Origin of the sequence: Halorubrum sp. 48-1-W (assembly GCF_003287355.1) — an archaeon.
Lineage (GTDB): Archaea > Halobacteriota > Halobacteria > Halobacteriales > Haloferacaceae > Halorubrum.
In genome coordinates this window covers 1-45,319 of record NZ_QMIM01000027.1, presented here as the reverse complement: position 1 = coordinate 45,319, position 45,319 = coordinate 1, and the positions used below count along the sequence as shown (strand labels likewise).

Sequence of the window (45,319 nt, the reverse complement as noted above, 5' to 3'; positions counted from 1 at the left end):
TCAAGCGAGCCGTAAACCAGTGAAATCAAACGCCTTCTGGCGATTCACCAGAGCCGTTCGTTTCAAACGTGATGTACTCAGAATCGTGTTCGATCCACACACCGACCGATTGTGTCCCCTGATTCGTGATCTCGTATACTTTCCCGAGATCATACCACGAGTTGGGATAGACCCCCGAACCCTCGACACGATCGTTCTCCTCACAAACCTGTACTTCGAGCATCCCGTCGCCGCCGATCGACGCGTCCTTTCCGTTTGGTCCGTCGGTCGGTTCCAGTGTAAGCAGCGCCGACTCGTCACCGACGACCTCCACAGAGACGCCCCTTTCAGCCTGTATGCTACTAAACGCCCCTGACCCGACAATGGCAGTACCCCCGCTAGTTGCTCCGAGTACAAAAAAGAGCTTTTTCCCTTTCATTGACACTCCTCAGATGAATGGGGTATGATAAAGTATTCCACTGCCCGATATTACAGCTCAAGTCGTAACCAATCCCTGAATATTATCAAGGAGTGCCTGAGATGAACGTATGTCCGATTATTTTGGTTATTTGTAGATGGTGTCATAGAACGATTAGCACACCAAAGAACAGGGTGAACCCCGAGGTACATGGATGTAGCGACGTTTTAACACAATCCTTCGATAGACTCGTTTATATCTGTCGTGGAGACCGAGACGCTAGCGCTGTTCGAGCTCCTCTCCTTCGAGTTTCCCAACTATTCGACGTGTTCATGGCCGCGCAGACAGAACGGATACAAGAGCTTGAACAATTCATTGATGAGGTGTTCAACCATTTTTTGAGCAGGTCGCGCGCCGCGGCCTGCTTGAGTTGACCTACTGTATTGATTCAACTATCGAGTACAGGGGCGAAGACCGTATCGAACAACACAGCGAGGATGTTCAGCTGAAGCAGCCCACGATGGATGAGACGTACAATCGTCGTACAGGCGCCGGACGAACCAACGAATCGGTGAAAGACTGCGGCCTCGGGCCTACGCACACCCGAGGCTACGTCCACACATGGGCAGAAGTATTTTCTCCCCTGTGGCTTCCCCTTCGTCGTCGTTATCACCAACTACAACCCGGAGGCAATCGGGAAGCACGATCATCGCGGTATGAGAGGAGGTCTATGGCACCCTCTTCGATACGTAGTTTTACCAAGTGTTCCTCACTTCACATCACCCGGATCTTACCTCGGTAGGTCGTTACGTTTGCGCCAACAGGAAATACAGAGGCTCCCCGATACTTGTCCGAGAGGATGTTTAAGATCATTGCTAGTCGGGACTAGGTAGTCTTCGTAGTAGGGGCGGCCACAGAACTCGCACGTCCCATCCACCATATCTTCAAGATCGTTTTCCATGCCCGCTAGAATCTCTTTCTCAGTTTCGAGACGGTCCTCGATTATGTCTTCCACCCCCAAGGTGTATTTCAGTGGATTCGTCGATATATCTACTGTGTGTTTGTGAAAAACCGGTACAACGGAGGAGTCGGGATGGACTCGCGGGGGTCCCGTGAGCGAAGCGAACGGGACCAAGCGAGGGAATGAGACGAACGAAGTGAGTCGAGTGGACTCGCGGGGATTTGAACCCCGGGCCTTCCCCGTGCCAGGGGGATGATCTACCACTGATCTACGAGCCCTCGTACGCGTCCAACCGTTCCCCGGTGAATATCTTAAGGGCTTCGAATCACGGACCGCCCCGGGCTCAGACCCGGTCGGAGTCGACGTACACCTCGAGGTCGACGTCCCGCGTCGACCCCTCCAGGTCCCGTACCGCCCGCTCGACAACCCGCTCGGCCTCGCCCCGAATGAGCGGGACCGCCTTCTCCAGTACCCAGTCGAACGAGACGAGCCGCGGGAGGTCGAGCGCGTCCGAGCTGGCGGATCCGGGGTCGAACTCGACCTCCAGGGCGACCCCACACCTCGTCTGCGCGTCGTCGTCCCCGCACGGCGTTACCCGCCAGCAGCCGCCCGCGTCGATGTCCTTCGTGATCTCCCAGTCGATACGCTCCGGCGGCTCGACGCCGGTCACCTCCGAGCGGGCGGTGTAGGTGAGCTTCCACCAGGCGAACGTGAGCGCGTAGCGGGTCCCCGGGCCGCCGTCGCCCGCGAGCGTTCGGACCTCCCGGAGGTACTCGGAGTAGTGCGCGTACCCCGGGAAGTCCAGCAGGAACTCGTACACCGTCTCCGGGTCGGCGTACACCTCGGTGCGCACGACGAGTTCGTCCACGACGGAGGGTTCGCCCGGCGCGTATTAACAGTTTGTAGGCGCTAAGTTCCGTTCCTCAAGAAGCGACCGAAGGGAGCGAGTAGGGAAGGGATACAGCGTCTCCAGAAATCTTTGATTTCTGGTGCGCGAACGAGTCGCTCCGCGATTCGTCAACGCCGTCATCACCCGTTCATTCCTCAAACCCCAACTCTGGCGACAAAATGAACATCTCTTCGATGGATGGCAAGAGTGTAACGGAGAATAATCCGTTCTATTAATTCGCCAATATTGAGCGTGTGATAGAGAGACGCTCACGATTGTACGAACAACGGGCGCTATATGTTGATTTCAGTCGGATCAAAACGCATCGCCATCCGAGGATTCCTACGGATCTGGACGAGAAAAAATGAAGAAGGAGATATCCGCCGACTCAGTCGTCGCCCGAGACCTGCTCGGCCGCGTCGCCGACAACCTCGGGCGTGGCGTCGGCGGACGCGGGGGGCTCCTCGCGCACGTCAGTGCCCGTCCCCTCGGCGATCACGTCGGCGTAGGCGTCGGGGAAGACGCGGACGAAGTCCGAGAGCGTAGCTTCCCAGTCGTCGAGTAGCTCGTCGGCGCGGTCGCTGTCGGTGTACGCGCGGTGGTTCTCGACGAGCCGGCGGAGCATCCGTTCGTCGCTGGCGTCGAGATCGGCCGAGAGCGACACCATCCCGCGGTTGAGCCGCTCCGCGAGCCGGTCGTCGGGGTCGTAGACGTACGCGACGCCGCCGGACATGCCGGCTGCGAAGTTGCGGCCGGTATCGCCGAGCACGGCGACGACGCCGCCGGTCATGTACTCACAGCCGTGGTCGCCGACGCCCTCGACGACCGCGTAGACGCCCGAGTTGCGGACGCCGAACCGCTCGCCGGCGACCCCGTTGACGTAGGTCTCGCCCGCGGTCGCGCCGTACAGACAGACGTTGCCCGCGACGACGTTTTCGGCCGGGTCGTAGCTCGCGTCCTCCGGCGTCGAGACCACGATCCGCCCGCCGGAGAGGCCCTTGCCGACGTAGTCGTTGGTCGCGCCGGTCAACTCCATCGTGATCCCACGCGCGAGGAACGCGCCGAAGCTCTGGCCGGCGTGCCCGTCGAACCGGCAGGTGACGGTGTCGTCCGGGAGTCCCTCGCCGCCGTGTGCGGAGACGACCCGGTTCGAGAGGGTCGCGCCGACCGCGCGGTCGACGTTGTCGATATCGCGGGTGAGCGCGACCGGCGTGCCCTCTTCGATGGCGGGCGACGCCTCCTCGATCAGGTCCCAGTCGAGCAGCTCCTCGATGCCCGGATGCGCCTGCGCGCGAGTCTTGGTTCGGGAGTCGCCGGCGGGGTCGGCGATCACCGCCGAGAGGTCGAGGTGTTTCGCCTTCTCGTGGTCGGTCTCGCGCTGGACGAGGAGGTCGGGCCGACCGATGAACGCCTCGAGGTCGGTGAACCCCAGCTCGGCCATGAGCTCGCGTAGCTCCTGGGCGATGAACGTCATGTAGTTGATCACGTGGTCCGGCTGGCCGGGGAAGCGCTGGCGGAGGTCCTCGCGCTGGGTGGCGACGCCGACCGGACACGTGTTCTCGTGGCACTGCCGGGCCATCACGCAGCCGGAGGTGACGAGCGAGGCGGTCCCGAAGACGTACTCCTCCGCGCCGAGCGCGGCCGCGACGGCCACGTCGCGACCCGTCTTCAACCCGCCGTCGGCAGCGACGCGGATGCGGTCGCGCAGGCCGGTCGCGCGTAGCATCTGGTTCGCCTCCGCGAGCCCGAGCTCCCAGGGGAGCCCCGCGTTCTTGATCGACGTCTTCGGCGACGCCCCCGTCCCCCCGGAGTGCCCCGAGACGTGGACCACGTCGGCGTTCGCCTTCGCGACGCCCGCCGCGATGGTACCGATCCCGGCCTCCGAGACGAGTTTCACGTTGACGTCGGCGGAGGGGTTCGCCGCCTTCAGATCGAAGATGAGCTGTTTCAGGTCTTCGATCGAGTAGATGTCGTGTTGCGGTGGCGGGGAGATGAGCCCGACCCCGGGGGTGGAACACCGGACGTGCGCGATCATCTCGTTGACCTTCTCGCCGGGGAGGTGGCCCCCCTCGCCGGGCTTCGACCCCTGCGCCATCTTTATTTGGAGCTCGTCGGCGCTCGCGAGGTACTCGGCGGTGACGCCGAAGCGGCCGGAGGCGACCTGTTTCACGTTACACTCCTTTTCCGTGTCGAACCGCTCGGGCGGCTCGCCGCCCTCGCCGGTGTTGGACTTCGCGCCCAGACGGTTCATCGCGATGGCGTTGTTCTCGTGGGCCTCCGGCGAGAGGCTACCGAGGCTCATCGCGGCCGTCGAGAAGCGCTCGACGATCGACTCGACCGGCTCGACCTCCTCGATCGGAACCGGGTCGCGGTCGGAGTCGAACTCCAAGAGTCCGCGTAGGGTCTGGAGCGTCTCGGACTGGTCGTTGACCAGCTCGGCGAACTCGCCGTATTCCCCGTAGTCGCCGCTCCGTACCGCCTTCTGGAGCGTCCCGACCGTCTGGGGGTTCCAGCCGTGGTGGACGCCCGACGAGCGGTTCTCGTACTCGCCGACCGTCTCGAGTTCGGGATCGACGCCGAACGCCATCGCGTGGCGCGTCCGGAGGTCGTCCTCGATCACCTCGATCCCGATCCCCTCGGTGCGGATCTCGGTCCCCTCGAAGAACTCGCCGACGAGCTCGGAGTCGAGCCCGACGGCCTCGAATATCTGTGCGCCCTGGTAGGACTCGACCGTCGAGATGCCCATCTTCGCCATCGTCTTCAGGAGGCCGTCCTCCAGCGCGCCACGGTAGGCGGCGATCGCTTCCGTCTCGTCCGCGCCGTCGGGGCCGGCGACCACGTCGGCGATGGAGGCATACGCGAGGTACGGGTCGACCGCGTCCGCCCCGTAGCCGACCAGCGTGGCGAGGTGGTGGACCTCGTGGGGCTCGCCGGACTCGACGACGAGCCCCGCGCGGTTGCGCAGGCCGTTGCGCACGAGATGGTGGTGGACCGCGCCGGTGACGAGCAGGCTCGGTACGGCGAGCCGGTCCGGACCGACCGCCCGGTCCGAGAGCACGACCACGTCCGCGCCCGCCTCGATCGCGTCGGACGCCTCGCGGCGGATCCGGGTGACCGCGTCGGTGAGGGAGGTGTCACGGCCGTAGGTGACGTCGACGGTCTCCGCGGAGAATCCGGAGTCGCCGTCGAGACCCTTCAGCGTGGCCGTCTCCGCGTCCGACAGGACTGGGGAGTCCGCGACGATCTGCCGGGCGTGTTCGGGCGTCTCCGCGAGCAGGTTGCGCTGGTTGCCGATCCGGGACTCGAGCGACGTGACGAGCTCCTCGCGGATGTAGTCGATCGGCGGGTTCGACACCTGCGCGAACAGCTGTTTGAAGTAGGTGAAAAGCGGCCGGTCGACGTCGGCGAGCACCGAAAGCGGGGTGTCGTCGCCCATCGACCCGACGGGGTCCTTGCCCGCCTCCGCCATCGGCTCCACGAGGTGGTTCAGCGAGTCCGTGGTGTAGCCGAAGGCCGCCTGGTAGGCGCGAACGCCGGGGTCGTCGTCGGTCGGGTCGGCGTCCGTCGTCGATTCGGCAGTGGGGTCGATGTCTGCCGTCGCTTCGGCGTCAGGCGTCGCTCCGGCGTCCGCCGTCGCGTCGAGGTCAGTCGTCGCTTCGGCGCCCTCGTCGACGAGTTCGTCGAGTTCCACCTGCGCCTCGTCGACCCACTCTCCGTACTTCTCGTCGGTTAGCTCGTCGAACACCTCGTCGTCGGGGACGATCCGTCCCTCCTCGGGGTCGGCGACGAAGATCTCGCCGGGCTGGAGCCGTCCGCGGCGCGTCACGTTCGCGGCGTCGGTGGGGAGCGCGCCGACCTCGCTGCCGACGACGAGCCGGTTGTCGGTCGTCACCTCGTACCGGCAGGGCCGGAGCCCGTTGCGGTCGAGCACGCCCGCGACCCGGTCGCCGTCGAAGCCGATGACGAGCGCGGGGCCGTCCCACGGCTCGACGAGCGAGGCGTGATAGTCGTAGAAGTCCGTGCGCTCGTCGGCCATGAGGTCGTCGTCGCGGAACGCCTCGGGAACGAGCATCCGCAGGACGTGCGGGAGGTCGCGGCCGGTCTGTAAGAGCAGTTCGACCGCGTTGTCGAGGCTCGCCGTGTCGGACTGGTTCGGGTCGTCGATCACCGGCCGGACCGTCTCGAGTTCCGCGCCGAACGCCGGGTGGTCCAGGTCGTTCTCGCGGGCGCGCATCCAGTTGACGTTCCCGCGGATCGTGTTGAACTCGCCGTTGTGGACCACGTTGCGGTACGGATGCGCGAGGTGCCACGCGCCGAGCGTGTTCGTCGAGAAGCGCGCGTGAACCAACGCGACGTGGCTCGCGAACCGCTCGTCTTTCAGGTCGGGGTAGTAGTCGGCGAGCTGTGACCCCTTGAGGAGCCCCTTGTACACGACGCGCTGCCGGTCGAACGAGCAGACGTAGAACCGGCCCGAGCCGTCGACGTCGCTCACGACGTTCTCTATCTCGCGGCGGGCTGTATACAGCGCGCGGTCGAACCCGAGCCGGTCGGGGTCGGCGTCCGGATCGGCCGACGGGTCGGTGAATCGCTCCGCGAGACCGGCTCCCTCGACGGGGGCGACGAACACCTGGGCGACGTGGGGTTCCGACTCGCGTGCGGTCTCGCCCAGGTCGTCGTTGTCGGTCGGGACATCGCGCCAGGCGAGCACCTCCAGCCCGTACACGGAGAGCACCTCGGCGATGACGTCGTGTATCTCGGCTTGAACACCCGGATCCGGGGGCATGAAGACGGAACCGACGGCGTACTCCTCGGGGAGGTCGGCGTCGACGACCGCCTCGAAGAACTCGTCGGGCCGTGCCACCATGATCCCGGCCCCGTCGCCCGTGTTCTCCTCCGCGCCGGTCGTCCCTCGGTGTTCGAGGTTCTCCAGGAGCCGAACCGCGTCGCGTACGGTGTCGTGTTCGGGCGAGCCGTCGAGATCGATGACGCCGCCGATCCCGCAGTTCGAACGGTCCGCCGTCGGGGAGGCGAGCCCGGCGCCGCGGCCGTCCCCCGTTCCCTCCCCGTCGGGGGTGGTACTACGTGACTTGGTCATACACCTCCTCACGGATCATGGGTTAAAGGAATAACCCTGATATGGGTAGGAACCATCGTACACACATTAGGGAATATAAGGTAATTATCTATAAGGGATTGGTACGGGTTAACACTACCTACGTTCGATCAGATCAATCACCGAGTTCTACCCGTGATTGGACATATATGGTCAAATTCAGCTATAGAACGAGGTGTAAAATCAATCTCAACACACGTTCGTCAACTACTCTTCGAAGGGTGCGTAGGTTCCGTTGATGTCCCAGTCGTGGATACAGTAGATTTCGCCGGGCTTCTCGTCGATCCGCCAACCCTCCACGTCTTCGTCCCAGCGCTCGACGCGGCCGCACAGTTCGCACGTCCGTTCGGTCGGGGGTGAGAGGGTGACACTCATATCCGGAGACAGGCGTCGCGATAGCAAAAGAATATCGCCGAAGCGTCGGCGGTCGAGCCACCGCGATCGACCGTCTACGGCGTTCCGCGACGGCCGGCGACGACGCTCACGGCCGTGATCGCGATCAGCGCGGCGGGAACACCGAACCCGGGAACGTCGTAGGCGGTCGACCGCAGCGGGGCCTCCTCGAAGGTCGGCGGCCGTTGAGACCGTTCGTCGTCCGACGGCGTGGCGGCCTCCCCGTCACCGGATCCCTCGACCGATGGGGTGTCGTCGTGCCCGCCCTCTCCGGTGGTTGCGACGGCCGGCGCGTAGGACGCGTTCTCGGGACGTGGCACGTACTCACCCTCCTCGAGTTCGTTCGAGTCCTCCACGGGGTGGGGACCGATCTCCCTGCGGTCGCGGAGCGCACGCTCCTCGACCGCACGGACCGTGGACGCTCGAGCGGGCGCGTCCCCCGAGGCCTGTCCGTCGTTGGCCGCAGGGTTCGACGACGATCCCGGGTCCGCGTCGTCGTCGCCGACTCCGGGGGTGTCCGGGTCGCGATCGGTCGACGGGTCGGGTTCGGCTCCGTCGTCGGCGTCCGGCGTCGATCCCGGCTGTTCGGAGTCGGATCGAGACCCCTCGTCGGCCGACCCGCCGTCGCCCGCTCCGGGTGAACCGGTGCGGTCGGCGTCGTCACCGTTTCCGCCGCCGTCACCGGCACCGCCGTTTCCGTCACGGTCGGCACCGTCGGCGTCGCTGTCGCCGGTTCCCCCACCACCGCCGCCGGTTCCCCCGCTACCACCGGTTCCCCCGCCACCACCGGTCGCTCCACTCGAACCACCGCCACCACCGGTCGCTCCACTCGAACCACCGCCACCGCTCGTCGCTCGGCCACCGCCGCCCGAGTCCGCACCGTCGGATCCCTCGGAGCCGACGTCCTCGCCGTCGAGGTCGCTCTCGGCGGGCGTTTCCTCGGTTTCATCGACGCTTCCGTCGCTATCGTTGCTCCCGTCTACAGCCGCGGTCTCTCCGGTAGCTTCGAGGTCGTCACCATCGCCGCCGGTCGTGTTTTCGGCGGTACTGTCGTTGACGTCGTCCGAATCGTTGCTTCCGTCGGAGTCGGTCGTATCGTCGAACTCGGTGGTGTTCTCCGAGTCGGTGGTGGTTTCGGAGTTGGTGGTGGTTTTGGAGTCGGTAACGTCGTCGGAATCTGTGGTGTTTTCGGCGTCAGTGGTGTTCTCGGCATCAGTGGTGTTCTCGGCATCAGTGGTGTTCTCCAAGTCGGCAGTGTCATCCGAACTCGTGGTCTCCTGATCGTCGCTGGTGGTATCGGGATCGTCGGCATCGTCTGCGTCGTCGGTGTCGTCGGTTCCGTCAGAGTCGCCGGCGTCGTCGGTGTCGGTCGTGTTCCGCACGTAGGTGAACCGTGCGGCACCGCCGTGGGAGGCGTTCGATCCGGCCGCGTCACGGAGGCGTTCGTCGACCACGTCGAACGTCGCTTCGAGGTCGGTTTCGGCGGACGTGCCGAGCGATCCGTTGCGCGTCTCGGTGCCGTTGCCGACGAGGAAGAGTCCCGTCTCGCGGGTGAGGACCGTGGTGCCGTTCGCGGTCGTCGCGGGGGTCGCGTCGGGATCGGTCTCCGACTCGTTCGAGACCGTGAACTCGACGCCGTCGAGTCGGTCGAGGTCCGCGCCCGTGGCGAGCGTCGGGTCGCGGACCGCGGTGTACCCGGACAGGCCGGTGGCGTTGACCGCGTAGACGACGGTGTCGCCCTCGGTGACGTTCTCCGCGGGCGCGAGCGTCCCGTTCGCGATCGAATCCGTGATCGATTCCGGTGTGGAGAAGGCGTCGGCGTCGCTCTCCGCGGTCGAATACACCGAGAGACCGTTCGTCGAGCGGTTTCGTAGCGTCACGGTCGCGGTATCGGTCGGCCCGCCCGGCTCCGCCGTCGCCGTGACCGTGTACTCGCCGGCGGGGATCGTCCCGTTCGCCGTCGACGTCGTGACCGACTCGATCGTTCCCGGCCCGTCGAGAGTAAAGAGGTCGGACTCGAGTTCCGGATCGCCCGCTGTATAGGTGTTGAACTCGAGCGACGTCGATTCGTCACGCGGTGTCGTGACGGTTGCCGTGGCTATCGAGTCGTTCGTTTTCGAGTCGGTAATTGTAATGTTGGTTGTGTTGGAATCGGCTTCCAAATTAAATTCAAGTCGATCACTCACAACAGACGATTTTGATATACTGGTCAGATTAGAATACTGATCGTCCCTTCCGATGATTTTAAAATGAGATTGTTTAGTATATTCACCACCAGAGAGTGAGTAATTTCCAGTTGGAAGTTGGGACGTATTGAAATAGACGAGTTTGGAATCATCCGTTGTTGATTCTACGCCCTGTAGAACAGATTCTGTTTGAGTTAATTCGCGATATAATTCGATGCGATTTTCGTCATCACTAGATTCTTCGAAAGCTATGAGATCTCCAGCATATATTTCATCATCTCTATTTATAGATGTATTATTAAATATCTGATTAGTAGTAGACCGATCTTCCTCAGATTTATTAATTGAGATCAATGCCGTATCTGAAACACCGTTTTGTACAAATTGCTGATTGAGATCTGAGTTTTGTAAGATTGATGAGGATTCAAGTGAAACAGGGTCACCGACTTCTGAGTTATCATCAACAAGTCGTATGATCGCCGCATATTGATTGCTTTGAGAAAGGAGAACTGGATCACCGTCTTCATTTATTAATTCTATCTCAACATCTTGATTGTCCCCAGCAATTATTTGAGACCTACCAATATATTTGTGAGTTAGAATCGATCCATTACTCAAAACGGGATGAATTGTGACAATATATGGTGTCTTACCACCATATTCATCATCTAACCTAGCATTCTCGATGGTAATATTATCTTCAATTGTTGTGTTAGCAGAGATGTTGTTGAAATCAAGAGATGCAAACAAAGAATCGCCCACGCGAGTAGCAATCGAGAATTTTGAGGCCTTTGTTGGCAACTTGTCCCCAGCAGAATAATTTTCGCTACTCAATTTACTTTCTGGAACAAGATAGATCGTATGTGGTCCTGGAAAACCATTTGCTTCCAGATACCTAATGGAAATTTCATCACTCTGGCTTATTGTATCACGTGAAACAGATTTTATACCCGCGATACGAGTCTCATCATCTTCGTATGCAACGATAAGTGTGCTATTTACGTTTGCTTCGACATCCTCGATCGTGGCAGAAGGAATGGTGAATTGATCTCCATCAGTGGATCCGGTCGCTTGATCTCTGAATTGAAAAGATCCTCCCGCAATATTGAATTCGTTAGAAACAGTAGAATCATCTGTATTAGCAAACGAATCTTCGAAAGTTCGAGTAGAATTATCACTCACTTCGAAACTATATCGAACATTAGATTTCATTTCAGCATTGTTCGTCGTAATACCTCCGATAACCAGTTTATTAATTTGAAGTGGATCTCCATCTCCTGTATATTCAATAACCAAGTGAAGGCTCTCAGTACCGTTTTCAGAAATATATTTCTCTTGACTGTGAAGATGACCATTTTTTATGCTCGTATCATCTACATATGCTGTTGATGTGTTCACTCCGTGCGTAGAAATCTTTGACAAATTCACACTTATTCGGATTTCATTGGGACCAAAATCGCTGTTATTTGTATCAATCATTATATCATGGATTGTATGAGATGTATCTCCCGGGACAATATCTGTCGGAGTACCTGTCTGATTAATATACACCTCATCAACGGTTTCTGCACCCACCGAAGAAGTACCCACGCCGAGCGCGGCCACGATGACGGTAGTGGTCAGAACGGCGACGATCACGGTGATCCGAAGCGAGTTCTCACGTGTCATGTCTGTGCCCGCGAGTGACGGTGCTGTCGCTAGCGCGGATGCTCACGCGCCGATCACGGCGACGCCTGGTTCCCGCGCGACCGCCCGACCGTCTGGCGTTGCGGGATATTCGTACTCGATTTGGAGGGTTATATATGGGTTACGACACTGGACGTTTCCGATACGAGAAATTTCGATGTTTGGAGGCCCAATATCACAGGTTATGGGATCGAATGACAGAAAATATATGGTGTTTCAGGAGCGTCAGTTCCCCGAAACAGCCGCGAGTCGAGTTCCGACATCGACTCCCGACGTCGAGTCTCGACGTCGACTCACACGACGAGGGAGACGACGCCGCCGCCGACGATCGCGAGTCCGCCGAGCCCGAAACAGACGGCCCAGAACGGAACCCGCTCGACGATCCGCATCAGCGCATCGATCGTGACGTAGCCGACGACCGCGCTGACGCCGAGCGCGGCGGTAGCCGGCCCGGGAGCGATCCCGGGAAGCCCGCCGGCATCGAGGAGCGTCAGGACCGCCGCGCCGACGCTCGCGGGGATCGAGATCAGGAACGACAGCCGGAACGCCGCCGGCGGGTCGTAGCTCCGAAACAACAGCGCGCTCGTCGTCACGCCCGACCGCGAGATCCCCGGGAGGATCGCGAACCCCTGTACAGCGCCCACGAGCACCGAATCGACGAGCGTCGGGTCACGGTTCACGCCCATCGACACCGACTCGGAGGCGTACGTCAGCACGCCGGTCGCGACGAGCAGGACGCCGATGCCGGCGATGAACACGCCGCCGGTGAGCTGACTCGCGAGGTCCACGGCGAAGACGTACAACGGGATCCCGACCAGCCCGGTCACGGCGCTGGCGAGGACGACGTACGAGACGAGCGCGTTGTCGCCGTCGTAGGCCCCGGCCGGTCGCCACCCGGGAGTCGCGCGCAACGCCGTCAGGATCTCCCCGCGGTAGTACGTCGCCGCCGAGAGCGTCGTCCCGACCTGTAAGAAGAGCGCGAGCTGGAGGGCGGCCTCCGGCTCCGTGCCGACGAACGTGAGGAACAGCGCGAGGTTTCCCTGACTCGAGACCGGGAGCCACTCGACGACGCCCTGGACGATCCCGGCGAGGACCGCGATGAGGAGGTCCGTGTCCGTCACGTCTCACACTGGCGCGATCCTGGTACTTAAGCGGCACCGATCCCTGCGAAGCCGGGCTCGGAACCGACGAGGGGACTACGACCGGTCGTCGTCCGCGGGTCGGTCGGACGCCGCGTCGTCCGGCTCCGTGGGGTTCGACTCTGCGGCCTCCGACTCCGTGCCGTCCGGCTCCCCGGGATCCTCCGGGAACAGCGTCGGTTCCGCATCGGTCGACGATGCGGAGGGATCCTCGCCGAACAGCTCCGGTTGTGCCTCGCCCGAGGTCTCTTCGTCCTCATCCGATGCCTTTTCGTCCTCACCCGAGACCTCTGCGTCCTCGGTCGACACGTCGATCCCGCCGGACCCGGTCGATTCGACCGGGTCGGGAGACGTTTGCGGGTCGACCGACTCGTCGGCCGCATCCGGCGGGGCCGGTGGCTCCAGCGCGCGGACCAGGAGTTCGACGGGTCGGGTGTCGCGGAGCTCCGCCCAACTCCGCCGATCGCGCAACCCTACAGCACCGACGACGTAGAGGGCGAGCGCGCCCGCGAGGAGCGTCCGCGAGACGGGGTCGCCGGCGACCGCGACGAGGAAGGCGACCGATCCCGCACCCACGGCGAGGCCGCCGGCGACGCGCAGGGGCGTCTCGCGGACGTGCGTTACCGCCGCTACGACCGTCCCGGCGAGGATCGACCCCTCCATCGCGCCGACGAGGGAGGCGATGACCCAGTCGAGGACCCGGAGGAAGGGACCCACCGTCCAGGTCTCGCGGAGGTCGATCACGATCACCTCCGGGTCGGGATCGGCCGTGAGCCACCGGTACAGCCACGAGGCGCGGACCGCGCTCGCGACGCGGTCGCCTACCGACCGGGCGCTGGCGAGGACGGTCGAGCCGGAGCCGACCCGTGAGAGCGGTCCCTCGTCCGCGGGCTCGCCGGCGGTTCGCGGGACGTCCCCGTCCGCGTCACGAGTCGTCATCGGGTGAACCGATCGGGTGGAGCGTCAAACCGGTTGTGGTCGCGCGGACCCTCCCCGACGTCGACCGCCGAACTCATCCGCTCACGTTGACGACGGTCGCGCGCACGGTGACGGTGCCGAGATCGATCGTCACCGTCTCGCCCTGTCGGAGGGGGTCGCCCTTGAACCGCGGCCCGGAGACGGTCTCGCGCACCTGGAGTTCGGTCGTGAGCGTCACCTCGCGGTCGATCGGGTGGTCGACGACGTTCACCGACCCGTTGTCGCCGGTGGCGATGATGAGCGAGGGGCGGGTGTCGACGGCGGTCACGCGCGCGACGGTGTCGCCGCCGGCCTCCTCGGTCATCCCCGGCTCGAGCGCGTCGGCCATGTCCTCGCGGACGTCGTCCATCCGCAGGGTGACCGTGCGGGTGGACGCCGAACCGAGCTGGAGCCGTCCTCCGACTCGTTCGATCTGCCCGTCGATCGTGTAGTCGTCGGTCGACAGTCGAACGGTCTGTCCCCGCCGTACGGGACTCCCGCCGAACCGACGGTCGCCGTCCTGCCGGTGGGTTTCGAGGGTCGCAGTGACGAACACCCGACGGCTGTCGGGGTTGTTGGTCGCGAACTGCGTCACGTTCTCGACCGTCGCGACGGTCCGGCCTGCGAGCCGGACCTCGTCGCCGGCGGAGACCTCCTCGGCGTCCGCGGTCGCGAGCGTGTCACGGAGGACGACCGTCGTCTCCTCGCGTTCGAGCGCGTCGCCGTCGCCGACGGCGCGTATCTGGCCGTCCAGCGTGTACCGGTCGGTGTCGAGCGAGAGGCTCCGACCGAGCCGTAGCGGGGCGTCCCCGTAGGCGATGGAGCCGCCGTCGAGTTCGCCCTCGAGCTCGACGCGGAGGGTGACGCCGATGCCGTTCCCGCGGGGCGTGAGGTGGACGTCGGTGACGGTCATCGTCGAGACGCCGTTCGGGCTGTAGGTGTCACCCTCGTTTATTTCGCCGACGACGTAGGCCGGCTGGGTTCCCATGTCGAGGGTCGCGTACGTGGAGTCGAGGTCGGGTTCGGGCTCGGGGTCGTCGGAGAACACGAGCGCGACGCCGGCGACGCCGACCGCGAGGACCAACAGCACGACGAGCGCGTCGACGACGTTGACGACGCCGAAGAGGTCTCCGTCGTCGTCGATCAGTTCCATGAGGGACCACCCGTAAATCGCATTATCTCATGGGTGTTATGCGGGGAGTAAAACCGTTCCCCTTTCGAAGGCGCTCGGATTCGGACGTGCCGGCGTTCGTGGACGGACGGATCGGCGTACGCTGACGGTTCCGGCGCGTTCCGCCGGGATTCCGTGACGAAACCGTTCACGCTCCCGTTGGCGGCCACCTCGTAGTCTGATACCGGATCGGACTCCGCTCTCGGCGAACCGCGCGAGTTTTGTGTCGGCCGTCGGAACGGCGCGTATGCAGATTCTCGTGACGGGAGGGGCCGGGTTCATCGGCGGCCATCTCGCCGAGTCGTTCCTCCGGGGCGGCCACGACGTGACGGTCCTCGACAACTTCGAACCCTTCTACGCCGAGGGGATCAAGCGCCACACGCTCAAGGTCCACCGCGAGGTGGCCGACGAGGGGGACGCCGAGTACCGGTTCGTCGAGGGCGACGTGCGGGACGCGGAGACGGTGCGGGCGGTCGTCGACGACGCGGACGTGGTGGTCCACCAGGCCGCGCAGGCGGGCGTGCGTGAGAGCGTGAGGAACCCCCGAAAGGTGACCGACATCAACGTCGACGGGACGGTGAACCTCTTGGAGGCGTCCAAGGAGGCGGACGTGAAGCGGGTGATCCTCGCGAGCTCCTCGTCGGTGTATGGCAAGCCGCGCTCGTTGCCCTACGAGGAGGACCACCCGACCGAACCCGTGAGCCCCTACGGCGTGACCAAACTGACCCAGGAACACATGGCACGGGTGTACACGGAGCTTCACGGCCTGCCGACGGTCTGTCTCCGATATTTCACGGTGTACGGGCCGCGGATGCGCCCCAACATGGCGATCTCGAACTTCGTCTCGCGGTGTCTGAACGGGGAGCCGCCGGTGATCTACGGCGACGGCCAGCAGACGCGCGACTTCACGTACGTGGCGGACGTGGTGGACGCGAACCGGACGCTGCTGGCGTCGGACGCGGCCGACGGCGACGTGGTGAACGTCGGGAGCTCGGACAACATCTCCATCCAGGAGCTGGCCGAGACGGTGCGCGACCAGCTCAAGCCCGAGCTGGACATCGTGTACGAGTCCGCGCGGGAGGCCGACGCCGAGCACACGCACGCGTCCGTCGAGAAGGCGGGCGAGCTGATCGGGTACGAGCCCTCGCGAACGATCACGGAGGGGGTGGGGGAGTTCATCGAGTGGTACCGGGCGAATCGGGAGTGGTACGAGCCGTTGGTGCGGTCGTCGTAGGTGGACCCGGGTTCAGCAACGTCGAAGGACGTTGACTTGTCACTGAGCCGTTCGATCGATGGATCTTTATCCGTTACCAACGGACGACTCCCTAGATGTCTCGTGCCGTCGGGTACCGGCTGGTCGCACTCGGTGTCTCCGTCGTCCTCCTCGGTGGGCTCTTCGTGCTTGCCGGCGCGGGATACCCGGCATCCACGAGCTCGGGGCCCGACCTCGCGGAGCCCGACGTCACACCGGCCGATATGGCCGGCGAGGGCGTCGAGACTGGCGGCGTCGTGATCGCGACCGACCCCGTGATAATCGAGGTCACCGACGGCACCGCCACGCGACGGATCCTCGTCGAGAACGCGCCGGACGTCACCGTCGGCCAAGATATCGTCGTCGATGGCACGCTCACACCGGACGGGACGCTCGTCGCGGATCGGGACCGGGCGGTCGTCCGAGAGCCGTGGGAGACGACGTACATGTACGCGGTGTCGGTGCTCGGCGCGCTGTTCGTCGCCCTTCGCATCGTCGACGGGTGGCGATTCGATCCGGAGGCGGTCGCCTTCTCGCCCCGGGAGACGCCGCTTCACACCCGCTACGTATCGGAGGACGACGCCGGTGGCTGACCTCTTCACGCACGTTCTGATCGGGTACGCCCTCGGGGTCGCGCTCTCGTGGCGGTACGAGTGGATCTCCTATCCGTTCGTCACGGCGGTGATGATCGGGTCGACGCTCCCGGACCTCAACCGGATCGTTCTGGTGGTCCCCGAGGAAACGATGGCGGCCCTCCTGGGGCTACCGTTCACGTGGAGTCCGCTCCACCGCGTCGGTGGCACGCTCGTCGTCGTGTGTATCGGCGCACTCGTCGTCCCGAGCGCGTATCGACGCGTCGTGTTCGCCCTGTTATCGGTCGGCGCCGGCTCCCACTACGTGGTCGATCTGCTGTTGTACAAGCCGTCCGGGGTCACGAGTCCGTTGTTCTGGCCGTTCGTCACACACGGCCTCGCCGTCGAGGGGTTCTATCTCAGCACCGATCGGTGGCCGGTCGTCGTTGCGGCGGTGCTCGCCGGTCTCGTTTGGGTCGTCGATCGTCGTTTGATGCGCACGGATCGTCCAGACGCGTGATCCGACGGCGACGGACACGCCGGACGAGAGCGATCGTCTCGGATCGCCGTCGATATTCGAGATGACGATGTTCGGGATGACGATATTCGAGATGACGACGAGTTTCGGCTCCACGAGGAGTCGAACCGCAACAGATCCGGCAGGCTCTCGGCCACACCATGCCACACACCCACGTGCCGGGCGATAATACTCTACCTAGGAACGCCCCGACCGGATCCGAACGGGCTCAGTCGGTGGCCGACTCCCAGAGCGCGCCCACTCCGTCGTCGACCCACGGGAGAACGGTTCGTTCGACGACTCGCGTGAGATCCGTCGCGTAGTTCCGGTCGACCGTGGCGGTCGTGCCCGCGTCCGGAAGCGGATGGTAGTGGTCCCGTGCGTTATGTGGCTGGTCGTGTCGGTCCCACCGACACGTTCGCCGGTCGCCCGCGCGTGTCTCGTGGTAGGACACGTGAAAGTCGCCATTTGTGTACGCGCGAAGTTCGAGTGAGACGCCATCGACGGCTGCGGGGTAGTACTCGGTGTCGAGCGTCACGACGAGGCTCTCCAGCTCCTTCGTCGGGAACAGCGAGGTCTCGCGCACTTCGGGTCGGCGACCGAACGCGCGTGCGAGATAGCGCAGCGTCGCCTCGTCGACGGACCGCGACCGGTCGGGACCGGTCACGCGGCGTTCTCCTCGAGAGACGCGTCCGAGTCGCGATCCCGTCGGACGGCTTCCAACCGGTCGATCCGCGCTCTGAGGGTGTGCCACTCGCTCAACGCGAGCCACACTTCCTCCAGATCGTCGTAGTCGGCGTGGTCGAGCGCGTCCACCGCCGTCGGCGATTCCGCGTCGAAGCGCTCGCGAAACGTCGCTTCGCGATCACTGAGTTCGGCGAGGGCGTCGTGAAGCTCGTCGCGCGACAGACCCTCGAGCCGGTTCCGAAGCCGCCACTCGAAGTACGACTCGTTCCGGACGTAGGTGAGCGGGGACTCCGAGACGGGTTCGACGACTCCGATGTCGGCCAGTCGCTCGAGATGCCGCCGGGCGGTGTCCGGGGCACACGAGGCGCGCTCCGCGATCGCCGACACGCCCGTCGGGTCGTACAGCTGGAGCGCGACCCGATACACCCGCTCGTCGGCGGGTTCGGACTCGAGATCCGCGCCGAATCCCTCGGCGAGTCCGAACGTCCCGGCCGGATCGTCGACCGTCATGGCAGTCGATAGTAGATATGACGATATAATTCTTGTGCCGACGATTCATTTAGTCTGTGGCGAAGATCACCGTGCGTCGGGAGCGAAACGGGACCCACTCTCCGAACGAAATCGAATGGCCGCCGTGAAACTTCCAACGTCACGGCCGAAGAGGGACGAAACGGACGCGCTCCCGTCCCGGACCGTGTCGTCGAAGTCGTCGCCGATGGATTCGGGTGGGTCCTGTCCGGTCGTCCCGACGTGGACGCGGTCGTTCTCGCTGCCGGCTAGGGGACCAACTCGTTTACAAATCTGCCTCTTTTGAATCCGCTTCCGTCGGCGCCGCCTATTCGAACAACACCGACACTGAACTGTGGACAGCGCTCTTGCGTTGAAACCGAGAGAACGATCGCTACAGCTGACCCGAACAACTATTATGAACACGATAATATTATTGCGCACATAATGATAAACAGAGAGACGGAACTCGAATGGCTCACGTCACACCTCTCACGGGCCGAGCGACAGCTCCTCGTCGTGTACGGGCGACGGCGGGTAGGGAAGACGACGCTGGTGACGACAGCGCTTGATGCGCTCGAAGACACGTCGGTTTATTATCTCTGTGACGAGCGTGGCGCAACGCACAACGCCCGGCGGTTCGCGGCACAGTGCGCTGCCGCGTTCGACGATATCACGCCGGATATCGACGGGTTCGTCGAGGCGTTTCAGTATCTTACGGCGCGCGTCGACGGTCCGTGTGTGGTAGCATTAGACGAGTTCTCGTATCTCGTCGACGAGGATGATACGATCCCGTCGGTGTTTCAAACCGTCGTCGACGACGTACTCGCAGGGACAGACGTCTCGCTCGTGTTGTTAGGGTCATCGATTTCGATGATGGAGGAGGGCGTGTTGAGTTACGAGAGCCCGCTATACGGGCGCCGAACCGGACAGTGGGAGCTCGCCCCGCTCTCGTTCGCGGACGTTCGCGCGTTCTTCCCGAACGATGATCTGGAGACACAGATCCAACTGTATAGTGTGCTTGGAGGCGTTCCCGCGTATCTCGAACAGTTCGATCCGGGTCTGAGTCTCCTCGAGAACATCGAGCAATTCATCCTCTCGAAAGGCGAGTTCCTGTACGAGGAGCCGGAGTTTCTCCTTCGACAGGAACTCCGTGAGCCCGCGACGTACATGGCGATCCTCGAAGCCATCGCCGGTGGCGCAACGCGTGTCACCGAGATCGCCAACGAGATCGGCCGCGACGCGAGCAGTCTCTCTCGGTATCTCCAGAATCTCACGCAGTTGGCGATCCTCGAGCGAGAGCATCCAGTGACGGACCCCGACGGCCGTGGGCTCTATCGCCTGACGGACGATTTCCTTCGGTTCTGGTTTCGGTACGTAGCACCCAATCGAGGAACACTGGAACAGGGGCGGACGGCACCGGTCCGGGCAGCGATCACCGAAACGCTGCCGACGCACACGAGTCGGACCTTCGAAACCGTGTGCCAGCAGGCGGTTCGGATGCCGGCGTTTCCCGTCTCCTGCTCGCGGGTCGGCCGCTGGTGGTACGGCGGCGAGGAGATCGATGTCGTCGGAGTCAATCGAGAGACCGAGACCCTGTTGCTCGGCGAGTGTAAATGGACCACCGACCCCGTCGGGCGAGCGGTGTTCGACGAGCTGGAGGCGCTCGAATCGGAGGTTCGGTGGCAAGGAACCGATCGGGAGGTACGGTACGTGCTCTTTTCGCGGGCCGGCTTCACGGACGAGTTACGGGCCGTGGTCGACGAGCGGTCCGACGCGTCGTTGTACGGAATCTCAGAGCTCGCGACGCTGTTCGAATTCGAGCGGTGAGCGGGTGGTGCTACCACTGGGTCGCTTCGAGGACCGAGCGTGGCTGTGTCGACGAGTTGCCGGTGATCGACGGGACTCGTGGACAAGGGATCGACAGCAGACGCGGGAGTGTACAATTTGGTTCCGGGGAAGTGGACCTGTCACCGGGCTCGAGTGGCTCACGTCTCGTCGCAAGGCGTTCCTGTCGTCTGTCGGCACTTCGAAGTGGCGATGCCGTCGCTGACGTACACTGTGACGTTGGTGAGGGCTGCGCAAAGTAGCGTAGCTCAGGAGAGTGTGTTGGTCATCCGATTTTTCGGGTGGGCGATCGAATACAGATACTGAGAGCTACCCGTCGATGATCGGGCTCGTATGGTCCGTCGCAACTGCGACAGTACGCGTCTGTGTACTGGTCGACGGTAGTGGCAAGCTCGTCGGCGTTCGATTCCGTCTCGGGAAACGGATGCGTAAGCAGGATGTGATCGATATCGATGTCTGCGAGCAGTTGTCCAAGTGCTGTCGGTGTTGAATGGCCAGGAGCCGGATTGCCGTCCGGATACGTACACTCGTGGACAAGGACGTCTTTCACGCCTGTACGCTGTGCCGGCCGTCGGCCGAGGGCGAGCACCGGCTGAGCGAGGCCGCGGGGTCGTTGCGCGCGGGGTACGACGTGGCGACGGTTCGTGTCGGTGGACGCGTGAACGTGAACACGCCCGCGGACGTGGAACGGGCGGGCGAATTGGTGCGTGGGGAGTGAGAACGGTCGTTCCCACGGATCTCTCTCGACGGAAGGCCGGCATGAGATACGCCGCGATCGGCCGGACCACGTGTTTCAAGTCGCTACTCGGCCATTCTGTGGTATGAGAGTCGTTCGGGATCGCGAACACAGTGACGGCGCGCCGACGATCGAGGGAACGGGAATTCGCGTCGAGGGCATCGCTTCAGCGTACGAACACAGCGGGTACAGCCCTGACGAGATCACACAACTGTACCCCGATCTCAGCCTCGGCGACGTCCATCGAGCACTCGCGTACTACTACGACCACATCGACGACTTTCGGACCTCGTCTTCGGAGCCCGCCTCCGCATGACGCGGCCGTTGTACTGTGACGAGAGCATCTGGATCCCCGTCGCCGACGGTCTCAGTCGTCGCGGGTGGAGCGTTCACACCGCGAGAGACGAAGGAACGCTGGGAGAATCCGACCGAGAACAGTCCGGTACGCGGTCGAACGCGACTGGATTCTGCTGACCTTCGACGACTCTCACTCGTCGAAGGAGAAGAGATGGCACACAGCGGAGTGATATACGTCCGACAGGCCGGACGGCGGATCGGTGACGTCGTGAAAGTCGTCGACGAGCGCCTACAGAACCGTTCGGAAGACGCTCCACCCCGTATCTGTGACGTCCATTCGACGGTGCGTTCGGAGATCGAAGCCCGCCAGCGTGGCTTCCGGACCCGGTAGTCCCGTTGATGGGGGTAGGTGACCGGCGTGTGGAACTCCTCGTATGGACGCGGTCACCCCTGCTGCCGGGCGAGGAACGCGACTCGGCGATCTCACCGACGACCGGCCGAAGAGGCTCGTCAACGTCGAGTACACCCGAAAAAGACGGTCGTCTCGAACACGTCAACCGTCTTCGGTCGTACCGAGAACCGATCTATTCCCAGTCGTTCAGATTTGTGAGCGGTGGTAAGTCGGCCGGATCCGGAACCCACTCGATCAGCTCTGCAACGCGATCGGCGATCTCGTAGGAATCCATCGTGTCGTCGGCGTAGTAGAACACTGGAACGCCCGAACGCGTCCCCGGATCGAGGAAATCGGGATCGTGAGTGAGTACGACGGAGCCATTCTCGCGGGCGAACGTGGCGATCGTGTCATCATCGACGCCTTCGGAGAGTGCTTCGTGGACGTGTTCGGCAGTGATACCCTTGCCACGGAGCGACTCCGCGACTCGTGGACTCGTGTTCTCGTCGACGAGTACCCGGTATTCCATTCGGCTACGCGTCGTCTTCCCGGGTCAGTTCGGTGATCGAGGCCGCCCCGCTCTCTCGGGCCGTCGCTTCGCGTTTCGCTCGCCGTCTTTCGGCGGCCGCCATCTCTTCAGGGTGACTGTGGTAGTACTCGAGTGCGCCGTACACGTCAGCGACGTCCAGATCGAGTTGGGTGGCCACCTCCTCGGCCGACTTTCCCGCACCTTCGACGAGTCCGCGGATCCGCCGTACCGTCACGCGTCGCCCCTCGATATGCGGTTCGTCGTGGAGTTCGCTCACGATCCGGACGGACGACTGTGCCATACCTGAATCTAGCGGGCCGATCCACATAAACGGTCGCCTCGCCGGCGCTCAGGGCGCGGAGACGAGGAAGCGAAGGCCGGGCGACCGCCACGCGTCACGACGTCCCGGTGACCGGCGTTGTGGGAGTTCTCCTCCGTGCGTCCGACCGGGGAGCGATCGACCTCGAACCGGAGGTCGACGCGCTCCGCGAGGCGGGCGTTCGGAGTCCGGACACGCCGTACGAACGCGCTCGAGACGGACGCGGAGCGCGGTGTCTCCCGAGGTCGCGACGGGACGGGCGTGGCCCGGGCGAACTCGGTCGGGGAGCGTCCGTCCACGGATCGTGAGCGCGGGACGAGACCGACGACATTATTCGGGTCGCCGTCGGAAATCGGGGCAACTCCCTGTATGTCATCGTCAGATCCCGAACCGGTCTCCAGACGCGAGAAACTCGACGCCCTCCGCGACGTCGCGCGGTACAACCCGACGTACACGACGGCGGTCGTTGCCTAACCAGTTCGACGTGGTCGTGTTACCGAATAGAGAAAGGAATAGAAATTGATCTCGGGAACGGTCAGCCATGAAGGCGATACAACCAACTAAAGAGACGATCAGTAGCATCTGGCGCTCGGTTTTGAATCTGCTCGATTTCTGCGGTATCGACGACTCCGGCTCGAATCGAAACGACGACATAGACAACGAACCCGACCGGTGGCACGACGATCAAAGCAGGAATCGCGGGAAGCATACTTGCCAGTCCGAAGACGACTGGGGCGGCGGCGACTCCTGCCACTGCGATCCGGGCTACACGGAGATCACCGACCGGATCGAATCCGATGCGGCGTGCAGTCCAAGCGTGTAAAAAGAACATCGACCCGTATCCGATCGAAGTGGCGACGGCGGCACCGTACATCCCGTATCGAGGAATGAGTAGAAGGTTCAAAAAGAGATTCAGTACCGCCGCGCCACCAGTCGTTAAAACGAGGCTTCGAAGTTGTCCTTTCCCCTGCCCGATGGCGAAGATCGGGCGGGAAAGTGAAAAGCCGAGAACTCCCGGGAGTAGAAGCAATAAGGGACCTACGGCGGGAGTGAACTCCGCCCCGAAATAGAGCGGAACAAATACGTCTGCTAGGGCGGCCAGTCCGATCCCCATGATCACGACGAGAGAGAGGTTCAGACGGGTGGCGCTCGATGCGATGGTAGTGATCAGCTGATCTTGATTCTTTGACCACATCTCGGAGGTCGATTGAACGAGTGTATACTGGATCGCCATCGGAACAAGCCACAAGAACTCGGCAACCGTCAGCGATGCCTTGTAGAATCCAGTCACTGAACTTCCAGAGATCGGTCTGAGTAGGAGAATATCGACGTGATACAGCGAGATAGTGAGGAACGCGAGCAGGATACTGTAGACGTTGAACGTGAGTAACTGTCTGCGGGAGACCGTATTCGGGACGGGTCGGATCAACTGACGAAAGGATAATTTCTCCCTGACGAACCAGAATGCGAGAGCACCCACGATCACCGCTGCAGTGACATGACCGATCAGTAGGCCGTTAACCCCGAATTCATAGTATAGCAGCGAGAGCGCAATTACTGCGTAGATGACCTTGTTCACCATCTGGAGCGGCTCAGAGTAGTGTTCCAATCCAAATCCCATCAGTACGCCTCTCCCCATCGAGTAGAACTGGCTCACGAACAGATACGCCGCCAAGATCGCGAAGTAAGTCTGAAACTCGGCTGAGAGTAGTTCCACTATCAGGGAAGTCTGAGAGAACGTAACCAAGATAAGAGCCAGCAAACCAGTAGCAAGAATGGAAATGCGGAAATAAAAACTGAATACGATCTTGTTCCAGTGGTCGATATCTCTATCTTCGGCGATGTATTTCCGAATACCATTGAATATCCCGGCGTTCGTGAATACCGTCAGGACACCGAATATCGATATAAGGACCGCATAGTTCCCGTATCCTTCACTACCGAGAATTCTCACGATCAGTGGCGTAGTCAACATACCGATAGCGAGGACACCAACTTTCGTTCCGAAGATAGAAAAAAAAGCACGGAAGAGATTTCGGCTCATCTCAGATCAGTTCTCAAATAATTGACTAAACAGATCGTTTCGACGGACCATTTTCAGTTTCTCTTGGACCGATTCGGATTCGTGCTCCCACTTTTCGCTCATTTGTCCTATCGAATCAACGAACGCATCGGTATCGATCCGATCACGTCCCTCGTAGAAGTATTCGGACTGTCCGAACTCGTCGAGAAGTTCCTCGTATTTGACCGCCCACCCGATCGCTATTACGGGGACTCCGTGTTTGTACGCGTGGACGATCGAGTGGTATCTGGACGCGATGAGGAAGTCACACTGGTCGATAACCTGTTCTAATTCAGGGGCATCGAAGTCATCCTCGAACAATCGGACATCGTCCATCTCATCAAATCGATCCTTGATATTCCGGCAAATATCTAGATCGCCGATCGAATGTCGAAAAATATAGATGCTTCTCCCCGTATCGAGTAGTTCCCCGATCGCCTCCTCGTACAGTGAGTAGATCTCCTCGTCGTCCGCTCGATCGAACACCTTCGAGTTGGGAACGATTCCAACGGCATCCGATTTGAGATCTTTTCGTTCGAAATCGGGTTTGGAGATGTAGATGTTGTCGAGATCGTAATCCTCCGTTTGTAACACGATATCGAACTCCCGTTGTACGTTGCTTTGCGTATACGGTGCGAGAGCCTCTACGCCAGCCTGCTCACGCGGACAAACGATCTGTGGGAACGTGAGATAGGTCTGGATAAGCGGATTGAGGAAGAGTTTCATCTCCGTCGAGTACTCGAATGGGCCGATGGACTGCGGGAACACGTACATCGGAACGTCATACTCTTTCGCGAGCACGATGTTGGTAAGATAAGTAAAAGAAGTCTTCGCACCCATCTGTGAACTGAGTGCGAACCCGTTTATATCGATCAGCATGCTACAGTCCGTGACCACGCTTCGAACGGCCTCATGGGCTCGCTTCGAGTAGGATTTCGTGTTCACAGGATTCAATTCGGGAGAGAGGAGCGATAGCTGTACTTCCGGTCCCCATGGCAATATGTCGAACGCATACTGGTCCTTTTCGTTCTGATCGCGTTCGTAGTCTCTTCCAGAGAGCAGATAGACGTCCTTCTCGGGATACCGTTTCGTCATCTGATCGACCACGGTAAATGTCATTGCTTGCGCACCCTTATTGAACAGTTCCCCACCGACGATCGCGATGGAGTCGCCGTCCTCGTTGAGCTCCTGTCCTTGATCAGCGAGAACGAGATCCGAGAGCAGTCGAGATTCGACGGAGGTGATGAGCGAGACGTTCCGTGCCTGCTTTCGGTAGGCACTACACATATGAGAGACCATTTCGGGAACGGACATAAGACGCCCGATACGTCGAAACGAGAGTATTGAAGTGGAGTCACGACCTCGGTATTCAGAAGATGGCTTCGGTTATCGCACGCGCGAAGAGAGTCTACCGTGAGGAGGGTGGTCGGTCCTTCCTGCGGAAAGGTTGGGGATTTGCCCTTCGAAAGTTCTTCACACACGTTGTCTGGAACGTTTTGCCGAAGAACGAGACGCTACGGTTCATCTCTCGATCTCGAATTCTGACAATGCTTTACTTCTTTTTGACGGGAACGTTCTACCGGGAGCAACGGGCCGTCTTGTGCGGGCTCGCGGAGTATCACGAACTCGAAGAACAGCGTGAGGCACCACGCCATCGGATAATTCGAAACGTCCACCGGATCGAGAAGGGGCTCTCGATGCGGGACCGGCGACCCGTCTTCGCGGAGTCGTACATCGGGGAAGTCGTCGGCGATCTGGTCATGGCGTGGGATCCGGAGACCGACGACGAACAGCTCCGGTGGGCCGTCGACGTCGTCTCCGAGTACTTCGAGGTCGTCGATAGAACGAATCCCATCAGTGAGGCGGAATCGGAGTTCACGGGATTTCTCTCCGAGATCGAGTATTCGCCGGGGAACCGAGTCCCGTTCCCGCGACGCGATCTCGGTGAGACGCCCGTTTCACCGGAGGCGATGGCGGAGCTGGCGGTTCGACGAACGAGTACGCGATGGTTCGAACAACGTGACGTACCGCGAGAGAAGGTTGACGAGGCGTTGGAGGTCGCCATACAGTCACCGAGCGCGTGTAACAGACAGTCCTACGAGTATCGCCTGTACGACGATCCAGAGTTGATTGACGAGATCGCCTCGCTGGCGATCGGCGCATCTGGTTATAAAGACAATATCCCGTGTCTCGCGGTGATCGTCGGCAAACAGCGCGCGTATTTCAACGACCGCGATAAACACGTGATCTACATCGACGCAAGCCTCTCGGCGATGGCCTTCCAGTTCGCCTTGGAGACGCAGGGGCTCGCCTCGTGTTGTATCAACTGGCCGGCGATCCCGCGAAACGAGAAACGGATGGAAGAACTCCTTGATCTGGACTGTGACGAGAGCGTAGTTATGCTTATGGCTGTCGGATATCCGGATCCGGACGGGATGATACCACAATCTGAAAAGAAGAGAATAGAATTGATTAGATCATACAATAATATATAAATATTATTGATATATAGATGTGGATCAGTTAATGGTTCTTCCTATTGTTATAGGGCAGAATTAAATCGAATACTTTGATAAAAGCTGTTTTAACACAACAAATTTCATTTTTGAATATAACTGTTGTCTCGTTAATCCACCGATTTTGTGTGGTTAGGTTCTGATGTACCCAGATACGACTGTTTCTATCCTAGTAATATGTATATAATTAATTGATAATCTATCGTCAAACGATACCATAGACGATTACCAGACTAACTTCTCATGAGTTTCGAAATTACTGACAGAAGATTTAATAACTATTGATAATGTTTAGAAGGTAATGACGAATCGACCAAACGTAGTTTGTATCTCAATAGATAGTGCCCGTGCTGATTTTTGTTCTTTGTTTAATGATCGGAGATCTCCACTTCCATTTGTGAGTTCATTAGCATCTGAATCAACTATTTTTGAAAAAGCAATCACACCATCTGTCTTTACTCTCCCTGTCCATACTTCTATATTTACTGGGCTGTTTCCAATAGAACATGGAATGACTTGGAGAGGCAAAAAATTAGGTGAACATCCAACATTTGCAGAGATATTATCTACAGAAGGATATAATACAGCAGCATTCCATAATAATGGATGGTTTGATACAGGTGATATATTACGAGGATTCGCAGACATTAATCCAAACAAAAATAAATCTGAATCTAAAGCCGATAATAAATCTAATAGAAATTTGTTGAAAAAAATTGTATCCGCCTCAGATACTATAATGGAGGGAGCCCGGTATACTTACAATTTTCAAAATAATCTTAGAAAATGGCTCAATAATGCTGAGCCATCGGCTGTTGACTCAGGTGGTTCAAAAATAGTCAATACGATCTCTCAGTATTCAGAGACAGTTAATGATCCATTTTGTTGGTTTATTCATTTGAATGATGCCCACTTTAGTGGAGGGTATACACCACCAGACCCACATCATAAATCATATACTAATCGTTCTACACTGGGTCTAGCATGGAATCAATCTATCTGGCATCATCGAATATATGGAAGTCGCATAAAGAAACGAAAAGTGGCCACAGGAGATATTCAACCACCAGCACGTGAGGCTGAAACGTTTAAGAACCTTTATCGAGGATGTTTAGAATATTGTGATACGTTAATCAAACGTGTTGTAGATATTCTTAAAATGAAGAATAAATGGGATAACACAATTTTAGTAATATTTGGGGATCACGGTGATAGCTTTGGTGAACAAAATATATTCGGTCACCAATGTTCTGTTGATGACTCACTGATTCGAGTCCCTCTTTTCATACGCGATCCGACAAAAAAACTGACTTTTGATAGAGTTTCGAATCCTGTTTCATTAGTCGACTTATACGCAACAATTCTCTCACTAACTGGAGCAGATATACCAGAAACAGATAGCAGAGATCTAACAAAAAGATCTCGAGAATATGCGTATGTATATTATGATGACATGGGTACACAAACACTTCCAAATAGTGTTCTAAAACGGTTAGAAGACGATCTCCCACCCAGGCAGATGTATGCTGTATGGAAAAATCCAGACACAAAAATCGTCTGGTATCCTGAAGAAAATAAATATAGTGGAACTAGTGCCGAAAATGACCATCTACAGTCAGTACTCCACAATCACATTGAGAAGCTGTCTAAAGTTGACACCAGTGCTGAAAAAATTGATAATCAAGCTTTGACCAGATTAGAGAATATGGGATATCTATAATATCATATTTTCCGATAGAATTGTTGATGAGAAATTGACAGTGCGTATGCGACTAACGATCTTCGTCTAAATTTACACTGATTTCTGAAGAAATATAACTTAATGTTTGCCTGATAATTCTGATATGAATCTGGTGGCTCCACCAAAAATCCAAGTTTTAAATGACCTGTTGAAATTTATGTATTATTTTTATTAATGTAATGGTTGATCGTTTTTTCCAGACCATCGTCGAAATTCTCCTTGGGTTCCCATCCTAATGACCTGAGTTTAGTTGTATCAAGGGAGTATCGCTGGTCATGACCTGGACGATCTTTTACGAATTCAATCTGATCTTCAGACTTACCGATCATAGCGATGATCTGCTTTGTTACCTTAATATTCGTCAGTTCCGTTCCACTGCCAATATTATATATTTGGCCTGCCAATCCCTTTTTGAGAACAGTCATGATCGCTCGACAGTTGTCCTCGACGTACAACCATTCACGGACGTTTGACCCATCACCGTACACCGGGAGCGTCTCGCCTGCGGCCGCGCGCGTGATGAACTTCGGAATGAGTTTCTCACGGTGCTGGCGAGGACCGTAGTTGTTCGATGACCGTGTGACGATGACCGGAAGGTCATGGGTCGTATGGTAACTCAACGCGAGGAGGTCCGCACTCGCTTTCGTCGCCGAGTAGGGGTTTCTGGGATCGAGAGGTGCCTCTTCGGTCACGCTTCCGGACTCGATCGTGCCGTACACTTCGTCCGTCGAGATCTGTACGAAAGAATCGAGATCGTGTTCTAACGCAGCATCGAGGAGTGTTCGCGTTCCGTCGACGTTCGTTGAGACGAACGGTTCGGCGTCTTGGATGGATCTGTCGACATGAGATTCGGCGGCGAAGTTGACGATCACGTCACACTCCTCGACGAGTTCGTCGACGAGTTCCTCGTCCCGGATGTCTCCTTCGACGAACCGGTGGCGATCGTGGTCGAGAACTTCGGAGAGGTTCTCGGTCGTCCCGGCGTACGTAAGCGAATCGAGCGTCACGACGTGATGATCCGTCGTTTCGAGGAGATGGTGGACGAAGTTCGAACCGATGAATCCGGCACCTCCGGTCACGAGAACACGCATTGATTCGAGGGTACGTCGTCACCTATAAATCACTATCCATCAGACCGGTCCGCATGCGGGTACTCGTCGTGGGCGCGAACGGGTTACTGGGTGGAAACGTCACGTCGGTCGCACTCGACCGGAGCGGGACCGTCGCGGCCGCATACCACTCGGAGGATCCGGGGTTCGACTGTCCGAGCCACCAGATCGATATTACCTCGTCGACGGAGGTAGACGATCTCGTCGACGAACTCGAGCCGGACGCGATCGTCAACTGCGCGGCGATGACGGACGTGGACGGATGTGAAACCGATCCGAAGCGTGCCTATGCGGTCAACGCAGACGGTGCCGAACACGTGGCTCGGGCCGCCGACAGGGTCGACGCCGCATTCGTCCACACTTCGACGGATTACGTCTTTGATGGTGAGGAGACAGCACCCTATTCGGAGGAGGCCAAACCTGCCCCGGAACAAGTGTACGGCGAATCGAAACTCGCGGGAGAGCGTCGCGTTCGCGAGGTTCATCCCGATCCACTGATCGCCCGCCTCTCGTTCGTGTATGGTCGTTCTCTACCAGATGGATCGATATCCGGATTTCCGTCGTGGGTTCTCGAGAGGGCACGCAAGGGGGGAGAGATCCCGTTGTTCACCGATCAACGAGTGTCTCCGTCATACGCGAAGACAACCGCCAAGTCCCTTTTAGATCTCCTCGAAAGCGGACACGGAGGAACGTTCAACGTCGCGAGTCGATCCTGTGTCACGCCCTACGAGTTCGGCGAGCTGATCGTCGAGGAGGCTGGATTCGAGGACGCAGCGCTCGCGGAGAGTTCGATGGACGATATCGACCGTGATGCTGAACGACCGCGGTACACGTGTCTCGATACGACGGCGATCGAGGAGACGCTCGATCGTCCGCAAGCGACGCTCGAAGAAGACCTCGCGGATCTGCTCTAGAGTCGGTACTGCTCTTTGTTCTCCAGGTAGAACGACCGGTCGTCTTCCGGGAGGTCATCGAACCGGAGGACGGAGTCACAGTCGTTGCCGGGACACTTCATGATCCGGTTGTCTTCGAGTTCGTTCGCGGCGACGACGGTTCCACAGTCCGGACATTCGAGGGTGATGACACGCATAATTACAGTTCGAGTTGCGAGTTCTCTCCGACCACGAGTCGACGACCTTCAGGGAGTTTCCCTTCGGCGCTCCCGATCGCGGCTCCGCGACCGATCAGGCTGTCGATGATCCGACCGCTCGTCGTGATCTCGGTATCGCCGACCACGACGCTGTTCTCGATGTGGGCGTTTCGGACCGTGGAGTTCGCGCCGATGGCGGTGTACGGGCCGACGTACGTGCCCGTTTCGACCGTCGTGTTTTCGGCTATCGACACGGGTCCGCGGACGACCGCCCCGGATTCGATCCGCGACGACTCGGCAAGGTCGACTCGTCCCTCGACCTTGGCGTCCGTGTCGATGGAACCGGCTCGCGTCGCTTCGAGGTCTTCGAGCACCAGTCGGTTCGCTTCGAGCACGTCCTCCGGTTTCCCGGTGTCCTTCCACCACCCCTCGACGACTTGGGAGTCGATCGCTCCGCCGTCGTCGAGCAGGTATTGGATCGCGTCGGTGATCTCCAACTCTCCGCGCCACGAGGGTTCGATCTCCTCGATCGCGTCGAAGATCCGTGGCGTGAACACGTAGATCCCGATGAGCGCGAGGTTCGATGGCGGATCGTCCGGCTTCTCGACGAGGTGAGTGACCCTGCCGTCCTCGTCCACGTCCGCGATCCCGAACTGCGTCGGGTTGTCGACCTCCTGGAGGGCGATCCCGGCATCGAACCCGCCGGTACGGAACCCGTCGACGACGTCGACGATCCCGCGCTTGAGCATGTTGTCGCCGAGGTAGACGACGAAGTCGTCGCCGTCGACGAACGACTCCGCACAGCCGACAGCGTGGGCGAGCCCTAAGGGTCGACCCTGGACGATGTACGTGATCTCGACGCCGAAGTCGCTCCCGTCGCCGAGGAACGACTGGATCGCCTCGCGACCCTTGTTGCCGAGGACGACGCCGATCTCGGAGATTCCGGCCTCGCGAAGGTCCTCGATCGCGTACTGGATCACCGGCTTGTTCGCGACGGGGACGAGCTGTTTCGGACCCGTGTGCGTGATGGGACGTAGGCGCGAGCCGGTCCCACCGGCGAGTAGCACGCCCTTCATGCGTGGGGCTCGGCCTCCCAGTCGAAGGGGATCTCGTCGGTGTCGTGTGGAAGTCGTTCCTCGTCCGGGTCCTCGTAGTCGTAGAGGTTCGTCGGGAAGTTCACGAGAAACGCCTGTTCGTTGCCGATTACCTTGAATCCGTGCCAGCAGTCGCCCGGGATCCGAATGACTTGCTGGTTGTGCTCGCCGATGACGAACGAGTTCACTTCACCCTGTGTCGACGAGTCATCCCGATCATCGTAGATACCGACCTTGATCCGGCCCTTCGGACAGACGAAGTGGTCGATCTGTCCGCGCGTGTGGCGGTGCCACGCTCGGATCACTCCTGGATAACTCATCGAGAAGTACGACATAGCGGGTTCGGGATCGTACTCCTCCCAATCCTTTCGGAACATTTCGACGAGGTGCCCGCGCTCGTCGGTGTTAACTTGGAGGTCACGGTTTTCGACGCCCTCGAGCATTCGTATACACTATTGATTCAGTATAATATAAGACCTGTTATCGTACCGTTTGGAATAACAGTTTGAGAGACAAAGACATAGAAACAGATCGGCTAGACTGTTTGAATCAGCATGTACAGAATATAAGTGTCCACATATTTGATGCTCACATATGGGATCGAGCAAAATTGGGTATCTAACATTCAATGAGAAGCCTTGGTCAAATCTATTAAGAAGACAGGTAATTGAAGTTATATCTGAATCTAATAAATTAACAAATAAAGATCTGATTCTTGTGTCATTTCTCCCATTCTATGAATATTTGCGTAATCGGAGCAATATTTCTGACCTAAATAAGGAGTTACAGAAAGAGGGTATACGATTTATAACTATTCCAACACCGTTTCCCATTCCAATATATACCCGTGATAGGGGGTGGATAAACAGGTGGAGGTATGATTGGATACGGATGTTAGTTGTGCTGTTGTATTCTACCCCATTCGTATTATATCTGAAATTCATTTCAGGAATTAATATATTTCACTGTCGTTCTTATCCTATATCGGTATCCGTGCTAGCGATAAAATGTATCTCTAAAGATATCAGACTAATATTCGATCCACGATCTGATTTTCCAGAGGAGAATATAACACGCCGGAATTGGTCCAAGAGGTCACTGAGTTATAAGATGTGGAAAAAATTGGAAAGACAGTTGTGTATCCACTCAGATTATGTTATAGCGATCTCAAATACCTACGATCAACATTTTAAGAAGATATACTCTGGTGTCAAAACAAAAATAATCCCAAATAATGTAAATACTAATGAATTTTCTCCGGATCAAGTTAGAGATGAGTCGATTAGAGAAAAGCATGACATCGATGAGTCTACAACTCTCGTTTGTTATTCTGGCTCCATGTATGAGAGTTTGTGGAATAACCCTGATGAATATGGCTGTGTAATAGAAAAACTGTTGGAACTAAATCGTAATCTACAATTTATGTTCCTGATACCTCCTGATTCAAACGAATTATTGCGAAAAAAATTTCATGAGTACAATATTAATGATGAACATTACATAATTGAGAATCCTAATTTTGAGCAGGTCCCTACGCTACTGTCTCAAGCGGATCTGGGATTATATATCTTAGATAACGAATCTATAAGAATTGGAACAAAATTCGTCGAATATTGTTCAGCGGGTCTCCCTACAATCGTAAATCAGAATGTAGAGGGTGCCGCAGAGATCATACGCAAGAATAATCTTGGCTGTGAAATATCACTCCATTTCAACAAAAATAATTCGTACTGTCCTCCTGAATCCCTATCAAAAGACGATTCAGAACGAATTCACGATATTATTTCCAATAGCGAGGAAATATCTGAGGATTGTAGACAATTCGCGAAAGAAAACTTTGATACTACGATCATAGCAAACAGTTATGCTAAATTATATTAATTAATTTGTTATAGATCGAGGTTCTACTCAATACTGTTTTTAATTACATCCACAATTTTTGGGCCGGTAACACGGAAACAATATTTATTTTCAACAATATTGCGGCCATTTACACCCATTGTGTTTCGTTTCTCCGGGTTATCACAAATATCAAGTAGCGAATTTACCCATTTGGCTTTTGAGTTGGCAAGATATCCATTCACACCATTATCCACGAGATCTCGATTTATACCAACTGGTGATGCAACTACAGGTTTCCATGTACCCATATATTGAATTAATTTAAATCCGCACTTTCCTCGGGTCCAAGGAGTATCATCAAGCGGCATGATCCCGACATCAATATCTCGTAAATCATCAATCTCACTCTCCTCGGACCACTCTCGCACTTCATGTGGAACGTCAGGTAATGAAACATCGCCTGAGCCAATCAGTCGGACTTCAATTTGACGCCGATCAGCGACTTGACGTAGCACATCGCTTATTTCTTCGACATAATGTGATGTCGAAGGCGAACCGATCCAGCCAATCACAAATGTATCCTCATTCTGCTCTGGAGGTTCAGCAGGATATTGATTCAAGTCAATGACAGTTGGAATGATCTCAGTTGATGGTGCGCCTGCTTGACGAGCCCTTGAAGCGAGGTATTCGTTACCTGCAATGACCATCTCTGAATTCCGCATTACGACATCAATTTTTTGCCCTAAAATAGATCTAATAAAAATATTATCAGAATGATCGTATTTATGGAATATTGCATCATCAATGTCAACAATATATGGTATGTCAATATATCCAAGCAGTTTTTCGAAGACACTCGGTAAATATGGAAAAAATTCATTTTCGAGAATAAGGATATCATACGATCTCAATCCAATCATATGTTTAAAACGACGTAGATACGACGAAATCACACGTTTCTTACTTCGATATCCTTCTTCAAACAATTCTACTAAATATTCATCCGTGAATAATGGTCGATATGAACATTTAATCCCATTCTCTTCTAAAATCGGGAAGTATTTGAGAGCTCGATAACGACTACTGGCTCCTTTCTGATCATATTTTGTCAAAAACAATGCTGATATGTTGTTCATTGTGGCACCTCTGAAAGGTTTTCAACGTCACTAATAACGGCTCTGAACTTCCCGGCGTCCGTCCGTGGGATCGATTCAAGTGTTTCGATCTCGACGTGAATATCTTCACCGACACGATCTTTGAGTTTCTTGATAGCGATCTCCGCTTGCTCGTCCGTGTATCCATCATCCGGAACGATCTGTAACAGGAATTCGTCGACGGACTCTTGAACGATCCGCGATTCGCTGACGTTCTCTGTGTACTTGAACACGTTATAGCTCAACATTGGAACCCGTCGCCCGTCTTTCGTAACAACGACCTCGTCCTGCCGGCCGATGATCTTCTCGATGATCGGCATCTCTCTTCCACAGTCACACTTCCCATACGTCGGCGGCCCACGCGCCATATCTCCGATCCGATACCGGATCAGGGGCATCGCACGGTTGTTCAACGCGGTCATGACGATCTCACCGACTTCACCCTCTGAGACAGTTTCACCGTTCTCGTCGAGGACTTCGATGATCCCGATCTCGGGGTTGACGTGCATGTGCCCGCTCGGACATTCTGTCACGATAGCTGCGCTCTCAGTAGAACCGTACTGATTGTAGACGTTGGTCGAGAGCCCCTCCTCGATGATCTCTCTGTCCTCCTCACGAAGCATTTCGGCCGTCGGGAAACAGGCGGGGATCGCGAGATCGCGATCGGTCTCGATCGCCCGCTGGGCACAGAACCGGATCGACGAGGGATACCCGTCAATGAAGTCAGGTTCGAACTCCTCGAGCTCGTCGAGATACGCGTCGACGGTTTCCTCACCGAGATGGTAGCTGGACAGTAGGAGCCGATTGTTCGCTCGGTCGTATCGACCGTACGGACCGCCCGACTGATCGGCGGGGACGATCTTGTTTCCGGTAAAGGACGCCCGCCGATCTCCGTACCGGCAACCGCCCCAGTGCCAGAATCGATTCATCGCGGACCAGTACTTGATATGGGAGAGATCGTCGTGATATGTCGTTTTCGGAGTCCCCGTCGTTCCACTCGTACTCAAGGAGATACAGTTGTCCGTGTCGACTTCACTCGATATGAGAGAGTTCGGTTCGTCTCGAAGCGTCTCGCCCTCCAAGTACGGGAGGTGTTTGAGGGCTTCCCTCGGCGTCTCTGCCGACTGAATCGGTTCGATCTCTATATCATGATAATGATCGGTAGTTCGCTTGGCGTACTTCGCGATCTCCGTGAGTTTCTCCAGTTGATACTGTTGCCAGTACTCCGCGCCGTTCCACTGGTGTCGGCGATACTTCTCCGTATACTCATGAAACCGGTCACTGTATCGGTTCCGTCTAATGTTCAACCCAAGTACGGAGATGGCGACCGACTGTAAGGGAGGCGGAGACGAGTTGTAGACCTTCCGCAAGAACGTGCTGTTCTGGACCGACATCTACTCGTCTTTGAGTCGTACCACTTATTATGATTGTGTATCCGAGCAGATCGGTGGTTGATTTGGGTGAGTACACTGATTGACGATTGAGAAAGCTACCTTTTTCACTCGTCCGATCGGACTGAAGGTTATAATGGTCGTCGCTGTGACCGTGTTCGCGTTTCTCGCGTTCATTTACATCGCTCGCCGGATCGGCGACGAACTGTATCTGAAACTCGGTCTGATCGCACTACTGGGTCACGTGGTCGTTTCCGTCGGAGTGGTCCCGAATATCCCGTATGTATGGGATTTTGGACAATTCGATCGGGCGGCACAACAGGTGGCCACGGGGACGCTTCCTAGTGGATCCACGGTTGCCTCCTTCGCAGCGGTACAGGGAGTCGTATACGCGATATTCGGACACAATGAGACGAACATCGCGATCGTTTCCGGGCTTCTCGCTGTATTGGTCCCGATCCCGATTCGATATATTACCACGGAACTGTACGACCACGTGAGTCTTGATACAGTGACGGCGTTGGTATTGTTTCTGCCGCTACCGTTTCTGATGCTGAGTCTTCCGATGCGAGATTCGACGTCAGTGTTCGTCTTTTTTAGCCTTCTCGCCCTCGCTCTCCGAGCGATACAACGAAACAACGGGGCACTCGGGATTCTCACGGTCCCCTTATGGGGAATGCTATATCTAGTCCGTCCAGAACTTGCCCTCGTTTCTCTCCTTGCCATTCTCGCGACGATCAGTATAAAGGTCATAGAAACGTTCGAACTGGAACCGTCCCTTCGATCACTGATCGTCGTTCTGGGCGCTGTCGGTGCCATAGGATTCAGCCTATTTGCTGAACTGCTCTACTCGTTTGACCGAGTGAACGCTGCCCTCTCATATCGGGCATCTGGTGGAGCTGTATACCTTGATGGAATGCAGTACAATTCCTGGTTCGACTTCCTCCTTATCGCACCAGGGCGGGCGGTCTACTTCCAGTTTACTCCGTTCCCGCTCCACATCGAGTCGATCTTTCACTTGCTTACGTTCAGTGGCACCGTCATCGCTATGATTCTCTTCGTGAGTGCTCTCCGGTCACTGTATGAATGTGACTACGATCGGACTACTGCTGTTCTCCTCATCGTCGTCTATCTCGCTGGAACTGCCGGATACGGGGCGATCAACTCCAACTTCGGAACCGGCGTTCGCCATCGAATTGTCTTCGATTTCATATTAATCATGACTGCCGCACCCGTGATCGCACGCTGGGAACTACTCGTCCGTGAGTGGCTCGGTGTAGTTCCACGTCACCGCGGCGAGCACGACGAACAACAGCGCGAAACTCAAGAACTGAATCGTCACGTGAAGGCCCGAGGAGAGTATCCGAACGATACTGGCGAGTAACCCCACACCGAGAAGTCCCACCAGCACGCGCTCGTTATCCAGCACCCGAGCCAATAGGTTCAACGCCCGCACGACCAGACTCTCTTCGGCCCACTCGACGATCTGCGCCGAGACGCGATACAGGAGGGAGTTCTTGATGACCGCTACCGGGTTCGGCCCCATACACTCGCCGTGAGGGGGAGCGGTTACTTATGGGTTGTTCTCGGCGATCGACTCGAGGCTCCGAGTCGTGCGCTCGACCGTGTCCGTCCACCGATGATCGCCCGCCGCGATCTGCTCGGACGTTTCACCCGAACCGCCGATCGCTGCGAACAGGCCGTCCGCGAGCGACTCATCTCCCCCGTCGGCGACGACGTGACCCCGATCCCCGAGCGTCGACGACACCTGATCCAGGTCGCTCATCACGATCTCCAGCCCGCTCGCCATCGCCTCCAACACCGTCCGCGGCACCCCCTCCGCCCGACTCGGCAGTACCAACACGTCCCCGCTCCGGTACACCTTCGGCATCTCGTCGTAGGGCACGTGCCCGAGGAACGTCACCGCCTCCCCGATCCCCAGCTCCGCCACCTGCGCCTCCAGGTCTCCGCGTAACGCCCCGTCGCCACACAGGTACAGCTCCGCGTCCGGGTACGCCGCCAGCACCTCCGCGAACGCCTCGACCGCGAGCCACGGCCGCTTCCCCTCCGCGAACCGCCCGACGAACAACACGACCGGCCCCTCGGCGTCGATCAGCTCGCTTTCGGCCCCCTCCGGCGTGAACCGCTCCGTGTCGATCCCGTTGGGCACGACCTCGATCCGCGAACTCACACCCAGATCCCGCACGCGCTCTCTGTCCACCTCGGTGTAACAGAACACCACGTCCGCCTGGTCGAACGTCCACCGCCCGAGCGTCCGCAGGTACACCGAAAAGAGCCGCTCCGGCGCGTTCTGGCTGTACAGCCCGTGATTGGTGATCGCCAGCGGCAGGTCGCCGAGCCGGGCTTTCAGCGCTGTGAGGTTCGTCACGAAGTAGCAGTGCGAGTGCGCGTGGATCACGTCGAAGTCGTCGCCGTCCGCGTGCCAGAGGTACCGCGCCACCGCGGGCGAGACGTCGTTCCCGAGCAGGGTCACGCCCGGCGACACCCGGAGCACGGTGTACCCGTGCGTCTCCTCGATCCGCGGCAGCGACTCGTCCGCCCGCGTCGTGAGCACGGTCACGTCGTGACCCATCGCGGCCTGGTCTCGCGACATCGCGTGGACGTGGTAGTCCCCGCCGCCCTTCGTGTCGGGGTAGAGCCACGGCGCGACCCGGAGGATTCGCATTACGCCTCCGTACCCGACGCCCGCAAACAAACGTACCGGTTCACCGCTCCCGATCCGCACCGCCCGCGTGCGGTCCGACCACCGACCGGACGGCTTCGCGGGGAGGCCGGCTCCGTCTACGACGTGTACTGCGACCAACCATGTTCGAACGACACGGACACACCACTATTTCGAGTGAAGCTCTTCGATGAGGGGGGACCTGGAGGAGCGTCTCGACGATCGCTTTGTCGAACGCGTCCTGTTCACGCGAAACGGTGGTGTGTCCCCGGGCGGAGACTACCGATCCGATCCAGTGACCATCACTACGGAGCCCGAGGGAGAGCCATCGTCGTGTGCGCGATCACGATGACGATACTGCCGCGATCGGGAACGCGACACGACACGTTCACGTGAAACGGTGGTGTGTCTATACCCCTTCACTTGAATCAATTGAAGAGGTAGTTTTATAAATTGACCTGCTGGAGTGTGCGGTATGCATCGGTTCGAACGGAAGGGGAACGTCTTCCGAAACAAGGACGCGCTGGGGGAGTCCTACCGGCCGGAGACGATCGAGGAGCGCGACGAGGAGATCGAGGAGTACATCGAGGCGCTTCAGCCGGTCGTCGACGGCTGGGAGCCGAACAACGTCTTCCTCTACGGGAACACCGGCGTCGGAAAGACGGCGGTCACCGACTACCTCCTCGGACGACTTCAACAGGACGTCGAGGCGTACGACGACGTGGACCTCTCCGTCGTCTCGTTGAACTGTAAGACGCTGAACTCCTCGTACCAGGTGGCCGTCGAACTCGTGAACGAGCTCCGCCCGGTCGGCGAGGAGATCAGCTCGACGGGATACCCACAGCAGACGGTGTTCAACAAGCTCTACCGGGAACTCGAATCCCTCGGCGGGACGGTCCTGATCGTCTTGGACGAGATCGACTCGATCGGCGACCGCGACGAGTTGTTGTACGAACTCCCGCGGGCGCGGGCGAACGGGAACCTCGAGGACGCCGCCGTGGGGCTCATCGGGATCAGCAACGACTTCACGTTTCGCGAGCAGTTGGACCCCCGCGTCCAGGACACGCTCTGTGAGCGGGAACTCCAGTTCCCGCCGTACGACGCGCCCGAACTCGAGAACATCCTCCGGTCCCGCGCCGACGTCGCGATCGTCGACGACGCGGTCGGTTCGGGCGTTCTGGAGTTCTGTTCCGCGCTCGCGGCCCGCGACAGCGGGAGCGCCCGACAGGCGCTCGATCTCCTCCGGCTCGCCGGGGAGATCGCGGAGAACGGCGACCACGACCGGATCGAACAGGGACACGTCGAACGGGCTCGCTCCCGTCTCGAACAGGAACGGGTCCAGGAGGGGATGCGGGACCTGACCACCCACGGTCGGCTCGCGCTCCTCGCGGTCGTCTCGAAGGCCGCTAAACGGGAGACGCCGTGTCGCACGCGGAAACTATACGAGGAGTACGCCACGCTCTGTGACTCGTCGGGTATCGACACGCTCTCACAGCGGTCGGTTCACAGCCATCTCTCGGACCTCCGGATGCTCGGCATCCTCTCCGCCGAGGAGAACCGGAGCGGCTCGCGAGGGAACTACTACAGCTACGAGCTGGACGTCCCCTTCGAGAGCGCGATCGAGGCGATGGAAGACGTCCTCCGACTCGACGCCGAGACGAACGCGATCCGCGAGATCGCGTCGATGAACGGGATCTGAACCCGGTCGACCGTCCGACGAGTACGCCCTGAGGACCACCCGACCGAGTACGCCCTGAGGACCATCCGACGACGTGGAGAACGCTCCGACGCCCGAACCGAAGCGTCCTCCCGACTGCGGTTCTACAGACACACCACGACTTCAAGTGAATTCGGGAGTGGCCACACCCCCACCTGAACGAACATACCGCCACCCGAACGAACATCCCACCATCTGACCGAACACACCACTTCTTCGAGTGAAGACGGCCGGAAAAACGCCCGGAAACGTGGAATCCGACGATCCCCGAGTCCGGTGAACGACCCCATCGAGGACCGACCGCCGAACGGCTTCACGCGAAGTGGTGGTGTGTGACTCCCGGGGATCGAACCCACGATATCGGACAGCGATCGATCGGTTTCACGCGAAGCGGCGGTGTGTCGGTGATACACCGGCCCGGCCCACGGCCCGCGTCGAGAACGTCGCCCGCGCCCGCGAACTCGCCGTCGACCACGAGCCCCATCGGCGTCGACGACGCGCTCGGCACCGAGGTCGACCCCGCCTACCTCGAGTGCCCCGTCGACGGCCCCTCCCACGACACCATGGCCGACGCCTCCACGTTCCGGGTGGCCACCGGCCGGGAGCCCGAGATCGACTTCGCGGAGGGCGTCGCCCGCGTCCGTGCGCCCTCCCGCGAGGCCGACGCTCCCGGGACGAACGAGACGGGACGCGACAACGTAGAAAGCGGGGCCGATCTGACCCCTTTCGGAGTCTCCAGTCGATCATCCACCCCGCGTGTCGTGAGACTCCGAGAACCACGGTGAATTAACACCCTCGAGCGAATCTCGACGGACGAGATGTGCTCGTCGACGGATCCAACGGAACCGCGAATCACGGATCTGTCGTCGATCGAGCCGGAGAACGTCAAGTTCCGAAACACTGAGTTCTTGAAGAGCGACCGGCACCGCTACGACAACCCACGCGACGTGTCGTTCCTCGAGCAACGCCGGGAGATATGGCGTGTTCGAAACGGGGACATCCGGAGAATCCTCGACGAGTTCCCGACCGATCGACCACTCGCGGAGCAGTGCGCACTCTGGATGCATGCCGTCGTCGGGAAACACTTCTTCGAGGACGCCAACCACCGCACCGCGATCGCTCTCCTCCGAAAACTCCTCCGCGACAACGGGATCGATCCTGGAGCGTGGCCGACGGAACGCATCGAGCGTGTTCGCGACGAATCTCACGACGTGCGAGGAGAGATCCCACCGATTCGTCTCGATACACTGTACGAAAAGGACGAACTGTACGAGGTATGGTATCGGTTCTTCACCGATGTGCTTCCGGACGAATACTGCTGAGTTACTCCGCGTCCTCGTCGTCGTCCGCGAGAGCGTCGTATAACTCGGCGTGTTCCTCGACGTCTTTCGCCATGTCTCGCTCGCTCTCCCAGTTCATCATACCTGAGGTAGGGCACGTACTCGTGAAAAGTGTTGCTGACGGACGGCCAGTGCTCTGGTTCGGCAAGGAGATCCCCGAAGACGGCGCGATCGGAGGTGTATCTCTGCCGTACGCACGGAGATCGACTTCGGGGGCGTCGAACGCGTCCGTGCGCCCTCACGCGGGGCCGACGCTCCCTGGACGAACGAGGCGGGACACGACCGAGATAGAACGCGTGGCCGTCCCGACTCCCGCGGTGGGGCACATCGTACCGAAACGAACCGCGTCGGCGGAATTCTTTTGTGACGATACGGCGTGTTCTCACGCATGGAACCGGGTGCCGATCGGTCGCAGGTACGCTCCGATCTCGAGGCGGTCGTCTGCGCCGATCCGGACGTCGTCTTTGCCGTCGCGTTCGGGTCACGGCTCTCGGGGACGCCGACGCACTCGTCCGATCTCGATATCGCCGTCGAGTTCAGCGCGGACCTCTCCGAGCGGGAGCGATTCGAGAAACGGTGTTTCCTGTCGGGTGACCTCCAAGCCGAGGATCGCCCGTTCGTCGACGTGTCCGATATCGGATCGCTCCCGCTGGACGTCGCACACGACGCGGTGAACGGCGAGTTCCTCTGTGGCGATGAAGTGGCCTTCGAGCGGTTCAAGAGAGACATCGAAGCGAGGTTCGACGAGCAGCGTGAGACGCTCCGCCGTCGCCAGCGGGCGGTCATCGATCGGATAGCGGAGGACGGATTACGTGGTTGACGAACGGGTCGTTGCGGTCAAGCTCGAGCAGATCGAACGGTACCACGGCGAGCTCACCGCGAAACGGGAGACGCTTTCCCGTCGGGAGTTCCTCTCGAGTACGACCGAACGACGCGCCGTCGAGCGGATGTTCGAGAACGCCAAGCGTGTGCTGACCTCGCTCAACACGTCGCCTCACGCGAGTTCGGATTCGACGGAACGACGTCCAAAGGCGCGATTCGAGTGCTTGCTCGTGAGGGAGTCATCGACGAAGGGACGGCCGGGACGCTCGTCGCCGCGATCGGCTTTCGGAACGTGCTCGCACACGAGTACGGGCATGTCAACTACGACGAGGTGTATGAAACCCTCCAAACGGGCCTCTCCGTGTACGACACGTATAGTCAAACAGGTCGCACGGTGGATGAAGAAGACGAGCTGAATACGCCCATCGATAGGTGATCCCACGGCGGTATAACGCGAGATTCACTGACTTCTGTCGGTCAACTCGAAGGGAACGCCAGCGCGAAACGTGCGGTGGTGTGGTACGACGAGATCGACGCGAACCTCCCCCTGACGACTCCATTCGGACGGGATCGCGAGGTGAACGTCTGGGCGCTGGAGAACGGTTCTTCTTCGATAACGTCCCTCCGCGTACACGATAGCAACTCCACGACACCCTGGCCGACGCCTCCACGTTCCGGGTGGCCACCGGCTGGGAGCCCGAGATCGACTTCGCGGAGGGGCGTCGAACACGTCCGTACGCCCTCCCGCGAGGCTGACGCTCCCGGGACAAGATAGGCGGGACGTGACACGAGGTAGAAAGCGAAACGGTTTCGAACTGCTCCGTGGCTTTCGGTCGACTGCCGGTTACTCATCCGACCCGTCCATCTCGTTCTCTAGCGCGTCCAGCTCCGCATCGAGTTCCTCGTCAGTCCGACCGTCACCGATCCGCCTCTCGGGTGTCTCGGGAGTGGTCTCCTCGTCGCGGTGGTGACCGAACAGCCGATGTGTTTGGTCGAGACTGGAGACGTACCGTCGGACGTCGTCGCGGTCACCGAGGGCGTGGTAGTAGCCGTCGTCGGTTTTCCCCAGATAGCCGTCGTCGTAGAGACGTTTGAGCGTGGTCGTGGCGGTTCCCCGAGGGATGTCGAGGGCCTCCGTGACGTCCTTGGGAGAGTATCCCCACTCGGGGTGCTGATAGAGGTATTCCACGATATCCGACTTCGTGGTCCCCGGCCGAAGGGCGAGTTCGGGGTCGTGGTCCTCGAGGAGTACTGGCATTGTGTATTCGAATGTAGTTGATTGTGTCAGAAAACCGTTTCGGTCAGGGTACACAGCAAGGATCGCTGAGCCGCTCACACACCGTCTTCGCGAAATCGCGTCACCGTCACGTCGACGTCGTCGAAATCGTCGTCAGCACCCGTGTAGGCTGTCGCCCCCTCCATCGTTGCTGTGGCTAGCGTGAAGGCGTCTCCGAGTGCGACGTCGTAGTCGCGTTTGTACTCGGCGGCCGATTCCCAGACGTCTTCGGCGGTAACGACGTCGCACCAGTTTCGAATCCGAGTGACGTACGCCTGCGCCGTCTGCGGGTCGTCTCGTCCGCAGACGTACCGCACTTCGGTACACGTCACTGTATTCACTGCCCCCTTCAGCCGGCCGCCTTCTACGCGGTCGATGATCGCTTCGACGGCATCACTCCCGGGCTCGTCCCAGTAATAGGCGATCAGCGGTTCCGCATCGAACACGACGTGGTCCATCAGTCGTCCCGCTCGAGGCGTTGACTTCGCTCCTCGTCGACCGCCCGCTCCTCACGAAGGATGGCCGTCCCGCGCGTTGCCGTGGTTGCTGCGCCACGGAAGTCTTGGAGGCTGGGGAGCGGTTCGACGACGATCTCTCCCTGCTCGTTTTCGTGGATTCGGACCCTGCTTCCCGGTTCGATTCCGTGCTTCTCCCGGAGTTCTTTCGGGATCGTCGCCTGACCTTTCTGACTCAAGCTCACGATTCGACCCCCGTTAGTTGTACTCATTATAGTACTACTTTTCAATGTATTACCTTGAACCTTTTGTCAGTCATGGTTTGAGTCTCACTGCTGTGGCGGTTGCGCGCGTCAAGTCACGCGCTGCGAGCGGGAACTCCGGTTCCCGCCGTACGACGCGCCCGAACTCGAGAACGTCCTCCGGTCCCGCGCCGACGTCGCGATCGTCGACGACGCGGTCGGTTCGGGCGTTCTGGAG

The 45,319-nt window shown here is 58.8% G+C and carries 41 protein-coding genes, 1 tRNA gene and 2 pseudogenes; 19 read left to right on the top strand and 25 right to left on the bottom strand.

Going from position 1 to position 45,319, the window contains the following annotated elements:
• Positions 1-25: 25 nt before the first annotated feature.
• Positions 26-418, bottom strand: coding sequence for a hypothetical protein (locus tag DQW50_RS12935; protein ID WP_127341336.1), 393 nt, complete (start codon positions 416-418; stop codon positions 26-28).
• Positions 419-851: 433 nt separating this feature from the next.
• Between DQW50_RS12935 and DQW50_RS12930 the strand changes: the two are divergent.
• Positions 852-1,077, top strand: a pseudogene (locus DQW50_RS12930) (IS5/IS1182 family transposase); the annotation flags it as partial.
• A 487-nt stretch (positions 1,078-1,564) separates the two neighbouring features.
• On the opposite strand, the gene DQW50_RS12925 reads toward DQW50_RS12930, so the two are convergent.
• From DQW50_RS12925 to DQW50_RS12895, 8 genes are all read right to left on the bottom strand, one after another.
• Positions 1,565-1,636 (bottom strand) — tRNA-Ala (locus tag DQW50_RS12925).
• A 65-nt stretch (positions 1,637-1,701) separates the two neighbouring features.
• Positions 1,702-2,226 carry an SRPBCC family protein gene (locus DQW50_RS12920; RefSeq protein ID WP_112079689.1) on the bottom strand — a complete coding sequence of 175 codons (525 nt, stop codon included), beginning with the start codon at positions 2,224-2,226 and terminating at the stop codon, positions 1,702-1,704.
• 409 nt (positions 2,227-2,635) lie between these two features.
• The gene (gene gltB, locus DQW50_RS12915; RefSeq protein ID WP_112079688.1) at positions 2,636-7,342 is read right to left on the bottom strand and encodes a glutamate synthase large subunit; all 4,707 of its coding nucleotides are present in this window, start codon (positions 7,340-7,342) and stop codon (positions 2,636-2,638) included.
• A gap of 225 nt (positions 7,343-7,567) precedes the next feature.
• On the bottom strand, positions 7,568-7,735 hold the full coding sequence (locus DQW50_RS18215) for an HEWD family protein (RefSeq protein ID WP_198664680.1): 168 nt from the start codon (positions 7,733-7,735) through the stop codon (positions 7,568-7,570).
• Positions 7,736-7,809: 74 nt separating this feature from the next.
• A complete protein-coding gene (locus DQW50_RS12910) occupies positions 7,810-9,915 on the bottom strand; it encodes a PGF-CTERM sorting domain-containing protein (protein WP_112079687.1) in 2,106 nt (701 codons plus the stop codon).
• A 2,003-nt stretch (positions 9,916-11,918) separates the two neighbouring features.
• Positions 11,919-12,746: an undecaprenyl-diphosphate phosphatase gene (locus tag DQW50_RS12905; RefSeq protein ID WP_112079686.1), complete on the bottom strand. Its 828-nt coding sequence runs from the start codon at positions 12,744-12,746 to the stop codon at positions 11,919-11,921.
• 75 nt (positions 12,747-12,821) lie between these two features.
• On the bottom strand, positions 12,822-13,703 hold the full coding sequence (locus tag DQW50_RS12900) for a hypothetical protein (RefSeq protein ID WP_112079685.1): 882 nt from the start codon (positions 13,701-13,703) through the stop codon (positions 12,822-12,824).
• Between the two features lie 73 nt (positions 13,704-13,776).
• A complete protein-coding gene (locus DQW50_RS12895) occupies positions 13,777-14,874 on the bottom strand; it encodes a DUF4330 family protein (protein ID WP_112079684.1) in 1,098 nt (365 codons plus the stop codon).
• A gap of 265 nt (positions 14,875-15,139) precedes the next feature.
• Here DQW50_RS12895 and DQW50_RS12890 point away from each other — a divergent pair, with 265 nt between their 5' ends.
• From DQW50_RS12890 to DQW50_RS12880, 3 genes are all read left to right on the top strand, one after another.
• Positions 15,140-16,126, top strand: a complete 987-nt coding sequence (locus tag DQW50_RS12890; RefSeq protein ID WP_112079683.1) for an NAD-dependent epimerase/dehydratase family protein — start codon at positions 15,140-15,142, stop codon at positions 16,124-16,126.
• Between the two features lie 95 nt (positions 16,127-16,221).
• Complete coding sequence (locus tag DQW50_RS12885; RefSeq protein WP_112079682.1) at positions 16,222-16,737, top strand: hypothetical protein; 516 nt, start codon at positions 16,222-16,224, stop codon at positions 16,735-16,737.
• The gene (locus DQW50_RS12880) at positions 16,730-17,236 is read left to right on the top strand and encodes a metal-dependent hydrolase (RefSeq protein ID WP_112079681.1); all 507 of its coding nucleotides are present in this window, start codon (positions 16,730-16,732) and stop codon (positions 17,234-17,236) included. Before DQW50_RS12885 ends, DQW50_RS12880 begins: the two co-directional genes overlap by 8 nt.
• A 226-nt stretch (positions 17,237-17,462) precedes the next feature.
• Here the strand turns inward: DQW50_RS12880 and DQW50_RS12875 are convergent, their stop codons facing one another.
• Both DQW50_RS12875 and DQW50_RS12870 read right to left on the bottom strand, forming a co-directional pair.
• Complete coding sequence (locus DQW50_RS12875) at positions 17,463-17,900, bottom strand: hypothetical protein (RefSeq protein ID WP_112079680.1); 438 nt, start codon at positions 17,898-17,900, stop codon at positions 17,463-17,465.
• Positions 17,897-18,430, bottom strand: a complete 534-nt coding sequence (locus DQW50_RS12870; protein WP_112079679.1) for a helix-turn-helix transcriptional regulator — start codon at positions 18,428-18,430, stop codon at positions 17,897-17,899. Before DQW50_RS12870 ends, DQW50_RS12875 begins: the two co-directional genes overlap by 4 nt.
• Before the next feature lie 444 nt (positions 18,431-18,874).
• On the opposite strand from DQW50_RS12870, the gene DQW50_RS12865 reads away from it, so the two are divergent.
• The 4 genes from DQW50_RS12865 to DQW50_RS12850 all read left to right on the top strand — a co-directional run bounded on the left by DQW50_RS12865 (position 18,875) and on the right by DQW50_RS12850 (position 21,699).
• Positions 18,875-20,257 (top strand): ATP-binding protein, encoded by a 1,383-nt coding sequence (locus DQW50_RS12865; protein WP_112079678.1) that lies wholly within the window; start codon positions 18,875-18,877, stop codon positions 20,255-20,257.
• Between the two features lie 547 nt (positions 20,258-20,804).
• Complete coding sequence (locus DQW50_RS12860) at positions 20,805-20,993, top strand: hypothetical protein (RefSeq protein ID WP_241964418.1); 189 nt, start codon at positions 20,805-20,807, stop codon at positions 20,991-20,993.
• Positions 20,994-21,096: 103 nt separating this feature from the next.
• Complete coding sequence (locus DQW50_RS12855; protein ID WP_112079676.1) at positions 21,097-21,327, top strand: DUF433 domain-containing protein; 231 nt, start codon at positions 21,097-21,099, stop codon at positions 21,325-21,327.
• Between the two features lie 192 nt (positions 21,328-21,519).
• The gene (locus tag DQW50_RS12850) at positions 21,520-21,699 is read left to right on the top strand and encodes a hypothetical protein (protein ID WP_112079675.1); all 180 of its coding nucleotides are present in this window, start codon (positions 21,520-21,522) and stop codon (positions 21,697-21,699) included.
• Positions 21,700-21,892: 193 nt separating this feature from the next.
• On the opposite strand, the gene DQW50_RS12840 is transcribed toward DQW50_RS12850, so the two are convergent.
• Positions 21,893-22,228 carry a DUF5615 family PIN-like protein gene (locus DQW50_RS12840; RefSeq protein ID WP_112079674.1) on the bottom strand — a complete coding sequence of 112 codons (336 nt, stop codon included), beginning with the start codon at positions 22,226-22,228 and terminating at the stop codon, positions 21,893-21,895.
• A 4-nt stretch (positions 22,229-22,232) separates the two neighbouring features.
• A complete protein-coding gene (locus tag DQW50_RS12835) occupies positions 22,233-22,529 on the bottom strand; it encodes a DUF433 domain-containing protein (protein WP_112079673.1) in 297 nt (98 codons plus the stop codon).
• 107 nt (positions 22,530-22,636) lie between these two features.
• Between DQW50_RS12835 and DQW50_RS18500 the strand changes: the two genes are divergently transcribed.
• The gene (locus tag DQW50_RS18500) at positions 22,637-22,855 is read left to right on the top strand and encodes a DUF3368 domain-containing protein (protein WP_321169402.1); all 219 of its coding nucleotides are present in this window, start codon (positions 22,637-22,639) and stop codon (positions 22,853-22,855) included.
• Positions 22,856-23,082: 227 nt separating this feature from the next.
• On the opposite strand, the gene DQW50_RS12825 is transcribed toward DQW50_RS18500, so the two are convergent.
• Positions 23,083-24,591, bottom strand: a complete 1,509-nt coding sequence (locus DQW50_RS12825) for a polysaccharide biosynthesis C-terminal domain-containing protein (RefSeq protein WP_112079672.1) — start codon at positions 24,589-24,591, stop codon at positions 23,083-23,085.
• Between the two features lie 6 nt (positions 24,592-24,597).
• Positions 24,598-25,896, bottom strand: a complete 1,299-nt coding sequence (locus DQW50_RS12820; protein WP_157964869.1) for a polysaccharide pyruvyl transferase family protein — start codon at positions 25,894-25,896, stop codon at positions 24,598-24,600.
• 260 nt (positions 25,897-26,156) lie between these two features.
• Here DQW50_RS12820 and DQW50_RS12815 point away from each other — a divergent pair, with 260 nt between their 5' ends.
• Positions 26,157-27,104, top strand: coding sequence for a nitroreductase family protein (locus DQW50_RS12815; RefSeq protein ID WP_198664679.1), 948 nt, complete (start codon positions 26,157-26,159; stop codon positions 27,102-27,104).
• Between the two features lie 322 nt (positions 27,105-27,426).
• Positions 27,427-28,845 (top strand): sulfatase, encoded by a 1,419-nt coding sequence (locus tag DQW50_RS12810; protein WP_112079691.1) that lies wholly within the window; start codon positions 27,427-27,429, stop codon positions 28,843-28,845.
• A 176-nt stretch (positions 28,846-29,021) separates the two neighbouring features.
• On the opposite strand, the gene rfbB is transcribed toward DQW50_RS12810, so the two are convergent.
• Positions 29,022-29,957, bottom strand: coding sequence for a dTDP-glucose 4,6-dehydratase (gene rfbB / locus DQW50_RS12805; protein WP_112079669.1), 936 nt, complete (start codon positions 29,955-29,957; stop codon positions 29,022-29,024).
• 53 nt (positions 29,958-30,010) lie between these two features.
• On the opposite strand from rfbB, the gene rfbD reads away from it, so the two are divergent.
• Entirely contained in the window at positions 30,011-30,889 is an 879-nt protein-coding gene (gene rfbD, locus DQW50_RS12800; RefSeq protein ID WP_112079668.1) for a dTDP-4-dehydrorhamnose reductase, read from the top strand.
• On the opposite strand, the gene DQW50_RS12795 is transcribed toward rfbD, so the two are convergent.
• Genes DQW50_RS12795 through DQW50_RS12785 form a run of 3 tightly spaced genes read right to left on the bottom strand, consistent with a single transcriptional unit; the run spans position 30,886 to position 32,602 of the window.
• Complete coding sequence (locus DQW50_RS12795) at positions 30,886-31,065, bottom strand: hypothetical protein (protein WP_112079667.1); 180 nt, start codon at positions 31,063-31,065, stop codon at positions 30,886-30,888. The two genes, rfbD and DQW50_RS12795, sit on opposite strands and share 4 nt — an antisense overlap.
• Positions 31,066-31,067: 2 nt before the next feature.
• Positions 31,068-32,141 (bottom strand): glucose-1-phosphate thymidylyltransferase, encoded by a 1,074-nt coding sequence (locus DQW50_RS12790; RefSeq protein WP_112079666.1) that lies wholly within the window; start codon positions 32,139-32,141, stop codon positions 31,068-31,070.
• The gene (locus DQW50_RS12785; protein WP_112079665.1) at positions 32,138-32,602 is read right to left on the bottom strand and encodes a cupin domain-containing protein; all 465 of its coding nucleotides are present in this window, start codon (positions 32,600-32,602) and stop codon (positions 32,138-32,140) included. Before DQW50_RS12785 ends, DQW50_RS12790 begins: the two co-directional genes overlap by 4 nt.
• Positions 32,603-32,753: 151 nt before the next feature.
• Here DQW50_RS12785 and DQW50_RS12780 point away from each other — a divergent pair, with 151 nt between their 5' ends.
• Positions 32,754-34,040 carry a glycosyltransferase gene (locus DQW50_RS12780; protein ID WP_112079664.1) on the top strand — a complete coding sequence of 429 codons (1,287 nt, stop codon included), beginning with the start codon at positions 32,754-32,756 and terminating at the stop codon, positions 34,038-34,040.
• Between the two features lie 23 nt (positions 34,041-34,063).
• Here DQW50_RS12780 and DQW50_RS12775 read toward each other — a convergent pair whose 3' ends face one another.
• Positions 34,064-35,137, bottom strand: coding sequence for a glycosyltransferase family 4 protein (locus DQW50_RS12775; RefSeq protein ID WP_112079663.1), 1,074 nt, complete (start codon positions 35,135-35,137; stop codon positions 34,064-34,066).
• Positions 35,134-35,778, bottom strand: a complete 645-nt coding sequence (locus DQW50_RS18740) for a hypothetical protein (protein ID WP_323749604.1) — start codon at positions 35,776-35,778, stop codon at positions 35,134-35,136. The genes DQW50_RS12775 and DQW50_RS18740 overlap by 4 nt, the downstream gene beginning before the upstream one ends.
• A 904-nt stretch (positions 35,779-36,682) precedes the next feature.
• On the opposite strand from DQW50_RS18740, the gene DQW50_RS12765 reads away from it, so the two are divergent.
• Complete coding sequence (locus tag DQW50_RS12765) at positions 36,683-37,930, top strand: glycosyltransferase family 39 protein (RefSeq protein ID WP_112079661.1); 1,248 nt, start codon at positions 36,683-36,685, stop codon at positions 37,928-37,930.
• A 189-nt stretch (positions 37,931-38,119) separates the two neighbouring features.
• Here the strand turns inward: DQW50_RS12765 and DQW50_RS12760 are convergent, their stop codons facing one another.
• Positions 38,120-39,232, bottom strand: a complete 1,113-nt coding sequence (locus tag DQW50_RS12760) for a glycosyltransferase family 4 protein (RefSeq protein WP_112079660.1) — start codon at positions 39,230-39,232, stop codon at positions 38,120-38,122.
• A 472-nt stretch (positions 39,233-39,704) separates the two neighbouring features.
• Here DQW50_RS12760 and DQW50_RS12755 point away from each other — a divergent pair, with 472 nt between their 5' ends.
• From DQW50_RS12755 to DQW50_RS12735, 5 genes and pseudogenes are all read left to right on the top strand, one after another.
• Entirely contained in the window at positions 39,705-40,928 is a 1,224-nt protein-coding gene (locus DQW50_RS12755; protein ID WP_112079659.1) for an orc1/cdc6 family replication initiation protein, read from the top strand.
• Between the two features lie 422 nt (positions 40,929-41,350).
• Positions 41,351-41,731: a hypothetical protein gene (locus DQW50_RS18865; protein ID WP_127341335.1), complete on the top strand. Its 381-nt coding sequence runs from the start codon at positions 41,351-41,353 to the stop codon at positions 41,729-41,731.
• Between the two features lie 33 nt (positions 41,732-41,764).
• Complete coding sequence (locus DQW50_RS12745; RefSeq protein ID WP_112079657.1) at positions 41,765-42,268, top strand: Fic family protein; 504 nt, start codon at positions 41,765-41,767, stop codon at positions 42,266-42,268.
• 406 nt (positions 42,269-42,674) lie between these two features.
• Positions 42,675-43,106 carry a nucleotidyltransferase domain-containing protein gene (locus DQW50_RS12740; protein ID WP_112079656.1) on the top strand — a complete coding sequence of 144 codons (432 nt, stop codon included), beginning with the start codon at positions 42,675-42,677 and terminating at the stop codon, positions 43,104-43,106.
• Positions 43,107-43,307: 201 nt separating this feature from the next.
• Positions 43,308-43,544, top strand: a pseudogene (locus tag DQW50_RS12735) (DUF86 domain-containing protein); the annotation flags it as partial.
• A 408-nt stretch (positions 43,545-43,952) separates the two neighbouring features.
• Here the strand turns inward: DQW50_RS12735 and DQW50_RS12725 are convergent.
• The 3 genes from DQW50_RS12725 to DQW50_RS12715 form a co-directional block, all read right to left on the bottom strand.
• A complete protein-coding gene (locus tag DQW50_RS12725) occupies positions 43,953-44,366 on the bottom strand; it encodes a MarR family transcriptional regulator (protein WP_112079654.1) in 414 nt (137 codons plus the stop codon).
• 74 nt (positions 44,367-44,440) lie between these two features.
• Positions 44,441-44,842: a PIN domain-containing protein gene (locus DQW50_RS12720; RefSeq protein WP_112079653.1), complete on the bottom strand. Its 402-nt coding sequence runs from the start codon at positions 44,840-44,842 to the stop codon at positions 44,441-44,443.
• A complete protein-coding gene (locus DQW50_RS12715; protein WP_112079652.1) occupies positions 44,842-45,111 on the bottom strand; it encodes an AbrB/MazE/SpoVT family DNA-binding domain-containing protein in 270 nt (89 codons plus the stop codon). The genes DQW50_RS12720 and DQW50_RS12715 overlap by 1 nt, the downstream gene beginning before the upstream one ends.
• Positions 45,112-45,319: the final 208 nt, after the last annotated feature.

Bases quoted from the DNA above. Each gene is read 5' to 3' on its own strand.
- DQW50_RS12895 (WP_112079684.1), bottom strand. From the start codon at position 14,874: ATGGAACTGATCGACGACGACGGAGACCTCTTCGGCGTCGTCAACGTC.
- DQW50_RS18740 (WP_323749604.1), bottom strand. From the start codon at position 35,778: ATGCTTCGTGAGGAGGACAGAGAGATCATCGAGGAGGGGCTCTCGACC.
- DQW50_RS12795 (WP_112079667.1), bottom strand. From the start codon at position 31,065: ATGCGTGTCATCACCCTCGAATGTCCGGACTGTGGAACCGTCGTCGCC.
- DQW50_RS12715 (WP_112079652.1), bottom strand. From the start codon at position 45,111: ATGAGTACAACTAACGGGGGTCGAATCGTGAGCTTGAGTCAGAAAGGT.
- DQW50_RS12780 (WP_112079664.1), top strand. From the start codon at position 32,754: ATGGGATCGAGCAAAATTGGGTATCTAACATTCAATGAGAAGCCTTGG.
- DQW50_RS12855 (WP_112079676.1), top strand. From the start codon at position 21,097: ATGAGAGTCGTTCGGGATCGCGAACACAGTGACGGCGCGCCGACGATC.
- DQW50_RS12890 (WP_112079683.1), top strand. From the start codon at position 15,140: ATGCAGATTCTCGTGACGGGAGGGGCCGGGTTCATCGGCGGCCATCTC.
- DQW50_RS12935 (WP_127341336.1), bottom strand. From the start codon at position 418: ATGAAAGGGAAAAAGCTCTTTTTTGTACTCGGAGCAACTAGCGGGGGT.
- DQW50_RS12720 (WP_112079653.1), bottom strand. From the start codon at position 44,842: ATGGACCACGTCGTGTTCGATGCGGAACCGCTGATCGCCTATTACTGG.
- rfbB (WP_112079669.1), bottom strand. From the start codon at position 29,957: ATGCGTGTTCTCGTGACCGGAGGTGCCGGATTCATCGGTTCGAACTTC.
- DQW50_RS12755 (WP_112079659.1), top strand. From the start codon at position 39,705: ATGCATCGGTTCGAACGGAAGGGGAACGTCTTCCGAAACAAGGACGCG.
- rfbD (WP_112079668.1), top strand. From the start codon at position 30,011: ATGCGGGTACTCGTCGTGGGCGCGAACGGGTTACTGGGTGGAAACGTC.
- DQW50_RS12775 (WP_112079663.1), bottom strand. From the start codon at position 35,137: ATGAACAACATATCAGCATTGTTTTTGACAAAATATGATCAGAAAGGA.
- DQW50_RS12820 (WP_157964869.1), bottom strand. From the start codon at position 25,896: ATGTGTAGTGCCTACCGAAAGCAGGCACGGAACGTCTCGCTCATCACC.
- DQW50_RS12725 (WP_112079654.1), bottom strand. From the start codon at position 44,366: ATGCCAGTACTCCTCGAGGACCACGACCCCGAACTCGCCCTTCGGCCG.
- DQW50_RS12885 (WP_112079682.1), top strand. From the start codon at position 16,222: ATGTCTCGTGCCGTCGGGTACCGGCTGGTCGCACTCGGTGTCTCCGTC.
- DQW50_RS12815 (WP_198664679.1), top strand. From the start codon at position 26,157: ATGCTTTACTTCTTTTTGACGGGAACGTTCTACCGGGAGCAACGGGCC.
- DQW50_RS12790 (WP_112079666.1), bottom strand. From the start codon at position 32,141: ATGAAGGGCGTGCTACTCGCCGGTGGGACCGGCTCGCGCCTACGTCCC.
- DQW50_RS12865 (WP_112079678.1), top strand. From the start codon at position 18,875: ATGATAAACAGAGAGACGGAACTCGAATGGCTCACGTCACACCTCTCA.
- DQW50_RS12760 (WP_112079660.1), bottom strand. From the start codon at position 39,232: ATGCGAATCCTCCGGGTCGCGCCGTGGCTCTACCCCGACACGAAGGGC.
- DQW50_RS12765 (WP_112079661.1), top strand. From the start codon at position 36,683: ATGGTCGTCGCTGTGACCGTGTTCGCGTTTCTCGCGTTCATTTACATC.
- DQW50_RS12810 (WP_112079691.1), top strand. From the start codon at position 27,427: ATGACGAATCGACCAAACGTAGTTTGTATCTCAATAGATAGTGCCCGT.
- DQW50_RS18215 (WP_198664680.1), bottom strand. From the start codon at position 7,735: ATGAGTGTCACCCTCTCACCCCCGACCGAACGGACGTGCGAACTGTGC.
- DQW50_RS12850 (WP_112079675.1), top strand. From the start codon at position 21,520: ATGGCACACAGCGGAGTGATATACGTCCGACAGGCCGGACGGCGGATC.
- DQW50_RS12740 (WP_112079656.1), top strand. From the start codon at position 42,675: ATGGAACCGGGTGCCGATCGGTCGCAGGTACGCTCCGATCTCGAGGCG.
- DQW50_RS12745 (WP_112079657.1), top strand. From the start codon at position 41,765: ATGTGCTCGTCGACGGATCCAACGGAACCGCGAATCACGGATCTGTCG.
- gltB (WP_112079688.1), bottom strand. From the start codon at position 7,342: ATGACCAAGTCACGTAGTACCACCCCCGACGGGGAGGGAACGGGGGAC.
- DQW50_RS12840 (WP_112079674.1), bottom strand. From the start codon at position 22,228: ATGGAATACCGGGTACTCGTCGACGAGAACACGAGTCCACGAGTCGCG.
- DQW50_RS12900 (WP_112079685.1), bottom strand. From the start codon at position 13,703: ATGACGACTCGTGACGCGGACGGGGACGTCCCGCGAACCGCCGGCGAG.
- DQW50_RS12870 (WP_112079679.1), bottom strand. From the start codon at position 18,430: ATGACGGTCGACGATCCGGCCGGGACGTTCGGACTCGCCGAGGGATTC.
- DQW50_RS12785 (WP_112079665.1), bottom strand. From the start codon at position 32,602: ATGCTCGAGGGCGTCGAAAACCGTGACCTCCAAGTTAACACCGACGAG.
- DQW50_RS12835 (WP_112079673.1), bottom strand. From the start codon at position 22,529: ATGGCACAGTCGTCCGTCCGGATCGTGAGCGAACTCCACGACGAACCG.
- DQW50_RS12825 (WP_112079672.1), bottom strand. From the start codon at position 24,591: ATGAGCCGAAATCTCTTCCGTGCTTTTTTTTCTATCTTCGGAACGAAA.